The sequence below is a fragment of the Acinetobacter sp. 1294596 genome (genome assembly GCF_000582925.1).
GTDB classification, from domain to species: Bacteria; Pseudomonadota; Gammaproteobacteria; order Pseudomonadales; family Moraxellaceae; genus Acinetobacter; species Acinetobacter radioresistens.
Map to the genome: position 1 here is coordinate 1 of NZ_JFCC01000014.1, position 57,671 is coordinate 57,671.

A 57,671-nucleotide genomic window follows, 5' to 3' on the forward strand; every position below is an offset into this window, starting at 1 on the left:
TAGCTATAATTTTTCTATTTAAGCTATGCTTTTATAATATTAATTTATACTTTAAAAGTATCATAATAATTTTAATTAAATCTAAAAATTAGTTTTATTTTATGGGGCAGATAATGTACAGTGAATTAATCAGCTTTGTTAAAGCTGGTACAGGAATTGCTTAAAAAACAAGTATGTTTTTAGCTAGGTGAATGGATATGGAATCACTCAGCCAACAGATGGATTTGAATCATTATTCTCGTAAAGCTGATTTTGCGCAAAGCTTGATGTCCCAAATCTGTGGAGAGCACCGTTTAGATACAACATGTCGCGATACTCTTGATTTTCATTATGACGGTTTAAGATTGCCTCATAAACATATGGCCATTGGTACCATCAGCTATGGTGCCAACGTTGCAATTAATATTTCTAAGCTGAGAGCTTATAGCATCAGTTTACCGATTCATGGTAAACAGGCATTGAATGTACATGGGGCAAAATATCTTTCGCATGAGACAAAAGGATTAATTGTTTCAAATGCAGAGTTACAGGACCTGGTCATAGATAAAGACTGTAAAAAAATTCAGGTAGTAATTCCGGAACAGAGCCTGCAAATGGTACTCGCAGACCTTTTAAATAGAAAAGTTGAGCAGCCCGTTATTTTTAATCCTGAAATGTGTCTGGATACGGGCCAGCTTATTGAAGCGTGGTGGAAAAATATACAGAACTTTTTACAGCTTAAGTCTCAATATACAGGTTTTTATGGTTTACAGATGCTGTCTGAAGATTATGAGAATTTTGTGATCAAGGCGCTGCTTTTATCGCAGGAAAATAATTATTCTCATGCATTGAAGGAGCTGTCTCAGCAGCGGGAGCCTTCTTATATTAGCAAAGTTCGGAATTTTATTGTGGCACATGCCCATGAAGAAATTTGTGCTGATGATTTACAGCGTTTAGCTGGTGTATCAAAATCCAAATTATATGAAGAATTCCAGTATTACTACGGAACCAGCCCGATGTCTTATTTGCGTAAATACCGTTTACAGCAAATCTATAAAATTTTAAGTAGTTCAGGTCATCACAGAAAACTTTCGATTTCTAAGCTTGCCTATGATTGGGGATTCAACCATTTAAGTCGTTTTTCTCAGGAATATCGAGAAGAATTTGGTGAAAATCCAAGTGAGACAAAGTCCAGAATTTTATAAACTTCTGGCACCTATAAAAAAGCTGATTTAGATAAAAATCTAAATCAGCTTTTATTTGTAATTTTTATACTCTAGACAGAACCTTCCAGTTTTAATGCCTGTCTGGTTTTTGCTTTTTCCTGCATAACTTTTAAACTTAATGCGATAAAAGAAATAAAGGTTGGAATTGCCAGAATAAAGAAGATGCCGCTCAGGCTCAGGTTAAATGTAAAGATCAGAGAACCGAAGAAAGCACCTAAAATTGCACCGATACGTCCAATTCCATGCATCCAGGAAACTCCCACGGCACGGCAGGCAGTAGGATAAAAGATTGCCGAGAGTGGAAGCAGAGAAGATTGTGCCCCTGCCAGTAATGCACCAATCAGAAAGATGGTGATGCCAAGCAGTAAGATATTTGAACTGACCAGACCGGCAATAATCAGTAAGGCAAATGCGCTCAAATATGAGTATTTAATAACAGTGGTTGGGTTCAACTTGTCCATATACCAGCCCATAAGTGTTGCACCAATGACTCCCCCGAATGGGAAGATGGCTGCAATCAGACTGAACTGTTGTGTGGTAAAACCGGCTGTTTTCAAGATGGTTGGCATCCAGCTGGTTAACAGGTAAAACACCAGCAAGCTCATGAAACAGCAAAGCCATAACATGCTAGAGCCCCAAAGATATTTACCTAACACCAGTTTGACTGGACTTTCACTGCTCTGGTTTTCAGCTTGAGTGAGCACCAGTTTGACAGGTTCAGCGAAACATTGGCCCTGAATATTTTCCAGAATATTTTGTGCTTTTTGCTGCTGGTTACGTTTGATCAAGTACTGAGTGGACTCAGGAAGCTTGAATAGAAGAAATGCAACAAGAATAAGAGGAATAGCTCCCCCAATAATAATTACTTTAGCCCAGCCTAGGCTTTCGAGCAAATAAGCAGAAAGTACCCCACCACAGGAAATACCCAGCATAAAACCACAGCCAGCCAGACCGGTTAAAAAGGCTTTACGTTTAACGGGCATGTATTCAGATACAATCGTACTAATATTTGGCATGGCTGCTCCTAAACCCACACCAGTAATGAAACGATAAATCATTAGTTCCTGAGTAGTGCTGGCAAAGCCACATAACACGGTAAAAATCCCGAACAGTAAAGTGGTCAATACAATTACTCCTTTACGTCCAAATTTATCTGCCATTGGACCAGAAATAATGGCACCAATTGACATACCGACTAATGCTGCACTTAATACAGGCGCCAGCTGTGGTTTACTGATGCCCCAGTCATCCAGTAATGCGGGTGCGATAAAACCAATAATGCCAGTATCTAATCCATCGCAAAAGAAGACCAGAAAACCCAGAGTGAATACGACCCATTGCAAGGGTGAAAGTTTGTCACGGTTAATTACAGTATTTGCATCTATTGTCTTCATACTGATTCCTTTCAAAATATAAAATGATGACACTCAAATTGTTGAATCTGGTTCATGCGGTACAGATCAAAATTTCTATAGAATGTATTAAAAAATAGAATTCGATTATTTTTATCAGCCTCATTATTGAGACTGCCCCAAAACCTTGACCATTACAGATCAATAACGCTTAAATCTTGTTGCCAGTGATCTGTTCAATCTCCTGTAAACTGACTAAATGTTTTTAGTTCATTACAGGATATAGCTATAAACGCTCTTTCCAATTGAACTCTTTTTAGCCATATTTCACTATCCAATAAATCCTGATATTCATCCGTTTTTTCCATATTGTTTTATCGGGTGATATTTATGAGTTAAAAAATAAAGTAAACATATAATTTAAGGTAAAAACCTGAATTAATTGAAAATTGGAATATAAGTATTTTTAAGAAGAAAAAAATCTGAGCCAGAAATTCTGGCTCAGATGAAGATATTAAGCGGCTACACGGCGTCGTTCAACTTCACTAGAAGGAGCAGCTTCTGCTTCTTTCACGAGCTCAACATTAAAAGTGATGTACTTGAATGGCTTGTCCAGTTCGCGACGGGCTATTTCAGCTTCATCAGTCACATCTGTTGCTGTCGCAACCAGTCCGTCACGGGTAGCAAAGGCAAAGTCATCCCACAGATACTCGTCACCTTCGATATTGAACTGTGTGGTGAGCTTGCGGTAACCCGGTGCCGATACAAAATAATGCACATGAGAAGGGCGGTTACCATGACGGCCGAGCTTGTTTAAAAGCGCCTGAGTAGTGCCTTCTGGCTGGCAGCCATAACCTACCGGCATGGTGGTCAGGGCAACATATTTACCATCTGCATCTGTAAGGATGGTACGGCGCAGGTTAAAGTCGGACTGGGACTTGTCAAAGAATGAATAGTTCCCCAGGCTGTTGGCATGCCAGACTTCTACCTTGGCTCCTTCAATAATATTGCCCTCTGTATCAGTAACTGTGCCTTCAATGATCAGAGTGTCGACCTTGTCGGACTCGGAGCCGTCATCCATACGGGCAAAGCCGACAGACTCAGGGGCACCGGCCACATAGAGCGGGCCTTCGATGGTACGGGGAGTGCCGCCAGTAATACCGGCCTTGGCATCTGCCTCATCGGCACGCAGGTCGAGGTAGTGTTCAAGACCGAGCCCGGCAGCGAGCAGGCCGAGTTCATTGGTCTGGCCTGCATCGGTCAGGTATTCGAGGCCTTTCCAGACTTCAGAGGGCTGGATGTCGAGGTCTTCGATGGCTTGGAACAGATCCCCGAGCAGGCGGACGACGACCTGCTGAATGCGCTCATCGACCGGGCCTTTGGCGGTATCGACATTCATTTGTTTTACGAGCGCATCAATTTGTTGACGGTTCATACTATCACTCCTTAAGTATGTATAAGACGCTAACGGGGGCTGACGAGAGACCAGCCTCTGAAAAAACATCTTGTTGTTATCTTTCCTTGGTACAACTTGTTTTATGGGCTATGGCTGGTATTACTCTGTAAAAATTTTTCGCTATAAATTCGATAATCCTGCAACTCTTCAATATCCAGCCAGCTTTTAACTGCCTCAATCATGGGTGGAGGACCACACAGGTACATATCAAATGCCTGCTCAGCGAGCTGGTCTCTATTTAAATGCTCCTGAATATAGCCAGTTTTTCCTGTCCATGTACTTGAAGCTTTAGTCACAATCGGCTGATAACTAAAGTTGGGAATACGTTCAGCATAACTCTGCAGCCGCTGCTGTTCACATAAATCAGCTTCACTATTTACACCATAAAATAGCTGAACGGCAGGTGTGTTAGGCTGTTCTGCGATATTGTCGAGCATACCCAAAAAGGCTGAAAGTCCGGTTCCACCAGCGATAAAAACCAGTGGACGTTCTACTTCGCGCAAATAAAAGCTGCCTAAAGGAGCTTCCATCATTAAGGTTTGACCAACCTCACAGCGCTCACGTAAGTAATTGCTCATTACTCCATCCGGCAACAACCGGATTAAAAACTGTAGCTGGTTAGAGTGATTTGGCCGGTTGGCAAAAGAATAAGAGCGCCAGTCTGGTGTGCCTGGAATCTGTAAGCGTGCATATTGTCCTGGCAAAAACTGTAACTGTTCCTTATGTATGCTGGCATCAAGGTGTAAAATTGCAGTTGTTTCAGAAACCAGCTCAACAGCAGTGACCGTGGTGGCAAGCTTGAGCGTGTCACCTGCATTACAGATATTTGAGTTATGGTCAAAATAAAAAGCAGCATTTGACATGACCCGGGTCTGACAAGCCAGCATTTTACGCTCAGCGAGATCCCGCTCGCTTAACGCATCTTCATCAACATAATCCTGCTCGTAAATGCCAGTTTCACACTGTCCCTGACAGGTGCCACATACACCTTCACGGCAGTCTAAGGGGAGGTTGATTCCCTGACGAACAGCCGCATCCAGCAATAGCTCGTCATCATTTACCGAGATAAAAAAAGTTTTACCATCTGCAAAGTTGAGTGCAACAGAATGCCCCATGTGTCACTCCTTATACATGATAAAAGTCGAGTACGGAATCAATCTTGTCATTAAGCAAGATAGTGTGCTGACGACGGATCCGAAACGTTTCTTCAGTTTTGCGCAGAATATAAGTTGCATGTCCGTAGAAACAGCCTTCCAGACCTTGACGGTTGTAGAGGGTCTGCCAGACAACATTTGCCTGAATTAAACCATCCTCAAGCATCTTGACCCGTATATTGTTAATACTGTGCAAAGTACGTGGCAGAGGAGTTGCAGATGCTGCTTTACCTGTACGGATACGGAATACCCGGTCTTCTAGTCCTGAACGGTCTGCATAATAAATATAAGACAAGCCCTGATTTGGATCCTGTACATAGGTATGGTCATCTATCCACTGTGGAATATGATATTCGCTGTCTTCATCATATAACTCGAGATAGTCATCCCATTCATAGGCATCACAAAGCTCTGCCTTACGGTAAAGAAATTGAGAAACGGCGAAATGGAGTTCTTGAGACATGATTACACCTCATCCGTTACAGTATGATTTTCATGAGTAATATCATGCAATTTTAAAGCTTTCTTTTTCAGGCCGTCTAACATTAACTGTTGCCAGTGACCATGCTGGTTCACATAAAGTCCTTCATGCGTGAATTCACGCCCGGTAATGACAGGCTCAATAGCCAAGTCCTGTGAATTCTGGGTAGGGCCATAACACCACGTATGGTGGCCACGTGAAATATCGCTCCAGCGTTCCAGACGTGCTTGGAAACCTTTCTGCTGTTCACGGAACTCGACCAGATCGTCGGGAGTACCTAGGCCGGATACATTAAAGAAATCTTCAAACTGACGAATGCGGTTACGACGAGCTTCGGCTGACTCTCCTTTGACCCCAATGCACTGACTGATTACTTCTGTCTTGTTCCAGGCGACCGGGCGTACGATTCGTAACTGCGAGCTGATCTGGTCCATAAAAAACAGACTTGGATAGAGGTTTAAGTTTCTGAGACGGTGCATTGCCCACTCAGCACGTTTTGGACCATACTTCTCGACCAGATAGGGCATGACTGTCTCATATCCAGGGCGGACCGTCGGGTTCGGCATATCACTAAATAAAACGCTATGACCGTTTTTAAAGCTAAACCAGCCATCATCAGTTTCATTATCACCCGCACCCAGCTTGCTATAATCAAGAGTATCAAGGTCACTACCTTTGGCTGCATTGACCTGCTGGCGATGCTGTACAGTCGAAACATAATTGTAGTGAACAGTACTGACATGGTAGCCATCTAGGCCATTTTCATTTTGCAGTTTCCAGTTACCTGCAAAAGTATAAGCCGACTTACCCTGTAACACTTCCAGTTCACCGGTAGGTGACTGCTCGACCATCAGGTCGAGAAATACTTTGGCATCACCTAAAAAGTCTTCGAGGCTATCTGTAGCCTGCACATCCAGACTAACAAATATAAAACCACGATAGCTGGCAATCCGGCCCTGCTTTAGACCACGACTGGATTTGTCAAAATCTTCACAATATTCACTTGGTGCTTTAACCTTAACCAGACGACCATCGGACTTATAGCACCAGGCATGGAACGGGCAGGAGAAAGTAGACTGATTGCCTTTGGCAACCCTGGTTAATGTTGCTCCACGATGTTCACAGGCGTTAACCATAGCATGCAGTTCACCCTCACCATCACGGCTGATGATGATAGGCTGTCGGCCAATCTGAACAGTTAGAAAGTCATGGTTATTGGGAATTTCACTCTCATGACAGGCATAAATCCATACTTTTTCAAAAATGAATTCCATTTCAAGATCAAACAATTCTGGCTGCGTGAACATATCACGCGCTATACGGAAAACCCCGTCATTTGGACGAAAATCAATGCATCCTGCAACGAAATCCTGCCATTCAGTTACGCTACGTGAGGCCATTTTGTAATACTCCATTCAATCAGCGCTTTTCTTGATTGAACCGCGATTACCATTTGGCCTCTATCCGATTTTTCCAGAACTTTATCCAGTTTTTGCAGAAACGTCTTTAAAGCACTATATATGCAAATAAAAGAAGAATTCAGCGATGATATAACTTGCTTGAGATCAATAAATAAATTTTGAAATTTTATTGGCAGATGCAGTAACCAGATTCGCAATTTTGTCTTTAAATACATTTTCATCATAAGTACTAAGAGGACAGCTCACTGATAAAACTGCAACCATTTCCTGTTTAGACTGTTTAAAGATAGGAGCAGCACAGGCAGCCATATCATGATTAAAATGACCCCAGATCACCATAAATTTTTGTTCACGTACTAAATCAAGTCTAGCTAGTAACTCTTTTAAATTTTTAGGTGTGCGCTCGGAAAAGGACTTCCAGTCCTGAAATTTGCTATAACGCTGCCGTACCTCGTTCTCAGGCAAACTTGAAAGTAGATATTGTCCAATTACTGTAGCATGAGCTGGCCATCGGGTTCCCACCTGTAAAGTACTCGTAAATGCCCCAATAGCCTGAACATTATGAATAAAAATAATGTGTGTTCCTTCAAGAACAGACAGATGTGCAGCAACCTGAGTTTGGTCCCGCAGTTCTTTCATGATAGGTGTAGCAAGATCGGTCAGCGAAAGTTTGGACAAGCTGTTAAATCCGAGCTCCATAACTTTTGAGTCTAGGGCATAGGTCTTGGCACTGGATTTTCTAAGATAACCTGATGCCTCAAGCGTGTAGATCAGGCGAAAAGCGCTCGAACGGTTCACATTTAGAATCTCTGCAATTTCAGAGATAGTCATTTCACTTGCTTCCTGATTAAAAGCCTGCAAAACAGCCAGCCCTCGGACTAGGCCTGGTACCAGATATCGTTCCTCATTCTTATTGTTTGAAAGGTCTTCAGTTGTATCGTCTAGTGCAACAGTCATGATGAAATTACTCAAACCAGTAAATTTTAATATCGTTTCAGGTTCATTGTAATGTTAAAGAATAATTAAAACAATTTTTACATATAAAACTTTTGATTCTATTTAAAACAAAATTATTTTAATAAAAATCTTAAATATTTGATTATTAGTAAAATATAAAATTTGACATAAAAAATAATTTAAGGGTATTCTTTTATAAAGTTTCTTATATTAAATATTGTTTTATATACAAAACAAAATGAGGGCGTAAGGTATGAGTTGGATCTCAGTTTGTCAGCAGGGTGACGTTAGCGAAGATGAGCCGAAAGCCATCGAAGTTGAAGGGAAAAAAATTGGTATTTTTTTTGTCGATGAAAATTACTTTGCTATCGAAAATGTTTGCCCTCATGCGTATGCCTTATTAACTGAAGGATTTATCGAAGATCAGACTGTTGAATGTCCATTGCACGAAGCAATTTTTGACATTCAGACAGGTGAGCTAAAAAGTGGACCAGGGTGTAGAAACCTATGTACGTACCCGGTTCGTGTTGAAGGACAGGATATTCAAATTCAACTCTAGTCCTCACATGTACAAGGAAGCAGAACAATGAAGACATTTAATGAAAAGTTGGCAAGCTGGATTCATGCAACGCCGGCAACCGAAGCAGGTATCAACAATATTCAAGTTCCAGGTCAATCTGAATTGTTGGTTTGGCAGACACGTTATAAAGAACCAACCCTCTACGAACAGGATTTTGTAAAGAACTTGATACAGGTATTTTCTGCGGGCGCAACTGAGTTAGATGAGGTTGTTTCTGCCCTTAATCAACAGGGTTTCCGCAGTGAATCTGGTGATGAATGGACTTCTGCAAGCTTTACAGAAGAAATGCAACGTTTAGGTTATTGATTCAGGGAAGAATAAAATGAACGCAATCGTATCAACTTCACAAAGCGCTGAAGAATATTTAGAACTTGGTTTACGTGACCAATGGCATCCGGTTTTAGCAAGTTGGGAAGTGGCTGCTAATCCAGTCGGAATTACCCGTTTGGGTGAAAACATTGTGGTTTGGCGTGATGCCGAAGGTCAGGTTCATGCACTTGAAGATCGCTGTCCACACCGCGGTGCTCGTCTTTCCCTTGGTTGGAACTTAGGCGACCGAGTTGCTTGTTGGTATCACGGTGTTGAAGTTCGTGCTGATGGTGTGGTTGCTGATGTGCCAGCAGTTCATGAATGTCCAATGACTGGAACTAAATGTTTAAAGAACTATCCGGTCATTGAGCAACATGGTGCAATCTTCATCTGGTTTGATCTTGATGCAAATGAATCGCCAAAACCGCTTGAGTTTCCAGAGCAACTTGCAAGCGAAGAGTGGAGTGCGTTCCTTTGCCAAGCAGACTGGAAAGTAAACCATCAATACGCGATTGATAACGTGATGGACCCAATGCATGGGACCTATTTACACGCGACATCGCACTCGATGGCAGATGGTGAACGTACCGCAGAGATGAAACACCGCACAACTGAAAATGGTTTTATTTTTAAAAAAGAAGGCCAAACAGGTGTGAACTTTGACTGGGTTGAATATGGTTCAACAGGTGCAAGCTGGTTACGTCTTTCAATTCCTTATCGTAAACAATTTGGTCCAGGTGGCGAATTCTGGATTGTGGGTTATGCAACACCGATTGATGCCAACAATACTCGTGTATTTTTCTGGCGCTGCCGTAAGGTAAGTGGATGGCAACGTAATGTATGGCGCTTCTTATATCGCAATCATTTAGAACAGTTGCATTGGGATGTATTGGAACAAGATCGCATTATTTTAGAAAACCTTGCACCAAATGCACGTGCAAGAGAATTCTTATATCAACACGACGTTGGGCTTGCACGTTTACGCCGCTTAATGAAGAAAGAAGCCGAGAAGCAATTAAAGAAAATTGCTGCGCTAAATGCATCAAACCGTATCGAGATGCAGGAAGAAGCTCATGGCTAATGTAGCGTTGCTGCAAGGCAAAAAAGTTTTAGTGACTGGTGCTGCGCGTGGTTTAGGCCGAGATTTTGCTCAAGCCATTGCTGAGGCTGGTGCTGAAGTTGTAATGGCAGATATTTTATCTGATCTCGTGCAACAAGAAGCACAAGCCTTACAAAAACAAGGACTCAATGTCTATTCAGTCACTGTTGACCTTGCCAATGCAGTTTCTATCGAAAATGCTGTCACAAAAAGCGTTGAGCTATTAAATGGTTTAGATGGCCTTGTGAACTGTGCTGCGCTGGCAACTAATGTGGGTGGAAAAAATATGATTGATTACGATCCTGAACTTTGGGATCGGGTCATGAATATTAATGTGAAAGGCACATGGCTCATTAGTAAGGCATGCGTTCCACATTTAAAGCAATCGGCCGCCGGCAAGATTATTAATGTTGCGTCAGATACAGCACTTTGGGGCGCACCGAACCTGATGGCTTATGTTGCAAGTAAAGGTGCAATTGTTGCCATGACACGTTCAATGGCAAGAGAGTTGGGACAGTTCAATATCTGTGTCAACACCTTGTCACCGGGCCTTACTCTGGTTGAAGCAACCGAGTATGTGCCACAGGAACGTCACGATTTATATGTCAACGGAAGAGCGATTCAACGTCAGCAACTTCCACAAGATTTAAATGGAACAGCATTGTATCTACTGTCGGATTTGTCCTCTTTTGTGACAGGTCAAAATATTCCGGTCAATGGCGGTTTTGTCTTTAACTAAGGAGTAGTCAAATGATTACAGGGATCGAGATTTTAAAGTTTGGAGTTGAAGATAGAGCCGCTTCAAACAAGTTTTTAGCAGATTTTGGTTTAAGCCAAAGTAGTTCGGATATTGAAGGTACTGATCTTTACCAAACCCAAAATGGTAGCAAAATTTATTTATTTAATTGCGATGATGAGCGTTTGCCGACTGCTATTGAGCAAGGTTCAACTTTACGTGAAGTCACGTGGGGTGTTGAAAGTAATCAAGACCTTGAAAATTTGGCAGCTCATTTGGCCGATGTAGACGGTTTTAAACGTACTGAAACAACTGTTCAGTGTCTTGACCCCAATGGTATGACCATTCGTTTTGAACAAAGTTTTGTAAAAGAAGTACCAGAACTTAAAACGCAAGGCATTAACCAATACGGTAATATTCAACGTGTGAATGCCGCAAGTCCTGTCTATGAAAAAGGACAGCCTGTTGCGATTGGACACGTGGTATTTTTTACTCCTGATCTGGCAACCACCGAAAAGTTTTACATTGAAAAATTAGGCTTTCATTTATCTGATGCCTACAAAAAACGTGGTGCATTCTTACGTTGCCGCGGTGAAGGTTATCACCATGATTTATTCCTGCTCAGTGTTCCAAATAAACCTGCTGGCTTAAATCACGTTGCATTTGTAGTACGTGATATCCATGAAGTGATTGGGGGCGGTTTACATATGAACCGTTCGCAGTGGTCAACTTTTATCGGGCCAGGACGTCATCCAATTTCTTCTGCTTATTTCTGGTACGTCAACTCACCATTGGGCGGTGCATTTGAGTATTACACTAACGATGACTATTTGACAGAAGAATGGCAGCCACGTACAGAAGAACATTGCCTTGAACTTTTTACCGAATGGGCAATCGAAGGCGGTTTGGATAACACTACTCGCCGTCAGGTGAAGTCTTTGTAAAAAAATGCCTGAGCCAAGGAGAGCAGAATCATGGAAAGAATTGTAATTGTGGGAGCCGGGCAGGCTTCTGGCTGGGCCGTAAGCACATTACGCCAAAATGGGTTTTCGGGTGAAATTCATGTGGTCTCTAATGAAGAACAGGTCTTCTATGAGCGGCCACCTCTGTCTAAACAGGTCCTGTCTAGAGAGGCTGATTATGAAAGCCTAAGCTTATTCTCAGCTGATCAAATTGAGAGCTTTAATATTCAGTGGCACAAACCGGCTTTTGCTACACAGCTAGACCGTCAGCACAAACAGGTCATACTGCAAGATGGTAAAACTCTACCTTATGACAAGTTACTGATTGCTACAGGCAGCCGAGCACGGATACCAGTAAAAACCTGGCAGTTTATTCCTAATGTACTGACTTTACGAAATGTGCAGGACTGTGAATATTTGGCTGAACGTTTAGAAAAGGCAAATAAGGTAGCAGTGGTGGGTGGTGGGTGGATTGGTCTTGAAATCGCCGCTACTGCGCGAAAACAGGGCAAGCAAGTGCATGTTTTTGAATATGGCGACCGTTTGTGTGCAAGAAGTGTAAGCCCGGAAGTTTCTGCATTTTTAAAAAATATGCATGAGGCTCAAGGCACAAAAATTCATTTAGACAGCAAGAGCCTTCATTTGGTGGAAGCACCAGATCAAAAAGTTGAAGTGGTGAACCATCCTCAACATAGCCAGTTATTTGATTGTGTTGTAGTGGGTGCAGGTGCCGAAATTGCGAAAGAGTTAGGCGTGCACGCTGGGCTCGATGTGAAAGATGGCATTGTAGTGAATTGTTTTGGGCAAACCTCAGATCAAGACATTTATGCCGCAGGTGATGTCGCGATTCATCCGGGTTTGGGCTATTGCATTCAGTCTTGGGCAAATGCACAAAATCAGGCGATTGCAGCTGCGAAATCAATGCTCGGAATTGAAACTGAATATACCGATATTCCTTGGCTTTGGTCTGATCAATACCATTTTAATATCCAGATTTTAGGAACGTATCAACCTGAAAAAACCAAAGAAATGGTGATTCGCCAAGGCGGTGAAGATCAGGTGAGCTATTTATATCTGGACCATGAAAATCGCTTGCTGAATATGATAGCCATTAATGACTCGAAGTTAATCAAGCTGGCAAAGCGTTGGATGCAAGCCAACACCGTTTTAGATCCAAAATTATTAGCAGATGCTGAATTTAATGTCATGAAGTTAAAACCGTAAACATTAAATCTGGTTCTCATTACCAAATCGAAGGAATGACACATGAGTAATGAAGAAAAAAGTGGATTAAAGCATTGGGTGCCTGCTTTTGTCCTTATGGTGTGTGTAGTACTGGCCTTTTTCGACAAGATCAGTATTGCGGTTTTATTTTCAGACCCACATTTTCAAAGCTCGATGGGAATTGCTGAAGATAAAGCCAAGCTCGGATGGCTCATGACAAGCTTTTTACTTGCTTATGGGTTTTCATCAGTCTTTCTAAGCTTTTTAGGCGACATTTTTAACCCAAAGAAAATGCTGTTCTGGAGTGTGACTTCTTGGGGTTTACTCATGCTTTGCATGGGCTTTACCACAAGCTACTCAGGCATGTTGATTTTACGTGTTTTACTCGGTTTGGCAGAAGGTCCGCTATTTGCTTTGGCATACACCATTGTTAAGCAGACTTATACAGACCGTCAGCAGGCACGTGCCTCAACCATGTTCTTACTGGGTACACCGATTGGTGCATTCCTTGGGTTCCCAATTACGGCAGCCGTTCTTGCACACCACGACTGGCACACCACTTTCTTTGTGATGGCTGCGCTCACACTCATTGCAATTTTAAGCATTGTTTTTGGTCTGCGTAACTTACAGCTCAAGAAAACTGTTGAGCTTGAAGGTGAAAGTAAACGTACTAACTTCAAAGGCCATATCGCCAACACCAAAGTACTTGTGAGCAATAGCGCGTTCTGGTTGGTGTGCTTATTCAATATTGCCTTAATGACTTATTTGTGGGGCCTAAACAGTTGGGTTCCTTCTTATCTCATGCAAGACAAAGGATTCAACCTCAAGGAGTTTGGGGTGTATTCAAGCTTTCCATTCATTGCCATGTTAATTGGCGAAGTGGTTGGTGCGTTTTTATCTGACAAATTAGGCCGCCGCGCAATTCAAGTATTCAGCGGTTTATTACTCGCGGGCATCTTCATGTATGTGATGGTCATTATGACCCAGCCATTATTGATTATTGCTGCCATGTCTTTAAGTGCGATGGCATGGGGCTTTGGAGTAGCTGCGGTATTTGCTCTGCTTGCCCGAGTAACCACCTCAAATGTAGGTGCGACAGCGGGTGGAATATTTAACGGTTTAGGCAATTTTGCAAGTGCAATTGCACCTGTACTGATCGGTTACATCGTGATGCAAACACATAGTTTTAATTTGGGAATTACCTTCTTGGCTGCAGTCGCTGTCATTGGGTCGTTGTTCTTGGTTCCTCTTTTAAAACGTTATTAATTCACTGTATAGGAGTTTAAAAAATGACTACACAACAATTCGAATCGTGGAAACAGCCAGAAGGTGCTTCTTTAGAAGATTGGTTAAATACACGTATTGCTCGCTTTGAGACTCGTAAATATGACTTTGAGGCTTTGAAGTTCCAAGCCGATTACGACCCGAAATATCGTCGTGCTCAAATGCGTTATATGGGTACGGGTGCAACTGGTGTTGCAAATGACAGCAACACTGTACCGGCAGAGAACTTTACGTTTTCGACTATGGTGCTACCACCACAGTGTGAAGGTCCTTTGCACATTCACCACGACGTTGAAGAAGTTTTCTTTATGCTCCGCGGCGAAATTGATTTGTTTATTGAGCACAACGGCGAGAAATTCCAGACCCGCTTAAAAGAGCGTGACCTGATTTCAATTCCACCGGGGATCTACCGTGGTTTATTTAACCCAGGTCAAGAAGATGCCTTGATGTGCGTGATGTTGGGAACAGGTAAACCAACAATTCCTAACTATCCACCTGAGCATCCATTGTCTCAAATCAAACGTTAATTGTTTGATGAAGTGAATAAAGGGAAAGAATTAAAAATGATGACACTCATTGAAAAGTTAGCAGAATTTCCGGTGAAAACGGTCAATGTTCAAGGCCAGCAGCAAGCTTATCGGGAAGCTGGTCAGGGCGAATACCTTGTGCTGTTGCATGGCATTAGTTCAGGTTCTGCTTCATGGGTAAACCAACTTGAAGTGCTGTCTCATCATTTTCATGTCATTGCCTGGGACGCACCGGGCTATGGCAAATCAGATGAACTTTTAACGGATCAACCGAATGCGACCGACTACGCAAAGCGTTTGGCAGCATTGTTCGATGTTTTAAAAATTGAAAAAGCAATTGTAGTGGGACACTCCTTAGGTGCCTTACAGGGCAGTGCATTTGCTGCACTTTACCCAGAGCGAGTGAAACACTTGGTGGTCGCTAACTTGGCGCAAGGCTACCAACGCCACGATGAACAGACACAAATTCAGGTTTTTGAAAAAAGACCAAAAATGTTGAAAGAACTCGGTGCTAAAGGAATGGCTGAAAGTCGTGGACCTCATTTGATTTATAAACAAGAGCCACAGGCCTTAGCTTTAGTTTCAGAAGTGATGCAGCAGTTGACCCTACAGGGTTTCACACATGCATCGTACTTACTGGCATATGACGAAATACGTAATTATTTAACCGATTTAAAAGTCCCCTGCACAGTCATTGCAGGGCAGCAAGATCAAATCACTCCTGCGTTAGGTATACAAGAGCTTGCTCAGGAATTGCAGTTGGAACAGCGCTTCGTCATAGAAGATGCAGGACATTTAAGTTATGTCGACCAACCGCAAGCATTTAACCAAATTATGTTGACGATTCAGGAACAATCGTAAGAGAGATTAAGGATTATGAGCTTCCAAGTTGAAGGAAAAGTTGCAGTTGTTACCGGTGGCTCATCTGGGATTGGGCTGGCTGCTGTTGAAATACTGGTTGCAGAGGGTGCAAAAGTTGCTTGGTGTGGTCGCGATGAAGAACGTCTAAATGCTTCAAAGCACTATATTTTAGAAAAATTTCCACATGCCAATATTTTTACCAAAGCATGTAATGTGTTGAAAAAAGAAGAAGTTCAGCAATTTTCTAAAGACGTCAAACTCAATTTGGGCAATGTGGACATGCTCATTAACAATGCTGGGCAAGGTCGTGTTTCAAATTTTGAAAATACGCAAGATGAAGACTGGATGAAAGAAATCGAGCTGAAATATTTCAGTGTTTTACATCCGGTAAGAGCTTTTCTTGACGACTTAAAACAGTCGGCAAATGCCTCAATTACCAATGTGAACTCATTACTGGCATTGCAACCGGAACCGCACATGATTGCGACTTCATCTGCACGCGCTGCATTGTTGAATTTAACCCATTCTCTGGCGCATGAATTTACTCAATATGGCGTTCGTGTGAACTCGATTTTACTTGGAATGGTCGAATCTGCGCAGTGGAAACGCCGTTATGAAACCCGTTCAGATTTAAATCTGTCATGGGAAGAGTGGACCGGCAATATCGCAAAAAATCGTGGCATTCCTATGCAGCGCTTAGGCCGCCCAGAAGAGCCTGCACGTGCTTTAGTTTTCTTGGCATCACCATTGGCATCTTACACCACAGGTTCGGCAATAGATGTCTCAGGTGGTTTTAACAAACATTTATAAATACAGGTGCTGTCATGAAAAAGTTGATGATGATTGGTTTTGGCGCAATGGCAGCAGAAGTGTATGCCCACTTGCCTCAAGATCTGCAACTTAAATGGATTGTCGTGCCATCTCGCAGCATTGAGAAAGTTCAATCACAAGTCTCATCTGACATTCAGGTGATTTCAGATATTGAGCAATGTGATGGTACGCCAGACTATGTCATTGAAGTGGCAGGGCAAGCAGCAGGGAAAGAACATGCTCAAAAAGTTTTAGCGAAAGGCTGGACTATTGGTCTGATTTCGGTGGGTACTTTGGCTGATAACGAGTTTTTAATTCAGCTTAAGCAAACTGCTGAAAAAAATGATGCCCATCTGCATTTACTTGCAGGGGCTATCGCAGGCATTGACGGTATTTCTGCGGCTAAAGAAGGTGGTTTGCAAAAAGTCACTTACAAAGGCTGTAAAAGCCCAAAAAGCTGGAAGGGCAGTTATGCAGAGCAATTGGTCGATTTAGACCATGTTGCTGAACCTACGGTCTTTTTCACAGGAACTGCCCGTGAAGCTGCGACCAAATTTCCTGCTAATGCCAACGTTGCAGCAACCATTGCACTTGCAGGGCTTGGAATGGATGAAACCATGGTTGAGTTAACTGTTGATCCAACTATCAACAAAAACAAACACACCATTGTGGCAGAAGGTGGCTTTGGACAAATGACCATTGAACTGGTGGGCGTGCCGTTACCAAGTAACCCCAAAACATCAACTTTGGCTGCGCTTAGCGTGATTCGTGCTTGTCGCAACAGTGTAGAAGCAATACAGATTTAAGAAGGATTTGATCATGGCAAAGGAAATTTATATTGCAGGTGAATGGCGATTAGGCCGTGGTGCAGTCATTCAAAGCCTGTTTCCGGCAGATCAGTCGGTAAATGCTGAGCTTTCAACAGCAACGCTTGAAGATGTAAATGAAGCAATTGAAAAGGCAGATCAGGCTTGGCGTGAACCGAGCTGGAGAAACAGCTTGCCGCATGAGCGCGCACGTATTCTCTATAAAGTTGCAGACATTATTGAAGCGCGTGTAGATGAATTATCGAAACTGCAAACCCGTGATAATGGGAAGCCTTTAACCGAAACTCGTGGCTTGGTGATGAGCGCGGCGGCAACCGCACGCTATGTTGCTGCGGCATGTGAAACGCTAAATGATGAGCTCACCACTCAACGTGCTCCAGACTTTATGACCATGAGTGTGCATGAACCTGTAGGTGTTGTGGCAGCCATTACCCCTTGGAACTCTCCAATTGCGAGTGAGGTTCAAAAGCTTGCTCCAGCTTTGGCAGCAGGAAATGCCGTGGTGTTAAAACCAGCAGAAGCAACTTCACTCATTGCTTTAGAGCTTGCCAAAATTTTTGAAGAAGCAGGTTTACCAAAAGGCTTACTTAGTGTGTTAGTGGGACGTGGTTCTGTGATTGGTGATGCCATTGCTCAGCACCCATTGGTTCGTAAAATTTCTTTTACAGGTGGAACAACCACGGGGCGTCATTTGGCACACATTGCCGCTGACAAACTCATTACCACTTCGCTTGAGTTAGGTGGTAAGTCACCAACCATCGTTTTACCGGATGCAGATGTCGAATTGGCAGCTAAAGGTGTGGCTTACGGTATTTTTAGCTCAGCAGGCCAAGCGTGTATCGCAGGTTCTCGCTTGTTTATTCATAGTAGTCTTTACGATCAGTTTTTAACGCGTTTGGTTGAAATTACCAAAGGCTTACGTGTGGGCCATCCGGAACAGGAAGGAGTGCATTTAGGACCACTGGTCAATGACAAACATTTGCAGTCAGTTGATCGCTATGTGCAACTTGCTAAAAGCGAAGGGGGTCAGGTTCTGATTGGTGGTGAGGCACTTACGACTGGTGACTATGCCAAAGGAAGCTATTACTTACCCACCATTATCACGGGCTTAAATAACAGTGCTCAAACCTGTCAGGAAGAAATTTTTGGCCCTGTTTTAGTCGTTATGAAATATGACAACGAGCAAGATTTAATTGCCCAAGCCAATGACAGTTGTTTTGGTCTCGCCGCAGGTATCTGGACTGAAAGCTATCGCAAAGCTTGGCGTATTGCACGTGCGTTAGAAGTGGGAACGGTATGGATTAATACCTACAAAAAGTTCTCGATTAGTGCACCGTTTGGTGGTTTTAAAGACAGTGGAATCGGGCGCGAGAAAGGCCGTTTGGGCATTTTATCGTACATGCAACAAAAGAGTATTTATATGGGGCTGAATGAACAGCCTAACCCTTGGTGCGATTAATAAATTCAAGGACTGAAAACAAATTTTGAGGAACAGACATGACTGAACATGTAAATGTAGGCGAAGCAATCGCAAGAGTATTAGAAGCGCACCAAGTTAATAGTATTTATGGTGTTATTTCCATCCACAATTTACCTATTGCCGATGCAGTGGGTCGTCGTGAAAAAATGCGCTTTGTCGCAGCCCGTGGTGAAGCGGGTGCGGTCACTATGGCAGATGCACACTCACGCTTTAAAGGGCTAGGTGTAGCGTTGACCAGTACGGGCGCTGGTGCTGGTAATGCCGTAGGTTCACTGATTGAAGCAATGAATGCGGGTAGTCCTGTATTGCATTTAACGGGTCAAGTTGAACGTGAATATCTCGACCGTGATGCAAGCTTCATTCATGAAACTAAAGACCAACTTACATTCTTGCGCGCATCAAGCAAAGCAGCGTTCCGTATCACCAGTCCAGACAATGCTGTTGGTGTAATACGTGAAGCTATTCGTGTTGCAACTACAGTTCCAATGGGACCTGTCAGTGTTGAGCTACCAATTGATGTACAAGCAGCAGAAATTGATTTGCCACTTAACCTTGGGCCAGTCAAAGCACTTGAGTTACCACAGGCAGAGCAAGCTGAAATTGATCTTCTTGTAAGCGAAATCAAAAAAGCAAAACGTCCGATTTTCTGGATTGGTGGTGGAACTTTAAACAGTGTTGCTGAAGTTAAAGCAATTGCAGATTTAGGTATTCCAGTTGTTTCATCGACTCATGCTCGTGGGGTGTTGCCAGATGATCATCCACGTAGCTTAGGTGCGTTCCATAACTCGGCAGGTGTTGAGCAATTATTAAAAGATGCTGACCTGATGGTAGTGGTGGGTTCTCGTTTACGTAGTAATGAAACCAAAACTTATTCGGTTGAATTCCCTGAAAACATTATTCAGGTAGATGCCAACCCAGTGGCTCAGCAACGTAATTATAAAATCCGCAACTTCATTTGTGGCGATGCCAAAGATGTCTTAACACGTGTGTTAGAACAGCTTCAAGGGACTTCAAAAATCGATGCCGATTATGATGCTGCTGTAGTTGCTGCTAAACAGTCTGCTATTGATGCACTGCGCAAGCAAATCGATCAATACGCTTTAATTTGTGATCACTTACGTGCAGCTTTACCTCAAGACGGCATCTTTGTACGTGACATTACCATGTCGGGCAGTACATGGGGCAGCCGTTTATTTCCTGTACAAGCACCAAACCAAAACATCCACTCACTCGCGGGTGCAATTGGTTTAGGCCTTGCAACAGCAATTGGTGCTTCAGTTGCTAACCCTGACAAAAAAGTAATTGGTTTAGTCGGTGATGGCGGCTTAATGCTTGGTATTGGTGAGATTGCAACCATGGTGCAAGAAAACACCAATATGGTGTTAATGATTATGAATGACGGTGGTTATGGCGTAATGCGTGGCATTCAAAATAACTACTTTGGTGGTCGTCAGTATTTCAATGAATTACATACACCTGACTACAAACTTCTTGGCGAATCAATGGGTGTGAAGAGCTGGAAAGTTGGCAGTGCAGAAGAGTTTAAAACGGTTATTCAAGAGGCTGTTGCTTTTGAAGGGCCAACCGTGATTGAGCTCGATATGAACTCGATTGGACCATTAAACTTCGCTGGTCCACCGCAAAAGAAACTGTATTAACCAGTTTGGATGGTTTAGTACATATGCTATGGGAGCTGCTAAGCCATCCTTTTTTTAGATAAATTTTTTTGTCTAAAAAACAATAAAAACGAAGTTTTACAGGTAAAGCAAATAAAGTTCCAGCAGGACGCTGGAACTCAATCAAGGATGTAGAGATGAAAAAGACTTCATTAATCATGGCATTCATTGCACCGCTTACGCTGGGGATAAGTGTAAATGTATTTGCAAAAGATTCATTGCTTGAATGGAAAAGTGCTGACGGCACCGACTCATTAAAGTTAGGTGGATTGGTTCGTTTAAATCAGCGCTATGAGAGTTGGGATAGCCCTAACCGTGGAATAGGTAAACTTGATTTTGATATTTTTAGAATTGATTTAAAAGGTACTTTTGATGATGCATATCTAAACGCGAGTTATATCATTCAGGATCAGGAAAAAACATCAATTGAAAAGGCATATGTTGGTTATAACCTAGATGTCAATAACAGCATTGAAGCGGGTCTGGTTTATAAACCTTTTACGATTTATCCCTATCCGCAAAATGGCTGGACTTACCACATTCCATTTTTTTTAGGTTATGGCAACAATATTGCACCGGGGATTAACTGGAATTATCACGACAAAGATTGGGATGTAAAACTCGGTTATTACCCGCAAATGTTAGAAACGAACTTGCGTTATTCACCTGAGAGTGCAACTTATGATGACTTGGCAGGGAATGCATTTCCATCTCAAAAAGCCTATCAAAATGAAAAACGTCATCAGGTTAATACTCGCATTGTTCGCAAGTTAGAAACTGATTTTGGTAAACAGGAGTTTGGTATATCGGGTGCAATTGCACAATTACATAATAATATTACCGATAAAGACGGCAAATATTATGCAGTCGGTTTGCATACTGAAAACAACTATAAGCGCTTTAACTTACAAAGTTCGGTCATTCACTATCAGTACGATGCTAAAAATCCGGATGGTGTAAATAGTGATATGACTTTGATGGGGGCAAACGGTTTAACGCCGGCATACTTTATAGCCTCTGAAGGTTCAGTTACGAGTTTAAATCTGGCCTACACATTGCCGGTTAAAGATTTTGGGAAATTAAAAGCTATTCGTTTTTATAACGATTATAGCTATTTAGATAAAGCTCGTAATGACTGGTCCGATTCACAAATGAATACAACAGGAATGATGTTTATTGCATCACCATTTATGGTTTGGGCAGATTATACGTGGGGTAAAAACTCCAATATTATTGGTGGTTCAACTAACTCAACAGGCTATACCTCTGCAACTTCACCAAATAGTGATAAATGGCTATACCGTATTAATTTAAATCTTGGATTTACTTTTTAAACTACTAAAAGGATTAAAGGCCAAGCTTAAAAAATGGCCTTTAATTTTATTAATGGCTTAAAAATAGATGAATCTGTCAAGAACTCTATTATATTTAAAAATTAATAACGCAGGAAATAAGGTAAAACGGCAAGCACTAAACCAATACCGCCCAACAGGAAAAGATTCTCTACAAAATAGGGAAAAATGATCAATATCAGGCCGCAGACTAAGGGAACAGTCATACTCTGTTTCCTGCCATATAAGAAATAGCCTAAACCAATAGAGCTAAAGAGCACTCCAAGCAACAGTTGTGTAGCGGTCATAAACTTAACCGATAATATTCTATATTTATTTTATAATACGAGAAATTGAAGAGGGAATGTAGCTGCTTCCGTCATTTTTAATTTATTGTAAATCAAAATATAAATGTCTATTAATCGCAGGGAGAAAGAGGGATGAGGGATGAGTATCAGCTTGCCAGTAGCCCAGCGTGGTGAAAAAGTTTTAACTTTAAAAGCTGCAGAAGTTTCAGAAAATGAATTTAACACTGAATGGCTAAGGCAGCTTGCTCAAGCTATGCACACGACTATGCTTGAGCAAAATGGAGTAGGAATTGCAGCACCACAGGTCTATATCTCTAAACGTATTATTATTGTAGCATCACGCTCTAATCTACGTTATCCCGATGCACCGGAAATGGAGGCAGTAGTGATGGTGAACCCGGAAATATTAGAATTTTCCAGAGAAACTTGTATGGGAGAGGAAGGCTGCCTGAGTGTACCGGATGTGCGGGGTACTGTAGAGCGGGCTGAGACAGTTAAGCTGCGTTATTTAACTTTAGAGGGTGAACCAGTAGAAACAATATATAAAGGTTTCCCCGCCCGGATCATACAACATGAGATTGATCATCTGAACGGAATTTTATTTGTCGAGCGGTTATAGTAATCCAATGGTTCATCTTAGAATTCTATATTTATAAATATAAAATTAATTATATAGAAATAAATTTTTAAAATAGCCTAAGTATAAAAATCTGTTTTTATAAATATTTACGTCTACAATTTTTTGAAATGGGTAGGTTCACGTAAAAATATTGATTCTAATTTTTAGAACTCCTGAGTCATAAAATACAGTAAAAGTGCAGTTTTTTGCCTAACACTTTTCAAGCAGTTATGTTTATTATGAATATTAGTGAACTAAAACTATGTATGTTTTATCAATACAGCTACTTACTTTACCAAGCCTAAAATACCCAGAAAACATGTGGGCAAGATAAACTAAAAATGGATAAGGAAATTTATGTCAGCTTATTATCAGTTACTTGAGCGTAAACAGAATCAGGATGGTACGGTTACAACATTCTATAGCTCTAATCGGCATGCGCAAGGTGCATGGAATCCGCATGAACAGCATATGGCGCCTGCAACCGGAATTATGTGTGCTGAACTGGAACAGTTTATGCCACGTGATGATATGCGTATCGGTCGAATTAGCCTGGATATTTTTGGACTCATCCATTTTGGTGATTTTTCAATTACTTCTCGCGTCATTCGTCCTGGAAAAACGATTGAGCTGATCGAAGCAGAAATGCAAGCTGGAGGGAAGACCTGTATTGTGGCGCGTGCTTGGCGTATGCTGAAAGCTGACTCTTCAAAAGTGGCAGGAATTGAAGATCAATCTGTCACACATCCTGAATCGCTACCCGTTTGGGATGGTATGAAGCGCTGGCCAGGTGGTTATATTGAAAGTATCGAGGCACGTACCGATGAAAACCACCGGGCAGGTAAAGGTACGGTCTGGCTAAAAAATGAACTTGATATGGTTAACGATAAATCTACTACTGATTTTGTTCGTTTACTCGGGATGGTTGATACAGCGAATGGAATAGTGCCACGTCAGGAAGGCAATTTTGAATGGGGTTTTCCAAACCTGGACTTGCAGCTGCATTTATACCGTATTCCACAAGGAAAATGGCTGGGCATAGAAGCTGTACAACAGTATGGAGAAGATGGTATCGGTTTAACTAGCGCTGTATTACACGATACCCAAGGGCCTTTTGGACGCAGCGAACAGATACTTACCTTAAGAAAAATGAAAGCTTGAAATTCAGTAGAGCAAAAAAATGGGCCTTTAAGAGCCCATTTTTTATAAGTTTATATTTAGGGTGACTCAATTTTTATTTCATCAGGATGGTAAAGACCCAGTTCAGTTAAATGCTGTCTTAGAATATGGCGCAGTTCAAGAATAGTTTCTGGCGTCATTTGAATAGAATGGCCACCTTTAAAGATTTTTTCAGAGGCCGCGCCTTCTAGGTGAGCACTTTGATAGGTAACTACACCATCTGTAATCACATTTGGATCTTGACTGTCTGTATTATTTCCAAGAATTGAATGATATACCAGACCATCAACAGGCATCACATCTTCAGTCAAGTCAATAAATTTAGATTTATAGCTTAAATTGCTTGGTCCATTCTGAATTAGTGAGCGATCAACCTGCTGTAAGATATCCTTAATACTCAAGTCATCATTTCGTAGAGATTCGCCAATTGCATTTACGAAAGTACCTGGTATGCGGATAATTTTACGTGCTGCCAAGGTAAACCAACGATCAGCATATCTAGTTCCTTTATGAGGAGTTGCCAGAAATACAGCGCGAGTAAAATTATTGATAGGTTGCAGGCGTAGACGCTCGCGAATCATGGGCTCATTTCGATACTGTACCAGCTGGTAAGAGTTCATTTTCTGAAGTGCTGTTTCTGAAAGGTCAGCCTGACTTACCAATAAGCGGCTAATAATACCTCCCATACTATGACCAATCAGAACTGCATCTTTAGCAGAGGGAGCATTTGGGTCAAGATTCTTGAAAGCTTGCTGTAGCAAGGCATAGATCTGAAAACGACTTTCAATGATTGGCATATTGGTAGAGTAGAAAACTTGCCATACCTGATAGTGTTCACGTAATACATTATCACCCATAATGTCGTTAGTTACTGCAATCCAAGCCTCTGGACTGCTAGCCAGTCCATGGACCAATACGATCACTTTTTTGTCCGGGTTATAGGGCTCAAGCATGTATAAATGCGGCATAGTTAAATCTTGCCGCCGGTCAAGCAGGGTAAGATAAGCCGCAATCCCCAGATTATTCTGAGCCAGCCACAAACCGTAAGGTGCAGAAAAGTTGGCCGCAAGTGGATAATTTTCACCTCCTACTTTAACTTTCTCGGTACTGTAAGGATCATATACATTTAACTGAAAGTGCGGACTGTTTAATATTTCTTCTATACTGCTCTCTGTCTTTGGCTGAGCTGTAATAGTTACTGCTAGATAGCGAGCCTTATGAATATTCGGATTTACGCCATTTTCATAAGAAAAGTTCATTGGGTCAAGGATATATTTATCTACTTCCTTACGCTCTTCCTGTGGTAATACTACAACAAACTCAGAGCCAAAACCGTCACGACGGTTAATTGAGCGTAGCCCTGAGAAGTTAAGGTTATAACTTGAAAGCAATTGTTCTAATGGCTGGTTTTTAAGCTGTGGGTATTGATCTACATTAATAGTGTAGATACTTTTACCCACCTTAATTTGGGGTGAAACCGTTTTACTAGGATGGCGTAAACTATAAGTTGTAACCAGCTTTGCTAGCGCCTGGTTATAAAAATCACGAATCTGTACCTGACGGTTATCAAAAATCCGGTCTTCAGGATGGCGTTCTGTTTTAAACAGATAGGCATAGCTATAACGGATGCTTTTGTCCAGAAGATTCAGCTGTTGATCCAGACACTGATTATAATTCTGTTCCTGTAATTTTCGCTTCTCCATAGCTTTAGTTGAGTCACCTTTACTCTTTGGTGCTGTGCATTCGGCTCCTCCAGAAAGTTCAAGCGACTTTGCCAGATATATCTCACTAGCAGCGGAAAGCATCTGCTCATCCATGATCTGTGGAATCTGCTCGAGTTCTTTAATACACTCATCCGGCTTCTCAGTACAGGCCTCAGCTTCACGTCCCGTCATGGACAATACGTTCAGACTGGCCTCACTCATCCGGTCACGGGTTAAAATGCTATCGCGTTCATTTGCGATACTGATATTCAATGCTTGCTGTTTAACACTGACCACCTGGCAACCGCTGAGCAGCACAACGGATAGGGTAGATAATAGCCAGATTCTATTTATTTTATTTCTAAACATGGGCTGAAGAATCAACAAGATAATCTCGATTAAATCATACGTGAATTCTGGCTGTTTTCAATTCAAACCCTATAAAAATAGGCTGCCGAAGCAGCCTAAATTGTGCAAAATGTGTGAGAGTTATGAGGCAGGTTGTGCAGGAGTGGCAGTACCTGGAGCTGCTGTAGCTACAGGTGCAGATGGAGTGGCAGGGACATTTATATTTAATATCTGCCAGACATTCCAGCGGCCCCGCTTGTCAATTTCTTCAATCAAACGGTCAGCAACTTCGGCTTCTTGCGGATATTTTACTTTATAATTTTTTAGAGTTGTGGTCGCATTCTTTTTCTGTTCCATTGCAATATAGTTATTAGCTGCTGAAAGATAAGCTTCCTGTACGCCAAATTTCATTGCTTTATCCAGATATGGAATCGCTTCACGCTGACCGCCACCTTCAGACAGGGCAAAGCCAAACCAGAAATTGGCTTCTGGATCATCTTGGTTAATACGTAAAATACGCTGTGCATAAACTAGTGACTGAGTCGTATAGTTTTTACCCAGGTCCAGATTGCGTGCCATTACACTTGCTTTGAAAGCACGAATTAATACATCGAATGACGCATTTGGATTAGCTGCCAGTGTATCAAGACGTTGACTGACCTCTTTAAGTTTATTTTCAAAGCCACGACGTTCCTGACGTTCGGTAAAGCGTGGTGGATAATGGCGTGCCTTACCTTCTACCAGCTGTAGAAAGTCATCAATTTCAGTAATATCAATTTCATTTTCACCAGCCAGTACAGCAAATTTCATGGCGCGCTGATTACTGTTGATAATTGGAACAATAAGTTTATTGGTTTCAAGGGTCGTAGTCTGGCCAGTGGTTGGGTCTGTAACCTGAAGCTTGGTGACTGGCTGTGCTGCGGCTGCTTTTAGCGCAACTTCAAATGGAGGTGGAGCATTATAATCAAACGGGTTTAGTGCATAAAATGGTGGAGAAATTTCAGGTTCAGTAAAGACGACCGGTTCATTGTTTACTTTCTGTTTTACTGGTCCGGTTGAACATGCAGTAAGAAATGAAGTAGCAATCAATGCACAGGCCAGTGGCTTAAAAGTCATATAATTCTTCCGTTAATTGTTATCTACATAAGAGAAGCACGTTTGCCAGTCTAAAAAATCCTATGCAAACATGCAATGTCCAGCTTGTGAGTATATGTTTTAATTTAGCTCAAGCTTTAGTCTGGGTACTTTGTGCTTCGCATTCACGGCGCACTTCTTCAATAATCTTTAACTCTTCTTCACTAAATGGGTGCTGTTCATTTTGTGCTGAACGCTTAAATGTCGGGTCAAGTAGCGATAAACGCTGACATAAGGTGTTCATGCGTTTCTCGTTATATTCAATACGGTCCAGCAATACACGCATACCTTCAAGAATAGGATCGGCCTGTTCCTGTGTGGCGGCATAAGGCTGGAAACCTATACGTTCTGCATAAGAACGACGACGCGCTTCCTGTTCGTTATCCTGAGCTTCTTTATCTTTAAAAATGTAACGTGCCGGTCCGCCTACCGCTGTAACCCCTGCAGGTATAGCCTTTGTAACCACTGTATTCGAGCCTACTTTGGCATTTTTCCCCACAGTAAATGGTCCAAGAATTTTAGCACCTGCACCGACTACTACGCCATCTTCAAGTGTAGGATGACGTTTGCCTTTATTCCAGGTAGTGCCGCCTAAAGTAACGCCATGATAAAGAGTAACATCGTCTCCAATCTCTGCTGTTTCACCGATCACTACACCCATACCATGATCAATAAAAAAGCGTCGGCCAATCTTTGCACCCGGATGAATTTCTATACCAGTGGCAAAGCGGCTGAATGAAGATAAAAGCCGGGCTGTACCCTTGCAGTCTTTCTTCCACAGTTCATGGGCTACCCGATGCATAATTAATGCATGAATACCCGGATAGGTCGTTAATACTTCCAATGTGTTACGGGCAGCGGGATCACGGGCAAATACGGCCTGGATATCTTCTTTAAGCTGCTTAAGCATCTGGCTGCTCCTTTTGGCTGTTCGACTTTTTCCATGTGCCATTGTTCAAGGCCTGCACCCGACTAAAAATGCCACGCAATAAATGATATTCCATACGGTCTAATTGTATACGCCCGAATAAGCGACGCAAGCGTAAAGGTAACAGGCGTTTATTGTTGGGATCTAAAAATTCAATCTCTTCAAGCATTTTTTCCAGATGGGGATAAAACTGCTCCATTTGTTCATGTGTAACCAACGGCTCATCCCAGTCCATCATAGACTTGCCAGTTACCAGCATTTGATTGGTTTCTTGAGGTGGAGTATCCATCAGCTCCAGTGTAGCCATACGCATTTCATAGCAGATTACTTGAATTGCCTGAGCGACATTAAGTACGCCATAATCGGTATTGACTGGAATAGTGACATGATAATTGGCTAGTGCCAGCTCTTCATTGGTCAGGCCACGGTCTTCACGGCCAAATACTATCGCAATTTCCTGCTGTTTACTGACAACTGCCTGCATAGAGGTTTGTGCTGCCGGGCGGGCATCTAATAGTGGCCATGGGATGGTGCGACTGCGGGCACTGGTACCAAATACCAGATGACAGTCCTGAATGGCCTCTTCCAGTGTTTCAACAATCTGGATCTGTTCAATAAGATCCTGTGCACCTGCTGCCAGCGCATCAATGTCCGGATGTGGATAAGTTCTTGGAGCGACCAGGATCAGTCGGCAAAGACCCATTGTTTTCATGGCACGCAGAGCACTGCCAATATTAGCCGGAAGTGTGGTATTGACCATTACAATTCGGACGTGGGATAAATGCTCTGAGATTAAAGCATTATCAAAACTGCTCATAGGATATCCAATTTTTGTATCAAGAATACTGGCTGACTTCAGCCTGATAAAGTTCTAAAGCTTCATCCATGCTTATATCATTCGAAGCGAGGGAAGCTGTATGTACCGGGCGCACAGGCTCTACTACCCGCGCAGCTTTGGATTTGACCTGGTACTCGATATGCAGAGCTTCCTTGCCAAAATAATCACGCAATTTTGCCAGCAACTCATCAAGTGGGGCAACTTTCCAGCTTGGACCCAAATGTAGCTCTGCTGTAGCATAGGGCTGCTCTATAAATAGCTGTACCGGAATATGCTGGTACATGTCTATATTACAATAAGGTGCAAGTATTTTTTGCAACTCCAGACCCAATGCCGGGCCTAACAGATCATCACTCAGCTGTATCTTGATGCTGTTTGCTCGCTTCTGACGGATTTCATTTAAGCTAAAAGCCTTGCTGAGACGCGCCATCGGGCGTTCATAACCTTCGCGCTCATAAATTTCTCCCTCAATGACTACGACTTTTTCATGCTGGATAATATCTTTAAAGCGTTGGAAACGCTCGTGGTTACAGCTGACTTCTACACGTGCTGTACCATCATCCAGTGTGATCATGACGCGGTTTGGAAAATTGGCGACATCGATTACCAGACCAGCGAATACAGTAGTCACGCCACGACGGGTAGGCGTCAGTTCATTCAGCCGACTTGGAACAAAAGACTTGAGTTCTGGCCGGTAGACATTAATAGGGTGCCCAGTCAGGTAAAGGCCTAAAGTGTCTTTTTCGCCCTTGAGACGAACCTCATCACTCCAAGGTTTTACAGGTTTAGCTGGTTTACGCTGAATTTCTTCAACTTCACCGAAAAGATCCATAATCCCGGTTTCACGGTTTTGACGGGCCTGATCTGCTGCTTGTACTGCCTCAGGAAGCTGTGCCATCAGGTCAGCCCGTTCAATTTCTAGACAATCCAATGCACCGGCACGAATCAGTGCTTCTAAAGTACGCTTATTGATTTTCTTCAGATCAATGCGGTGGCAGAAATCGAATAGATCTTTATACGGTCCTTGCTGGTTACGCGAGTCAATCACTGACTGCATTGCAGCCTCACCAACGCCTTTAATCGCACCAAGACCATACACAATAGTTTTTTCATCAATTGCATGGAACTGGTAAATTGACATATTGACCGAAGGTGGCAAAACTTCCAGATTGTTTTTTCGGCAGTCATCAATCAAAAATACCACGTTATCGGTATTCTGCATTTCCGACGACATTACCGCTGCCAGAAATTCGGCTGGATAGTGCGCTTTTAACCATGCTGTCTGGTAGGCTACTAATGCATAGGCAGCTGCGTGTGATTTATTAAAACCATAGCCGGCAAATTTTTCCATATAATCAAAAATATGGTTGGCTGTAGCTTCATCAATATCTTTTTTTGCAGCGCCTTCAATGAAGATTTTACGCTGCTTAACCATTTCCTCAGGTTTTTTCTTACCCATTGCCCGGCGCAGCAAATCCGCACCACCAAGCGTATAACCCGCACAATACTGTGCCGCCTGCATGACCTGTTCCTGATACACCATAATCCCGTAAGTAGGCTCTAGTACGCCTTCAAGCAGAGGATGCAAATATTCAAACTCACCACCATGCATACGATGAATAAAGTCAGGAATCAGATCCATCGGTCCTGGACGATATAAAGATACGAAAGCAATAATTTCTTCAAATTTGCTTGGACGTGCTTCTTTGAGCATCTTTTTCATGCCCACAGATTCAAACTGGAATACCGCAGTGGTATTGGCATTGGCAAAGACCAGATAAGCGTCTTTATCTTCAAGTGGAATAGCAGCAATATCTAAAGGTTTATCGCTTTTAATACGTTTATTGATATTCTTGACTGCATCTTCAATCACTGTCAGGTTACGCAAACCCAGAAAGTCAAACTTTACCAGACCTGCTGCTTCTACGTCATCCTTATCGAACTGCGCTACGCGCGCCGTACCATCAGCATCACACATGACTGCAGAAAAATCGGTAATCTTGGTCGGTGAAATCACTACACCACCGGCATGTTTACCAGTATTACGGGTAATACCTTCCAGTTTTAGCGCCATTTCCCAGATCTCTGAAGCATCATCATAATCCGGGTTGGATGGGTTGGTAACAATATCCTTAAGCTGAGGTTCAGCTTGCAAGGATTCTTCCAGACTTAAGCCCAAGGGTTTAGTTGGAATCAGTTTGGAAATACGATCTGCCAGTCCATAAGATTTACCTAGAACCCGGGCCACATCACGAATCGCTCCTTTAGCCGCCATAGTACCAAAAGTAGCAATCTGGGAGACGGCATCACGACCATAAGTACGTGCTACATAATCAATTACACGGTCACGGCCAGCGATACAGAAATCGACATCGAAGTCAGGCATCGAAACACGTTCCGGATTTAAGAAACGTTCAAACAGCAGTTCATAACGCAGCGGATCAAGATCAGTAATTTTTAAACTATAAGCAACCAGAGAACCTGCGCCTGAACCACGGCCCGGGCCTACCGGTACGCCATTATTCTTTGACCATTGAATGAAGTCCATTACAATCAGGAAGTAGCCCGGAAACCCCATCGAGTTAATAATATTAATCTCGTATTCGATACGTTCATCATAAGGCTTACGTATTTCAGGCCAGTGTTCATCACGCTCCTCAGGTGGATAAAGGAAATTTAACCGCTCTTCGAGGCCTTCTTTGGACAAATGCGCAAAAAAGGTATCAATAGTATAACCCTCTGGAATCGGATAATCCGGCAGGAAGTACTTACCCAGTTGCAAGGTTACGTTACAACGTTTAGCAATATGATAAGTATTCTCAATGGCTGACGGAATATCCGAGAACAGCTCGGTCATCTCTTTAGAAGACTTAAAATACTGTTCGGGCGAATAGGTTTTTGGACGGCGATTATCACCAAGGACATAACCATCAGCAATACAGACCCGGGCCTCATGCGCTTCGAAGTCGTCTCGGGTCATGAAGTGCACATCATTGTGTGCCACTACACCAATATTATACTTCTGGGCTAGTTTCACCGCTTCTATAATAAAGTCATCTTCGCCCGGACGATTAGTGCGGGTTAGGGCCAAATAAACCCGATTTCCAAATTTGGCAATCCATTCTTCCAGCAAAGGTTCAGCTTTTTGAGGATTAGAAGTAATCAGCATTTTACCGACATCAGAATTCATCCCGAGCAGGGCAATCAAATCCTGATTCTGGTCCAGTATCCATTCTTTTTGTACGCAGGGAATATCTAGCTGTTGACCGCGGATATAACCTTCAGATACCAGTTCTGTCAGGTTTCGCCAGCCTGTATTGGTCATTGCTAATAAGGTCATACGATGTTCAGCATCATTCAGGCGGATTTCTGAGCCTAAAATAGGCTTGATACCTTTACCCAAACATTTTCCGTAAAATTTGACCGCTGCGTGCAGGTTAGATAGATCAGTCAGTGCCAAAGCAGGCATTTCATCTTTTTGAGCAGCTTTAACCAGATCAGGCACACGTACGATTGATTCTGTAATCGAGAACTCTGTATGAATACCAAGATGAACAAACTGCATAGAAAACAACCCTGCCTAAACTGCCCTGTATTTTAACATGCTCTTGTGAACGGCATAGCTCAATATTTACTACATTAGAACCTTTTATAATTTCATTTTAAGCAGGGCTATAAATGGAAGGACAGAAATTCTATTATAAGTATATTCTTCTAATAAAAGTACCAGTAATTAACAGGTTATACCTTGGCGTATATCGAAAGCACGTAACCTGCCATTTTTGAAAGTAAAGTCAAGATGTGGAGAATAAGGAGATACATGCTCATCCGGATGCTTGAGATAAGCTTTCAGGTCAGCAGAAGCTATCAGTATTACTGTGCCTATACCTGTAATTTTTATCCCTTTTGCACTTTGAGGAAAGTCCTTTTTAAACTTAGCAAGAATATAATCTTTTGAGATGGAAAGATTATTTACCAAGATTTTTTGCTAAGGTCTGCTTTATTTTTGCAGTTCAGACTGACTCGGCCCTGAGTATCAATGAGTTGATTAATACTGTCTCTGCTTTTGAAATAGTTTTTAGAAAAAGGGGAGTTATCTTCTGGATATATTTCAAAAAACAGCCCCTTGTTTGGAACAAGAGCAGTTGAATATTCATGGTTACCTATACATTCCGAGTAATTTTTGTGAATTTTTATATTTTGGATGACTAGCTGTTTGGTTAATTGAGAAGCCGTTACAGACTGTCTAAGCTCTAATACATTTACCTTTATACTAGTAGCATAATCATAAGGTAATGTAGAAGCCTCAGACACTGCACATATGCTAAAAGCAAAGATTACTAATCATATTTTTATCATGAATATTGACCGGTTAATCATAGCTATAGCACGATTATAACAAACAGCAAACCTGAAAAAAGCCCTCTATAGAGGGCGGTTAATCAGTCCTGAACCTATCTGAGACGGGCTAGCCATTCACCGAGCATCTGGACGATTTGAACCAGAATCAAAAGAACAATAACTGTTAAAATAACTACACTGGTATCAAAACGCTGATAGCCATAAGAAATAGCCAGGTCTCCAATGCCGCCCGCACCAACAGCACCTGCCATTGCAGTCGCACCAATCAGGCTAATAGTGGCTGTGGTCAGGTTAAGGATCAGTGAGCTACGGGCTTCTGGCAAAATAAAATTAAAAATAATTTGTAGGGGAGTCGCTCCCATCGCTTGAGCTGATTCAATAATTCCTTCATTTACTTCCAGCAGTGAAGTTTCAACCAGCCGACCGATATAAGGACCTACATAAATAGTCAAAGGCACGATAGCAGCCCATGTTCCAATCGAAGTTCCGACCAGCAGCTTGGTCAGTGGAATGACTGCAATAAGCAATATGATAAAAGGCAGGGAACGTAGCGCATTAACAATAGGGTTTAAACCATGATAAATCAACCGGTTTGGTAAAATACCTCCCGGACGTGTAACCACCAGAGTAATACCCTGAATAAAACCCCAGACACAACCAAATAGCATGGCAAAAAACACCATGTGGAAGGTTTCCTGTAAAGCAGTTACGAACTGGTCAATTGAAAGTGAGCTTTTCCAAAATGGCGCAGTAACGCTAGTGAGCCACTGAACAATCAAGTCTCTCATACCTGCACTCCTGACTGTTCAACCTGCACGCCATTATTTTCCAGAAACAGAATAGCTTGCTGAATCACTTCCGGGTCACCTAAAAGTTGAATAAACATTTGTCCAATAACAGTCCCATGAATTTCAGTCATATTGGCAAACAAAATATTTAAGCTTAAGTCAAACTTTTTGATTACAGCTTGAACTACCGTTTCCTGAGCAGATTTACCCAGGAATTTCAGGCAGTAAATACTATGATGATTCTGGTTTTCCAAATTATTTAGAATATTAACCGGTAATTGCTGTTGCAAAACAGTTTGGATAAAGGTCCGAGTTGTTGGATGTTGTGGCTGACTGAAGATATCTAGTGTAGAGCCTGTCTCAATGACTTTACCATGTTCCATCACTGCGACATAATCACAAACTGATTCAATCACATCCATTTCATGGGTAACCATTACAATGGTAATCCCTTGCTCTTTATTAATTTTTTTAAGCAGTTGCAAAACAGACTGGGTGGTCTGCGGGTCAAGTGCAGACGTAGCTTCATCGCAAAGCAGAATTTTTGGATGATTTGCTAGAGCGCGTGCAATACCAACCCGCTGTTTCTGTCCACCCGACAACTCATCGGGAAAAGCATCTCGTTTGTGCTTTAAATCAATAAAGTCGAGCAGTTCATTTAAGCGTTTTTCGCGTTCAGCCTTGCTATAACCCAACAGTCTCATCGGCATTTCAATATTGGCTGCTACAGTTTTGGTTTGCAGCAAATTAAAATGCTGAAAAATCATACCAATATTGGCACGTTCCTGACGCAATGTACGGGCATCCAGAGCAGTGAAATCCTTCTGGTGAATAATAACCTGACCCTCATCCGGACGTTCTAGTAAGTTAATCAGACGGATGAGTGTACTTTTACCTGCACCACTATAACCGATGATACCAAATATACTGCCATCTGGTATCTGCAGGTTAATCTGGTCAAGGGCACGAATAGTCTGGCCCTTGAGCTGGTAGTGTTTGGAGATGTTCTTAAATTCGATCATAGCGTCAAGATACTGTATAAGAATGAAAAAACAGGCAAAGTTCACTTTGCCTGTTTGTTAATCGCAATTATATGATTATTTTGCGTCAGTAAGATAGCTTACCGGCTTATTTACATCGACTTTAGTACCGCCAAATTTTTCCTGGATATACTGCTTAACCGGCGCAGTATGGTATAGCGCACCAACTTTCTGTAGTACAGGATCATTCTGGCGATCGGCAGCAGTAGCCAGAATATTTACATTCATTTTGGTACTCTGGTCAATTGGTTCATAATAAATAGCATCTTTAAGTACATTTAAACCGCCTTCCATTGCTAAAGTATTGCCCAATACTATGGCATCTACTTCATCTTTTACACGGACTGCAGTTGCCATTTGGACAGGCTTGATCATAATCTGCTTTTTATTTTCAACGATATCGGCAGGAGGACCCTGTACCTCGTCAAAACCGGGCTTTAATTTCACCAGACCCGCAGACTGAAGCAGTAGCAATGCACGTGACTCATTTGCCCCATCATTTGGAATAGCAATGGTGGCGCCATTTGGGAACTCTTCAACTTTCTTTACTTTGGTTGAGTAAATACCCATCGGTTCTAGATAAGTAGTAGATACCGGTGCGATCTTGTCTTTATTGTTGGCATTATATGCGACCATATAGGCATACGACTGAAATGCGTTCAGGTCGACTTCCTTATTGGCTACAGCGGTATTCATGGCAACATAATCAGTGAAGTTTTTAACATCCAGTTTAATGCCAGCTTCTTTAGTTTCAGGCAGAGTTGCAATGTAGCGCCAGATATCTGCATCTGAACCAGTAGATGCCATAGTTACGGTTTTAACTTCAGCAGAATCCTGTGTAGCGTTTTCAGTTGCAGGCTGTTCAGGTTTTGAGCATCCTGCCAGTCCTACAGATACGCCTAATACAAGGCCAAGCAACTTTTTCATGTATTCTTCCCGGTAAATTTAATGTATTTAAATTTACAAATTATAACATTTGATCATTAAATCAAGCTTAACCAACCGCTCTCGTGAAATGGAGACCGGTTTAAAGCGTCAAGAAATTTGTAGTGGTCTGTTCTAACGCTCTATTGTATTAGGGAAACTGACTGCTATCACTACAGCATGTTATTTAAATCAATAAAATTTAGAACCTACTCATGAGCTGCATCATACCAATAAAGCTATATGCAATATAGTGAATATAAAGTCATTCCTTATCTTATTAAGTGCTTTTGAAAATTCAAATTTTAAAAAATTTAATTATTAAAATCATGTGTTTATTTATAATTTTTTATAAAAAATATTTATCTGATAAATTTTTATCCTATATAAAATTTTATTCAATATAAATCTATAAATGAGATAAAACTGAATATAGCAATTTTAAGCTCTACATCTTTCAAATAGAAAGATGTAGAACACTATTTTATTTAACAGACTTATCGCATTTTTGCCAAAAAGCGACTTAAACGGTTGATTGCTTCGCGTAATTCATTTTCAGCAGGCAGGAACACTACACGGAAATGATCCGGAGTTGGCCAGTTAAAGCCTGTACCTTGTACTAACAATACTTTTTCTGCACGCAGAAAATCCAGCATAAATTTTTCGTCGTCTTCAATCGGATACACTGCTGGATCTAAACGTGGAAAACAGTACATGGCGCCTTCCGGTTTAACACAGAAAACTCCAGGAATTTCATTTAACATTTCCCAAGCAATATTGCGCTGCTCATATAAACGTCCGCCTGGACGAATCAAGTCATTAATAGACTGATAGCCTCCAAGTGCAGTCTGAATTGCATATTGCGCCTGATGATTGGCACACAGTCGCATTGAGGCAAGCATATCCAGTCCTTCAATATAGTCTACTGCACGGCTTTTATTACCGGTAATTGCCATCCAGCCTGAACGGTAACCTGCAATACGATAAGCTTTAGAGAGACCATTGAAAGAAACACATAACTGATCACCTGCCAGTGCTGCCAGGGCTACATGTTCAATTCCATCATAAATAATCTTGTCATAAATTTCGTCGGCAAACAGGATCAGGTCATATTTTTTTGCCAGTGCAACAATCTGTTCAAGTACGTGGCGCGGATAAACCGAACCGGTTGGGTTGTTCGGATTAATCACCACAATACCGCGGGTATTTGGAGTGATTTTACTTTCCATATCAGCGATATCGGGATACCAGAAATTTTCTTCATCACATTTATAGTGAATCGCTGTACCGCCAGAGAGATTGACAGCTGCCGTCCAGAGCGGGTAATCCGGCATTGGCACCAGCATTTCATCGCCATCATCTAGCAGACCTTGCATGGCCATAACAATGAGTTCTGATACGCCATTACCAATGTAGACATCTTTTACGCTGACATCAAATACACCTTTTTGCTGGTAATACTGGCAGATCGCTTTACGTGCCGGAAAGATTCCTTTTGAATCGGTATAACCCACTGCATTTGGCAGGTTCAGGGCAACATCATTAATGATTTCTTGTGGCGCTTCAAAGCCGAACGGGGCGGGATTACCAATATTGAGTTTGATAATTTTATGGCCCTGTTCTTCCATTTCATTGGCGGCTCGTAACACTGGTCCACGAATGTCATAGCAAACATGCTCAAGCTTAGACGATTTTTTGATTTCGCGGGGTATAGTGTTACCTAAAACGGACATGATCTCATCCAATTATATGTATATTAAGAGAAAAATAGATTAACTGAAATAGCACAATCTATGGTGAAATTTAGCTAGAAATTTTTTGTTGTCTAGCGTAAATATGAAAGTACTGAAGCATGACATTGAATGTCATAGAATTAAAGGAGTTAATGATGGGAAAACTCAATAAAACAGACCGAGAATGGCAAAGAGAGTTATCACCCGAAGAGTTTCGTATTGCGCGACAAAAAGGTACTGAACCTGCGTTTACGGGGAAATACTGGAACAGTAAACAGGACGGGGTATATACCTGCCGTTGCTGTGGTGCAGAACTGTTTTCTTCAGAGACCAAATACGATAGCGGGTGTGGCTGGCCAAGCTTTTTTCGTCCGATTAATTCAACTGTTATAGAAGAAAATGAAGACTTAAGTCATGGGATGGTCAGAACAGAAATAGTTTGTCATCATTGTGATGCTCATCTGGGGCATGTATTTGAAGATGGTCCACAGCCGACAGGACTGCGCTATTGCGTAAATTCGGCTTCACTCGAATTAAAAACACAAGAAAAAAGTGATGAGGAAACCTATCCATGACCAACATTTATCAGTTTGAAGCTGAGTTGTTAGATGGAAAAACTAAATCAATGGCTGACTATCGGGGCAAAGTCTTACTGATTGTTAATACTGCAAGTAAATGCGGTTTCACACCGCAGTTTGCTGGTCTGGAGAAAGTTTACCAGAAGTATAAAGATCAGGGATTAGAAGTATTAGGTTTTCCATGTAACCAGTTTGGCGGACAGGACCCGGGGACAAATGACCAGATTGGTGCATTTTGCCAGAAAAATTACGGTGTCAGTTTTCCAATGTTTGCCAAGGTTGATGTAAAAGGCCCAGAAGCCCATGCAGTTTTTCGTTATTTAACCAATAACAGTAAAGGAATTTTGGGCAACGGCATTAAATGGAACTTTACCAAGTTTCTGGTAGGAAAAAATGGTGAAGTGCTGAACCGTTATGCACCAACCAGTAAGCCTGAAGCTTTAGAAGAAGATATTGAAAGGGCATTGGCACAGTAAAAGTAAAAATAAAAGGGCGATTTAATCGCCCTTCATTTTTTCAGTAAATTAAGATTAAAGTACTCTCTTTAATCGTTCAATAGCCTGCTCACATTGAGCAATCTCAGCAACCAAGGCCAAACGTACATGATTTTCACCCGGATTACCTTGCGGAGTCTCACGTGACAGGTAACGTCCCGGTAGTACTTTGATATGTGCTTTTTCCATGAGCATTTTGGCAAAATTTTCATCATGGTCTACTTTTAACCAGTAATAAAAACCTGCATCTGGTTTTTGAAGTGGCAGAAGATGCCCCAGTTCATTTTGAAATAGTTCAAATTTGGCCCGATAAAGCTTACGGTTTTCTTCTACATGGTTTTCATCATTCCAAGCCACAATTGAGGCGAGCTGATGTTGAACGGGCATGGCTGCACCATGATATGTGCGGTATTTCAGGTAAGGTTTAAGCAGGTTGGCATCACCTGCGACAAAACCGGAACGCATTCCGGGCAGGTTTGAGCGTTTGGACAGGGAATGAAATACTACACAGTTTTTATAGTCATTACGTCCGATTTCAGCACAGACTTCAAGAAGGCCAACGGGCGCTTCATCGAACCAGAGTTCTGAATAACACTCATCTGATGCAATGACAAAATCATACTGGTCTGAAAGTGCAATCAGTTTTTTAAACTGATCTTTAGACAGAACCGCACCTGTTGGATTACCTGGTGTACATACAAACAGTAGTGCTGTTTTTTCCCATACCTCACTGGGTACATGGTCAAAGTCACCCAGATAGTTATTTTCTTGGGTGCAGTTAATGAAGTATGGTTTTGCACCTGCTAGAAGGGTTGCACCTTCATAAATCTGATAAAACGGATTCGGCATGACCACATAAGGTGTATCTTCTCGTTTTACCAAGGCCTGAACGAAAGAGAAAATTGCCTCGCGCGTTCCCGATACAGGAAGAATATTATTTTCGGCACTAATGGTGTTCAGCTTAAAGCGGCGGGGTAACCAGTCTGCAATACTCTGTCTTAATTCAGGTAAGCCTTTACTGTTCGGATAAGTTGAAAGGTGTTCAAAGTTATCAATAATTGCCTGTTTTACAAAATCAGGGGCAGGATGCTTGGGCTCACCAATAGAGAGGGGAATCAAGGGAAGGTCCGCAGGGACTACATCCTTAAAAAGTTGATTGAGCTTTTCAAAAGGATAAGGATGTAATAATGACAAGCTTGAGTTCATTGAAAAAATACCGTTTAATTATAACTTAATGCTGGCTTATGACTTGGCTTGAAGCTTCATCGAGTGCTGATTTCAGTTTTGCAGAAAAAAGCTGAGCTTCTTCAGCATTCATAGGCGTTCCATCCTTCTTTGTCACAAAGAAAATATCTTCAGCCCGTTCACCAAGTGTGACAATTTTGGCAGAATGAATATCCAGCCCCTGCATCATAAACAGACCGCCTACTTTAGCAAGTAAGCCAGGTTGGTCAAGTGTGGAGATTTCCACCATGTTTTGCTGCAAAGCCGGATTTAGGGTGATATCGACAGTATTTTTTACATCAAAATGGCGCAACTGACGAGGAATACGACGCTGCATTAACCCCGGGTAATTGTCGGCATGGCTGAGTGCCTGAACCAGCGCATCTGCAACGGTCTGCTTGCGTTCAGCATCAGTGAGTAAGGTTCCAAAACGGTCCAGTACTACATAAGTGTCTAGACTGAATGCTTTTGTGGCAGTAATAATTCGGGCGTCCTGAACATCGAGATTCATTCGGTCCAGTACTGCAACTGTAGTCGCAAACAGATTTGGCTTGTCTTGAGTATAAATAAAAATCTGAACTGCATCTTGTGCAGCTTTACGATGTGCCCGCATCCATACCAGAGGAGCTGGGTTATCCCCATGTTGCAGGATTGCACGGGTATGCCAGGCAATTTCATTCGCGGACTCTTTGAGAAAATACTCATCCCCCAGTTCTTGCCAGACCTTCTCTACCTCTTCCAGGGCAAACTCGTCCACCAGAAGTTCACTGGCTGCAAATTTGGTATCTTCAATGAGCATCTGGTATTCCACAGGGCGACCCAGGCCGGTGCGAATTACATCACGTGCATGCGTATATAGCTGACGCATTAATGAGGCACGCCACGTATTCCAGAGTTTTGGATTAGTCGCATTAATATCTGCTACTGTTAAACAGTATAGGTAATCCAGATGCTCCATATCACCCAGTTTTTCGGCAAATTCTTTAACCACATCCGGATCGGAAATATCCTTCTTTTGAGCAGTTAATGACATCAGCAAGTGGTTCTGGATGAGCCACGCCACCATTTTGCACTCACGTTCAGTAAAACCATGTGCACGGCAGAATTCGATTGCATCAACTGCACCCAGTTCACTGTGATCGCCCCCGCGGCCTTTGGCAATATCATGAAATAATGCGGCTAAAAATACGATATCACGACGGGCAAGACGCTGAAAAACCGAGCTGACGACTGGAAAATCTTTCGCAAATTCTGGCTCTTTAAAGCGGTTTAAGTTTCTGAGTAACAGGAGTGTATGGGCATCCACCGTATAAATATGAAACAGGTCATATTGCATTAATCCGGTAATTTTCCCAAAAGAAAGTATGTATTTACCGAGCACCCCATAACGTTTCATCGCTACCAATGTGTCGTATAAACGGTAGGGAGAGCGTATAATTGCCATGAAAAGGGCTTGATGCATGGGATTATCACGGAAGCTCTGGTCAATTCGCTTGGCTGCCAGAGTCAGCAGGCGAAGTGTTCGGGCACGCACTCCCTGAATTTCTGGCCGGTTAGCCAGTAAATAGAAAATCTCCAGAATTGCACTTGGATTTTCCGAAAATATTTTATGATGTTGTACTGCCAGTTTACCGTCTACCAGTTTAAAGTGTTCATTGATTTCTTCAATTTTACGCTCATAACTTGGTAGCCGCGGGGTAATAACAGACTCATTAAAATAAGCCAGTAGCATTTCATTTAAAGTTGAAACTTGCTGCGCAGTACGGTAATACCGCTTCATGAACTGCTCAATCGGATAGTTCGGAGGTTCCCCTTCCTTATGGACATAGCCAAATTTTGCTGCTATTTCGCGCTGGTAATCAAATAGCAGCCTGTTTTCATCACGTTTGACCAGACGGTGCAGGTGGTGACGGATTTCCCAGAGAAAAATTTCAGCTTCCTCCAGAACAGCAAGTTCAAATTCGGAAATAAAACCGAGATGAACAAGATCATAAATCCGATTAACCCGAAAATGCCGTTTAGCAATCCAGCCAATCTGGTTAATGTCACGAATACCGCCTGGCGCATTTTTAATATCGGGTTCCAGATTGCTTTCTGTATGATTATGCTGGGCATAACGCTTTGCCTGCTCCTGCATTTTGGCATCAAAGAAAGTTTTATCTGTCCAGGTCTGTGACACAATCCGGCGTGGCCATCTGGCCAGATGCTGATTTCCAGTAATCAGCCGCGCTTCAATCAGTGCAGTAGCAACAGTTAAATCATTGGTGGCCTGTTCTACACAACTGGAAATAGTGCGTACACTAATACCTGGCTTAAAATTTCCCACATCCCAGAGAGAAGAAATAAAAATAGAAATTAAGCTTTCCTGTTCAGGAGTGATCTCGTCTTCAGACAAAATCATGATATCGACATCTGAGTATGGCAACATTTCACGACGGCCATAGCCCCCTACAGCAAACAGACCAAGATCGGTCTGGTGGAGTCCCGCATGTTGCCATAAGAAGATTAGAGCTTCATCGATTAAATTGGAGCGGGCCAGAATAATGTCACGGATAGACTGCCCATTTTCATAACTCTCCTGTAACTGCTTTTCAACATCAGTACGCCATACATTAATGGCCTGAATATCATGATTGCTTTTGACATAATTAAGCAGAGGCGAGGTAGTGATCATGAGCATGTTCCGCAGTAAAGCTTTATGGATTTGAGTTTACAAGTACTTGTGCGGCTGTTTGCTGCGCAAGTTCACGTGCTTCTTCTATAGATGCTGCGCGTGCAGTAGCAACACCCATACGGCGCCGTTTAAAACCTTCCGGTTTGCCAAACAGGCGTAAGTCTGTAGAAGGATGAGCTAATGCAAGATCCAGACCAGAAAATGACAGGTTAGAACCATCTTGGCCAGCATAAATAACAGCACTGGCTGCAACACTGTGTCGCGCCGTATTTACAGCTAAGCCCAGAATAGCCCGTGCATGTAGCTCAAATTCACTTTGGAACTGTGAAGCAAGGGTAACTAACCCAGTATCATGTGGACGGGGAGATACCTCACTAAACCAGACCTGATCACCTTTGATAAAAAGTTCAACACCAAAAACTCCACATCCACCCAGTGCCGCAGTGACTTTATCTGCAATCCGTTTAGACTCTTCAAGCGCCACAGGTGACATGGGCTGCGGCTGCCAGCTTTCAACATAGTCCCCGAAATCCTGTCGGTGACCAATCGGATCGCAAAAGCTGGTTTCAATTTTGCCGCTTTGCGGATTTTTAGCACGCACAGTCAATAAAGTAATTTCAAAGTCAAAATCGATTTGTGATTCAACAATGACCTTACCCTGATTTACCCGTCCCCCAGTCTGTGCATATTCCCAAGCTGCATCAACTTCATCAAAACTTTTTACCCGGGACTGTCCTTTACCAGAAGATGACATGACTGGTTTTACAAAATTAGGATAACCAATATCATCACAGGCAGCACGAAAGCTCTCCAGAGAGTCGGCAAAACGGTAAGCAGAGGTGGGCAAGCCTAATTCTTCAGCAGCCAGGCGGCGAATGCCTTCACGGTTCATTGTCAGGTTAACAGCTTTAGCAGAAGGAATGACAACAGCTTGTTGTCCAGCTTCCACCTCTAGAAGAACTTCCGTAGCAATTGCTTCAATTTCAGGGACAATAAACTGGGGTTTGACTTGCTCAATCAGTGCTTTTAACTGTTGGGGATCTGCCATGTTGAGGCTATAAGAAAAATGAGCGACCTGCATGGCTGGCGCGTGTTCATAACGATCCGCTGCATGTACTTCTACTCCAAGCCTTTGCAAGGAAATGACGACTTCCTTACCTAGCTCTCCCGAACCAAGCAGCAAGACTTTGACCGCTGAAGATTGAAGTGGAGTACCGATAGTCACGCTCATGCGAATCATCCTTGCAAAAGTGGACTTACAGCATAACAGAACTCATGCGCGTGTTAAGTGTTTCAGCAAGAAAAGCTTAAGTTTTTATCAAGTAATCTTCTGATCAATCAAAAGAAAATTTCATTTAGACAGGTATGTAAGTATAGACCAATCCATAAACAATGGCTGCGGTCAGAGTTGCTGGTACGATTTTCCTGAATCTAAAATATAAACCGATCAGTACAAGGAAACCCGCCAGCATGGCCAAGCTTTTATCAGGTGTTTCAATCAGGGGGGGCAATGTAGCAACTACTAGCATAGAGCTAATAGCAGAAATACCGATACTCCCCAGCACAATTTTTAACCAGATTGCACCACGACGCTGATTCTGCTGCTGATACTTTTGAATGAAGTAAAATGGGCCAAAACGGGAAATGAAATTTGCAATTCCCACGACGAGACCGACCAGAATAATATCCAGATTCATAGTGTTTCCATTAAATCGTCATGCTGCTTGAGGATGTAATGCTTAAACAGTCCGGCCAGAATACCGGCAATAATCCCGATAAAAATTGCTGCAGAAAGATTAATAAAATAACAGGCTAAGGCCGAAACAATTAAGCATACCGCTACCACCAGAGTATGTTTTCTCTCAAAAGCCGCGAGTAAAAAGCTTAAAAACAGCGCAGGTAATAGAAAGTCCAGGGCCGCTTGCAAGAAGCGTGGCAAATTACTCACCTGATTGGCGAACATCCCCCCTAGAAATGAACCACCTGCCCAAGATAGCCAGCTAAACAGACTTAAGCCCAGCATCCATGACTCTGACCATTCCTGTCGGCGTTGGGAGAGTTTAATCATGCCACTGGCAAATACCTCATCGGTAAGTCCCCATGCCCAGGCAGCGGTCTTTTTCAGGTTTAACTGATGGTTAATCAGGTTGTATAAGGCTGGTCCATAGAGCAGATGCCGAATATCTAAAGCGATAACAGTCAGTGCTGTCATCCAGATTGATGTACCACTGCCGAGCAGGGCAACTACAAGAAACTGACTGGCACCAGCATACATGGAGCAGGATAAAAATAGAGCTTCCCAGGCAGTAAACCCAAACTGGGTAGCAGAAACGCCAAAGGCAAACGAGACAGGTAAATAGGTCAGCATGATGGCCTGGCTATCTCTGGCACCTTGCCAGAAACCGGCCTGAGTCAAAACGGAACTTTCATGTTCAGACACAATACACCCTGGAATTTTTAAAGAGTTGAACAATAGGTCAAAACGCAGATTGAGTATTCTACCCGAATTCACTAGCATATGAGGAAAATGTTTGTTTAGGCGACTTAAAATGCGGGCTCATTTAAACCGTTCATTTCTTCTTCTCCCTGTTTTAATCAGCGTGCTGGGCTTACAGGCATGCAGCAACTCATCAAACGAACCAGAGCGAAAAGTCGAGATTAAACCTGCTCCAAAACTGACCAATGATGCCACCAGTTACGCCCAGCAGGCATGGAAACTCATGAATGAGATTGATGCACTGGTTTATCAGAAGCAGACAGAGCGTCTGGAACAGGAAGTTCGTAAACCAATCCGTCAGCTTACCACTGACTGGCGAATTAATGTCAAGATGACAGACTCAGTGACTGAAGGAAAATATGCCCTTTGCCGTAAGGCATTGAGTAGTCTGGATATCTGGACGCGAGAAATTCTTGAAAATGGTTCAGAAGCTGGTCAGAAACAGGCTGATTATGAACGTGATAAGGCACAGTGTAAGGGCGCAATTGATCATCCTGAACTGGGTAATACCGACCCAAAAAAGAAAGGCGTTTAAGTAATTTAAAAAAAATAGCTCAACATATGAGCTATTTTTTATTAAATGATTAGCCTAAACATTAAATTAAAAAGGTGAAGGAATAAATTGCATAATCAGGGCAATACTCACAAGAGATAAGAGGGTACTAAGCATGACAGACGCAACTGACTGCTCAGCAATGCCATTTAATTGCCCATAGATTCCAAATGCTGTCGCCATAGGAAGAGCTGAAAGGATTAAAGCTGCATAAGCCATCTTCGCTGTGCTTCCCGGCATTATATAAATTATACTGGTCACTACAATTGGCATAATCAATAACTTGATAGCGCATACAATCAGTACATCTTTGCTAAGGTCTTTTATGGTCAATGTTGCAAGACTGGCACCAATCACAAAAATCGCAAGTGGAGACGCAGTAGAAGCTAGTGATTTTAGTGGAAGCTCTAGCGAGACAGGCCACTGAACGGTATAAACTGAGCAGATCAAGCCCAATATAATTGAAAGAATAATGGGATTTTTAGCAAGATTTTGCAAAGTTGAAAGAATAATGGTGGATAGAGCCTTATCCTGTTGATCTGAAGATTCTATTAAAATCAGCATCAGACTCAGTAAAATAATATTTTCAATCACCAGGGTCATTGCCAGATAGGGAACAGCGGCCTGGGCAATTAGTAAGGTGAGTACTGCTGTACCGATAAAGCCGGTATTTGACATGGATGAACCCAGCCCAATCACAGCAGCCTGATGGCGAGGTACCTTAAAGAATCGGCGATAAAGTGTATATGCACTGAAGAATAAAATCAGTGAACCTAGCAGGTAGCCTAGAAAATAAGGCATCTGCCAGATTTCATCAAAGGAACGGGTAGAGAGGGCGTACAGTAAAAATGCGGGTAGCGAAACTTTAATAATAAACTGGATGATTGCCTGTACATGCGTAGTATTTAGCATGTTTAAGCGCAAGCTTAAATAACCCACACTTAAAATAATAAAGATGGGAAGGATGACTGAAATAATTTGTTCCATGACCTGATCGTTTGCTCCCTGCAAACTTGATTATTCCACTATTTCATTGAGTTTTAAATGTAGTTGGAACGTTTAATTAAAAAGACACTGGATGAAGATAAAAAGAGAATGTTAGCTGTATATTAAAATTATGGACAAAAGGCTTTATTTAGCAGAGCCTAATAAAAATGCCAGTCATATTAATGAACTGGCATTTTTATTACTTTACTGGGTATATTTTTATACGTTAAAACGGAAATGCATAACATCACCATCCTGAACGACATACGTTTTACCTTCTAGACGCCATTTGCCGGCCTCTTTGGCACCAGCTTCACCGTTGTACTGTACAAAGTCATTGTATGCAACAACTTCAGCACGAATAAAACCTTTTTCAAAGTCGGTATGAATGACACCTGCCGCTTGTGGTGCAGTTGCACCAACTTTAACCGTCCATGACGAACTTCTTGCACCCCTGCCGTGAAATAGGTTTGTAAGCCCAGTAAAGCATAACCGGCACGGATAACTACATTTAAACCCGGTTCTTCCATACCCATTGCTTCTAGGAACTCAGCGCGATCTTCATCTTCAAGAAGTGAGATTTCAGATTCAATCTGGTTACACAGAGGTACCACAATGGCATTTTCTTCTTCTGCCAATTTGCGAACAGCATCCAGATGCGGATTATTTTCAAAGCCGTCTTCTGCCACATTTGCAATATACATGGTTGGTTTTAACGTCAGTAAACCAAAACCACGTACCAGTTTGCGCTCATCATCAGATAAATCTGCTGCACGTGCTGGCTTGCCCTCATCCAGTAAAGGCTGAATTTTTTCTAGTACGGCTTTGGTTGCTACCGCTTCTTTATCACCACCTTTAGCAACTTTGGTTAAGCGCAAAATAGCTTTGGCTACGGTTTCCAGATCAGCCAGTGCCAGTTCAGTATTAATAGTAGCAATATCATCTAATGGATCAATCTTGCCATTTACATGAATAACATTTTCATCTTCAAAACAACGTACGACATGAGCAATTGCATCAGTTTCACGGATATTCGCCAGAAACTGGTTACCTAGACCTTCACCTTTGGATGCACCTGCTACCAGGCCTGCAATGTCAACAAATTCCATCGTGGTGGGAATAATACGTTGCGGGTTTACAATAGCAGCCAGCTTGTCCAGACGTGGATCGGGTACAGGTACAATTCCGGTATTTGGCTCAATAGTACAAAACGGGAAGTTCTCTGCTGCAATGGCAGCCTTGGTTAGTGCATTAAAAAGGGTAGACTTACCCACGTTTGGCAGGCCAACAATACCGCAATTAAAACCCATGAAATGACTCACAAAAAGTGTTATCTGAAATTGCCGATGATTTTACATGAAAGCCATGACAAAGTCAGTCATGGTATCTCACAATCCCTGAAAGTCTGTATTGTTTTAAAGCTTGCGCTTATCTAGCTGGCTGGCCAGGGCATCTCCAGTTGCCTGAATAAGCATCACCAGGATCACGAGCACCAAAATAACAGCCAGCATAATCGTAATATCAAAACGCTGATAACCATAACGGTAAGCAATATCACCAAGTCCGCCTGCTCCTATAGCACCAGCAATTGCAGAAGAATTGATCATGGTTACCATCGTAACGGTAAACCCTGCCACAATTCCGGGCAGGGCCTCCGGTAAAAGTACATGCCAGATAATCTGTTTACGGTTACAGCCCATTGCCTGTGCGGCTTCAATCAAGCCATGATCCACTTCACGTAAACTGACCTCAGCAATACGCGCAAAAAACGGGGTAGCAGCAATAGTTAATGGCACTACAGCAGCCCAGACACCATAACTGGTACCCACAATAAGACGTGTGAGTGGGATCAGAGCTACCATCAAGATTAAAAAAGGGACAGAGCGTGTAATATTAATGACCCATCCCAAGGGCTGATTAATCATCCGTGATGGATAAATACCATGTTCACTGGTATTGACCAGGATAATTGCAATCGGTAAACCAATTAAAAAAGCTGCAAGAGCAGATATGCCTACCATAATTAATGTATCGATAGTGCCGGTCAAAAGCAGGTTAATGAGCTGGTCGTGCATAGCCAAGTACCTCAATGTGGGCAATATATTGTTTTAGCGCTTCTTTCAAATGCTTCAGATTTAACTGTACGTCGGGTATAGCGACAATCAGTGAACCGATCAGATGCTGCTGGATCGTATCAACATGGCCCTGATATAAGTGAACTGGACCATTTAACTGCTCAAGAATGGCTTTTAAATCTGGTGTGTGGTGTATGGCAGACTCATAACAAAGTTTTAAAATAGTATGTGTAGTCTCTGCAGTTACCTTCGAATTCACTGCAAACGGTAAATCCAGTTGTTCTAGAGTTAATAATTCTTGAGTAATCTGCTGTTCAGGTTTTGAAAAAACACTCCACACCTGACCAGATTCGACAATTTCACCTTGATCAATAACAACCACCTGATCACAAATTTCCCGGATAACCTGCATTTCATGGGTAATCAGAACAATTGTAATTCCCATTTGCTGATTGATTCTTTTGAGTAACGATAAAATGACCGAGGTGCTTTCCGGGTCTAGAGCTGAGGTTGCTTCATCACATAATAAAATTTCAGGGCGGTGTACCAGAGCACGTGCAATACCGACGCGTTGTTTTTGTCCACCTGAAAGTTGTGAAGGATAGTTTTCTGCTTTACTGCTTAAACCGACCAGTTCCAGTGCCTCATTAACACGCTGTTCAATCTCGGCTTTTTTATGTCCTGATATTTTAAGAGGCAGGGCAACATTTTCCCACACCGTTTTAGCTGACATCAGGTTAAAGTGCTGGAAAATCATTCCGATACTTTGACGCAGCCGAATGAGTTGCGCATGATCCAGACTGGCCAAGTCCTGCTGGTGAATATGAATACTGCCATTACTGGGTTGTTCCAGACCATTTAATGTACGTAGCAAAGAGGATTTTCCGGCACCGCTTTTGCCAATAATGCCGAAAATTTTACCTTCAGGAATATCCAGACTGATATTCTTGAGTGCATGTACAGATTTGCCTTGTACTTGGTAGTATTTGTTGAGGTTTCTGATCTTGATATGGGAAACCGTAAATTCAGTATGAGAACCAAAACTCACCATTATTCTTCTCCTTATTTCCAGCCCTGAAACCACATGCCTTGACCAAAGTCCTGATCCAGTATTGTTTGGACCTTTTCTGAGGTTTGAAAGGCTTGTACAAATCTGGCAAGTTTCTGGTCTTTATCTTGATAATCTGTTCGGGTTACGAACAAGATGGCGTATTTCTTGTCTATCGGATCTAAAAATAAAGCATCCTTCGGGTTAGCTGCTTTTGCCATTTTTAGGTAATGCGGAAAACCAAAAATAAGATCTGCTTCATCTATGGCATGGGCTGTTTGTGGACCTTCCACCTCAATAAACTGTAACTGTTTAGGATTGCGTATAATGTCCTGAAGTGTAGTTAATTCATTCTGAATATCTTTAACTTCAATCAGGCCGGCCCGGGCAAGCAGAATTAAAGCACGCGCCGAGTTGACCGGATCATTGGGTATGACTACGCGAGCATGAACAGGCAGTTGCTCTAGTGATTGATACTTTTTTGAATATAAGCCCACATGGCTGCCAGTACCTGGTGCAAATGCATGCAGGTTAAACCGGGTTTCACGAATTGCATTTTTCAGATAAACACTTTGCTGAAAAAAATTGGCATCAATATCACCGTTCTGAACGGCTACATTGGGTGCATGCCAGTCTGAAAACTCAACCAGCTTGACCTGAATACCTTGTGCTTTCATATCATCTGCCACACTTTGTAGCAGATCGGCATAGGGTGGGCTAATGCCGATTGTTAAAGTATCTTTCTGCAGGGTATTACTGTTAAAACGGTAAGCAGCCAAACCGAGTATAACTAAGAGGGTTGTCAGGCCAATTAGCCAGGACTTATAAGAATCTGATTTTATTAAGGTCATCATCTGTTCCTTACTTCCAGCCAGGGAACCAGAGTTTTTTCCCAAAATCCTCATCTAAAGCGGCTTGCACTCTTGGGGAGTTCTGGTAAATAGTCACGAATTTTTTCAATTGATCGTCTTTATCTTTGTAATCATCACGGACTACAAATAAGATGGCATAGCGTTTATTGGTATTTTTGTCGAATAACAATGCACTTTCCGGATCAGCAGTTTTTGCCAGACGTAAATAATGAGGATAGCCAAAAGCCAAATCAACATCATCAATTGCACGTGCGGTCTGTGGTCCTTCGACTTCGATAAACTGCAGATTTTTAGGGTTTGCAGCAATATCCTGTAAACTGGATAGATGATTGTTTACATCTTTTAAGCTAATGAGTTTGGCTTGCTGCAACAGCAGGAGAGCACGACCCTGATTTACCGGATCATTTGGTATAGCAACTCTGGCATTTTGTGGTAACTCATCAAAGCTTTTATACTTTTTTGAATACAGGCCTACATGAGATGCTGCTCCAGCTGCAAAAGCTTTGAGCTTAAAACCGGTTTCTTTTATGGCATTATCCAAAAATGGCTGATGCTGAAAAAAATTGGCGTCAATATCTCCGTGATTTAGCGTAATATTAGGCGTGTTCCAGTCAGAGAATTCAACAAGCTTAATATGAAGTCCTTCTTTTCTGGCTTCTTCTGCTGCAACTTGTAACGGTTTTGCAAACGATGGGCTAACCCCGATGACCAGTTCATCTGAACCTGTTTTTTTCTGTAACGTCCAGCCAGTAAGACCTAAGATAACTATGGTCAACACTGCCCCTAAAATAGTGAATTTCGTTTTTGCTGTTTGTGCCATCATGCACCTCTAAAAATTTTTAAAATGTTTTATGCAAGCTGTTTTTGAATAGGACGGATTTCGGCGGGAGAGGCCGGGGTTAGACATCGGAACTGTTGCACCGGATGTTGTGCAGAAAGCAGGTTACCTTGCTGAAATAACTTATGTCGCAATGTACCTTCGCTATAAGCTGTTTTGTAGCGACCGCGCTGTTGCAGCTCCGGAATAACCCACCGGATAAAGTCCTGATGGGATTCCGGGGCAACCGTACGGGTCAGGTTAAAACCATCAATTCCTGTTTCATCAATTAAATGAATTAATTGTTCCGCTACAGTTGCTCCACTACCCACAATGAGGGGGTAACGTCCTCCCAGCACATGTTGGTCTTTCAGATCTGCCACTGTAATTTTCTGTTCTTTAAATTTATTGTTGACTGAAGCAATACTGTTAGTTTGCTGATAGGGAATAGTTTCTTGTTCTGTAAACTGGGACAGATCAATGCCGACAGAACTGGAATAGTGGGCAAGGCCTGCTTCAGGACTCGCATAGTGGCAATACTCTGCCAGTTTTTCCTGTGCAAGCGCATCAGTTTCAGCGCTAACCACAGTAATGCCAATAAAAATTTTAATAGCTTCTGCTTCACGACCCTGTGCAGTGGCAAGTGTTCGAATTTTCTCGACCTGCTGTTTAATTTTTTCCGGTTTATCGCCTCCAATAAATATGGCCTCAGCATGTTGAGTTGCAAAGGTAAGACCACGTGGCGAAGCACCTGCCTGAAAAAGGACCGGGGTGCGCTGGGGAGAAGGTGAAACCTGAAATACTCCTTCACTCTGGTAAAATTGGCCCTGATGCCGGATTGAATGCACTTTCGCCGGTTCAGTAAATATCCGGTTCTGCCGATCCTTTACAACTGCATCATTTTCCCAAGAGCCTTCCCAGAATTTATAGCAAAGCTCTAGAAACTCCTCAGCCTGTGCATAACGCAAATCATGTTGTTTCAAGCCTTTCTGTCCGATTAATCTTTCAGCACTATCTAAATAACCTGTCACAATGTTCCAGCCAATCCGGCCATGGGTTAGATGGTCCAGGCTGGCAAAACGCCGTGCAAACTGATACGGCGTTTCATAGCTCAGATTTACTGTAATACCGAAGCCCAGATTCTGGGTAACTGTGGCCATTGCTGAAACCAGAGTAGAGGGGTCATGGCTAGGAAGCTGGATTGATTCTTTTAAAGTCAGCTCAATACCGTTTTGATAGACGTCATATACACCAGTAATATCTGCAAGAAATAACCCGTCAAATAATCCTTGCTCTAAAGTTTTCGCCAAATCTGTCCAGTAGTTCAGTTCATTAAAACGATGTGATTGATCTCGTGGATGTGTCCATAACCCATGGTTAATATGTCCTGCTGAATTCATGTCAAAAGCATTAAGTAAAATCTTTTTAGGTAATTGCTTTGCCATTACAATGTCCCCCTGCGTGGAGGTAGAACTCCATTCAATACATATTGTCCAATAAAGTAATATTTCCAGCGCGCTGCATCATGTAAAGTATGGACACGTGCATTACGCCAGAAACGGTCTAGTCCGTTTTTTAACTGGCTACCCCGGCTACCTGCCAGTTCAATCAGTTTGCTGGATGCTTTTAATGCAGTTTCTGTACTATGTGCACGAACCTTAGCTACCTCAATTGAAGCCTGTGCTATATTTTCCACACTAGGTAATGGACGGGCTACCTCAATAGCCTGAGCAGCCTGTTTGAGGAGAACCTCACTGGCACGTACATCAACAGCCACACGGCCGAGTTCTAGCAGAGTCAAGGGGTCTTGAGTAGCACGATCTAGTCCTGAGTCAATCCAGGGGCGCGCCTGTTTTACCTGCTGCAATGTTTCTTCAAAAGCAGCGCGGGAGATTCCTACTTCAATTGCAGCATGCATAATCTGGGCAAATGGCCCGACTAAGGTGGGCTGAGTGAATGCTGTATCAAAGGCAATCAGATCCTCTTGCTCAACAGCGACGTGATTAAATTTTACCGTACCACTTCCTGTTATACGCTGCCCAAAGCCATTCCAGTCATCCACGATTTCAAGGCCTTGGCTATTACGCTTTACAAAAGCTAAAAATTCCCGACCTTCTGCATCTGTAACCAGCGTAGGAATACGGTGTGCGAACAGGCTTCCGGTACAATAAAATTTTTCCCCCTGAATTACGTAGTTATTTCCCGCAGCAATCAATTGTGTATGCTTATGAGCGGCAGATCTGGTTTTGAATTCTGCCAGTGCATTACCGAAACGGGCTCCTTTTAAAACTTCTGTGTAAAACTTCTGTTTCTGCCGTTCTGTACCTGTATTACGCAGGACTTCCAATGCATAGAAATGATTTTGAGGAATCTGTCCAATTGAACCGTCCACTCCACTAAACAGGGCAATGACTTTAGCTACGGTCAGACTTGAAACTTCTGCACCCCCATATTGCTTGGGAACGGTAATCGCCCATAAGCCTGACTGGCTGTAGGCTTCTATCTCTTCAAAAGGCAAAATACGGTTTTGGTCCCGTTGAACTGCCTCGGCTTTAAACTTTTGACTTAAATCCTGTGCAATAGCCAAAGCTTCTTCATCGTTTTGGATAATATGTGCCTGATTTTCTAAAACTTCTTTAAGATGAAAATTTTGATATGAGGTCATAAGATATTTCCTTAAATCCAGGCATGACGAGCAGGAAAAGCCTGGTTGAGGTAATAGTTACCAATGGCATGTAACTTCCAGCGTACTGGGTCATGCAAGGTATGAACTCTGGCATTCCGCCAGTACTGGTCCAGATGATGCTGGGATAGACAGGAACGACTGCCGCCAAGTTCGAGCAATTTTTCTGAGATCTGTAGGGCAGCGTCATTGGCATAAACTTTGGCTTCTGCAACCCTTATAGAAGCTTGTGCTGCCTGCTCCGCTGTAACTGTCTTATGCTGGTCAAGTTCATCGAGATATTCAGCTGCTTCATCCAGTAGCAAAATAGATGCATCAAGCAAGATATTTAATTTACCAACTTCCTGTAGTGTGTAATGTTCGGAGCTGGCTTTTTCTACTTGTGCGTCAATAATAGGGCGTGCTTTATGAACAGCAGTTAAAGTTTCTGCAAATGCAGCCTCTGCAATACCAACATCTATAGCCACCTGGAGTAGCTGCGAATAAGCACCGCGATAATTAGGTTTTTCATAAAGTTTTCTTTCATCAAAAATGAGATCAGGATTTACTCTGACCTGGTTCAGACGGACTGTGCCACTAGCTGTGGTGCGCTGCCCGAAACCGTACCAGTCATTGATGACTTCTACACCTTTTTCCTGTGCGTCAATAATTACCAATACGACATGGCCTTCAGGATGAACTGCTTTAATAGCAAGCCAGTGTGCAAAACTGCTGCCAGTCGAGTAGAACTTTTCACCATTAAGAATATATTGGCCATCTTTAACGCTAAGCGTGGTCTCTAGTGTTTTACTGTCTTTGGTGTGGCGCTCTGGGCCACCATTAGCCAGACGCTTGCCATGCAGAATTTCAGAGAAAATAAAATTTTTTTGTTGCTCGTTTCCCATCATATTAATCATGTTGAGCAGGGCAATCTGGTTTTGCGGGATTTGACCGACATTGGCATCGGCTTTAGATAAAATTCTGAACACCTGAGCAAGTGTTTTGTTTGAAACGAATGCGCCTCCAAAAGCTTTAGGAATACGGATGCCACCTAATCCTTTGAAACTAAACTGTTCAATTTCTTCTATTGGCAAGATCCGGCATTGATCCCGTTCATTTCTTGTATTCAAGGCAAAATCAGCTACCTGATAAGCTGCATTCAGGGCCTGCTGATCATTTTCTATAATATAAGCGGGAGTTTGAGTAATATGAGTCATCTTTATACCTTCCTAAGATGACTCAGAACTTAAAGGAATTATCTGGCAAACTTAAACCAGGTATTATGCGAAACTTATCATTAAAAGCTTATAAGAAAAAAACTGCTGAAATTTATAAAAAATCAGATAAAGCAGATTTATATAAATCAGTAAGTTAATTAAAATTATATAGTTTTTAGCTGGTTGAAATTTATCTTATATATGTAATTGGCATAATTATGGTAAAAAAAACTATAAAAACAGATGGGATAAGGCTATAAGAAAAGAAGTAAATCTGAACAGGTGGTCAGAATTTTTAGAACCATCAGTTTTAAAGTAGAATGATATTCAGGTCTTAATTTAAAAGTCAGTTAAAATACAAAAATAATCCGGAGTTTTTATGCGTACTTTATACCAGTTTCCTTTATCTCATTTTTGTGAGAAAGCTCGCTGGTTACTCGACCATAAAGAGTTAGATTATGTTGCGCATAATTTGATTCCAGGCTTTCACCGGGCCTTTACCCAATTGAAAACCGGACAGAACAGCTTGCCTGTTTTGAAAGATGACAGCTACTGGATTGCTGACTCTACAGAAATTGCCCTATATCTGGATGAGACCTATCCTGAACACAGTTTACTGCGCCGTGACCCGGAGCTGCGAGAGCAGGCATTGCAGATCAATAATGTTGCTTCTGAGCTCGGAGAGCATGTCCGTCGCTGGGGGCTGGCCCAAGCACTATCACAGGGCGATGAGCCTTTAGAAATCATGCTCGGTGAACAGGGGTATATGCGTCAGTTTGAGAAATTTTCAAAACCTTTAATCAAAACGCTTGTAACCAAGGGATACCAGCTCGAATCTGAAAAAGTAACTGAATCTAAAGCCAGAATGACTGAGCTGATAGAACAGCTAAATAGCGCATTGATCAAAAATGGAGGACGTTACTTTGTTGGTGACCGCTTAGGTCTTGCCGATATCGCAGTATGTTCCATGCTGGCGCCTTTGCTTGAGCTTGGCGGAACACCTTGGGAAAATGAGCATGAAGAGAACAGAACGGAAGACTTCATGAATTATCAGTCTTATTTACTTGATTTACCTTTAGGTCAATATATTCAGCGTATTTATGAGACAGAACGTAATGCCCGAGTAGACTGGCGTGGAATGTAGCTGGGTATATAAGTAATATAAGCCTTGTTATCGCAAGGCTTTCCAATTTTTTAGGGATAAAAAATATTGTAAAAACACAAAATAATGAGAATATAAAAACTTAAAAGCCATTAATTTGGTAAAATTTTTAAAGAATAGACTTTAAAGTGAGAAATTTTTTCTAAAAATATTGAAATTAAATGATTAAAGGGAAATAATTCGACTCAGCCGCTGTTAAATTAATAGTCAGGGTGTGATAGGGATCGAAAAGAGGGTCAGCTTATTGGGAGATGGGCACTGACTAAACTCACAAGGTCTTAATTCGACTTCAGTTATATAAACCACAAGTTTATAAAACAGGCTATAGGTTATCCACGTATAGCTACTAGAAGGAAACAGTATCATGTTTTCCCTTGACCCTAAAAATTTATTTGATCATAAAAATAAATCTGACCATAAGTACCACAGCATGATTCAATATACGGTATGACTGGAGCTCAGAATGGGACTGGACCGTTTCGACAAGCAAATTCTTGAAATATTGACACACGAAGACCTGAATTTAAATGAACTCTCTGAGCGAATTAATCTTTCTGTAAGCTCGGTGCACCGCCGTATCAAACAGCTTATTGAAAATCAGGTGATGACTAATCTCAAGCGTGATATCAATTTTCAAAAACTAGGTTTTAAGTTGCATGTCTTGCTACAAGTATCCCTGAGTAAACATGACAGTGATACCTTTGAAAAATTTCTGCAAGAAGTCGAAGAGCTTCCTGAAGTTATTAATGCATTTTTGGTTACCGGCCAGTCTGCCGATTTTATTCTTGAAGTTGTTGCTACCGATATGGAAAATTATAGCGATTTTCTGCTTAAACGGATGGGGAAAATCGAGCATGTTGTAGCGTTGCATTCAAGCTTTGTAATTAAAGAATATAAAGTGTTTAATTGTTATAACTTGCTAAATAAAGTTCCAGAGCAAGTATAAAGCTTAAAAATAAAAAAGCGCCAGTTCTGGCGCTTTTTAATAATATTTAATCAGGCATCAAGCTGAGCCAGTACTTCATCTGAAAACTCAACGTTGGTATAAACATTTTGTACATCATCTAAGTCTTCTAGCATATCAATCATTTTCATGATTTGTTTAGCTTGATCAATATCGGTAATTTCTGCTTTGGTAGAAGGACTCATTACAACCTCAGCATTGTCTGACTTCA

54 protein-coding genes and 1 pseudogene (1 of these 55 running past the window's edge) are annotated in these 57,671 nt (G+C 42.1%); 22 read left to right on the forward strand and 33 right to left on the reverse strand.

Going from position 1 to position 57,671, the window contains the following annotated elements; genetic code table 11:
• Window positions 1-197 precede the first annotated feature (197 nt).
• Window positions 198-1,184 (forward strand): AraC family transcriptional regulator, encoded by a 987-nt coding sequence (locus J502_RS07165; RefSeq protein ID WP_005406299.1) that lies wholly within the window; start codon window positions 198-200, stop codon window positions 1,182-1,184.
• 71 nt (window positions 1,185-1,255) lie between these two features.
• Here J502_RS07165 and J502_RS07170 read toward each other — a convergent pair whose 3' ends face one another.
• From J502_RS07170 to J502_RS07195, 6 genes are all read right to left on the reverse strand, one after another.
• A complete protein-coding gene (locus tag J502_RS07170) occupies window positions 1,256-2,599 on the reverse strand; it encodes an MFS transporter (RefSeq protein ID WP_005026442.1) in 1,344 nt (447 codons plus the stop codon).
• Window positions 2,600-3,071: 472 nt separating this feature from the next.
• On the reverse strand, window positions 3,072-3,992 hold the full coding sequence (catA, locus tag J502_RS07175; protein ID WP_034683597.1) for a catechol 1,2-dioxygenase: 921 nt from the start codon (window positions 3,990-3,992) through the stop codon (window positions 3,072-3,074).
• A 101-nt stretch (window positions 3,993-4,093) separates the two neighbouring features.
• Window positions 4,094-5,128: an anthranilate 1,2-dioxygenase electron transfer component AntC gene (gene antC / locus J502_RS07180; protein WP_034683598.1), complete on the reverse strand. Its 1,035-nt coding sequence runs from the start codon at window positions 5,126-5,128 to the stop codon at window positions 4,094-4,096.
• Window positions 5,129-5,138: 10 nt separating this feature from the next.
• Complete coding sequence (antB, locus tag J502_RS07185) at window positions 5,139-5,630, reverse strand: anthranilate 1,2-dioxygenase small subunit (protein ID WP_005019796.1); 492 nt, start codon at window positions 5,628-5,630, stop codon at window positions 5,139-5,141.
• Window positions 5,631-5,632: 2 nt separating this feature from the next.
• Window positions 5,633-7,048 (reverse strand): anthranilate 1,2-dioxygenase large subunit, encoded by a 1,416-nt coding sequence (gene antA / locus J502_RS07190; RefSeq protein ID WP_034683600.1) that lies wholly within the window; start codon window positions 7,046-7,048, stop codon window positions 5,633-5,635.
• Window positions 7,049-7,213: 165 nt separating this feature from the next.
• Window positions 7,214-8,026 carry an IclR family transcriptional regulator gene (locus J502_RS07195; protein WP_034683601.1) on the reverse strand — a complete coding sequence of 271 codons (813 nt, stop codon included), beginning with the start codon at window positions 8,024-8,026 and terminating at the stop codon, window positions 7,214-7,216.
• Between the two features lie 253 nt (window positions 8,027-8,279).
• On the opposite strand from J502_RS07195, the gene J502_RS07200 reads away from it, so the two are divergent.
• From J502_RS07200 to J502_RS07265, 14 genes are all read left to right on the forward strand, one after another.
• Window positions 8,280-8,585 carry a non-heme iron oxygenase ferredoxin subunit gene (locus tag J502_RS07200; RefSeq protein WP_005406223.1) on the forward strand — a complete coding sequence of 102 codons (306 nt, stop codon included), beginning with the start codon at window positions 8,280-8,282 and terminating at the stop codon, window positions 8,583-8,585.
• Between the two features lie 27 nt (window positions 8,586-8,612).
• Entirely contained in the window at window positions 8,613-8,912 is a 300-nt protein-coding gene (locus J502_RS07205) for a recombinase-like helix-turn-helix domain-containing protein (protein ID WP_005406435.1), read from the forward strand.
• 16 nt (window positions 8,913-8,928) lie between these two features.
• Window positions 8,929-9,996 carry a Rieske 2Fe-2S domain-containing protein gene (locus J502_RS07210; RefSeq protein ID WP_034683603.1) on the forward strand — a complete coding sequence of 356 codons (1,068 nt, stop codon included), beginning with the start codon at window positions 8,929-8,931 and terminating at the stop codon, window positions 9,994-9,996.
• Window positions 9,989-10,753 carry an SDR family oxidoreductase gene (locus J502_RS07215; RefSeq protein WP_005406391.1) on the forward strand — a complete coding sequence of 255 codons (765 nt, stop codon included), beginning with the start codon at window positions 9,989-9,991 and terminating at the stop codon, window positions 10,751-10,753. Before J502_RS07210 ends, J502_RS07215 begins: the two co-directional genes overlap by 8 nt.
• An 11-nt stretch (window positions 10,754-10,764) precedes the next feature.
• Window positions 10,765-11,694, forward strand: a complete 930-nt coding sequence (locus J502_RS07220) for a VOC family protein (protein ID WP_005406467.1) — start codon at window positions 10,765-10,767, stop codon at window positions 11,692-11,694.
• Window positions 11,695-11,724: 30 nt separating this feature from the next.
• Window positions 11,725-12,936: an NAD(P)/FAD-dependent oxidoreductase gene (locus tag J502_RS07225; RefSeq protein WP_005406249.1), complete on the forward strand. Its 1,212-nt coding sequence runs from the start codon at window positions 11,725-11,727 to the stop codon at window positions 12,934-12,936.
• A 42-nt stretch (window positions 12,937-12,978) separates the two neighbouring features.
• Entirely contained in the window at window positions 12,979-14,202 is a 1,224-nt protein-coding gene (locus J502_RS07230) for an MFS transporter (protein WP_032041355.1), read from the forward strand.
• Between the two features lie 23 nt (window positions 14,203-14,225).
• On the forward strand, window positions 14,226-14,747 hold the full coding sequence (locus J502_RS07235; RefSeq protein WP_000211626.1) for a cupin domain-containing protein: 522 nt from the start codon (window positions 14,226-14,228) through the stop codon (window positions 14,745-14,747).
• A gap of 36 nt (window positions 14,748-14,783) precedes the next feature.
• Window positions 14,784-15,608 (forward strand): alpha/beta fold hydrolase, encoded by an 825-nt coding sequence (locus J502_RS07240; RefSeq protein WP_005406352.1) that lies wholly within the window; start codon window positions 14,784-14,786, stop codon window positions 15,606-15,608.
• A 15-nt stretch (window positions 15,609-15,623) separates the two neighbouring features.
• Window positions 15,624-16,418: an SDR family oxidoreductase gene (locus J502_RS07245; protein ID WP_005406304.1), complete on the forward strand. Its 795-nt coding sequence runs from the start codon at window positions 15,624-15,626 to the stop codon at window positions 16,416-16,418.
• A gap of 14 nt (window positions 16,419-16,432) precedes the next feature.
• Window positions 16,433-17,224 (forward strand): aspartate dehydrogenase, encoded by a 792-nt coding sequence (locus J502_RS07250; RefSeq protein WP_034683606.1) that lies wholly within the window; start codon window positions 16,433-16,435, stop codon window positions 17,222-17,224.
• A 13-nt stretch (window positions 17,225-17,237) separates the two neighbouring features.
• Entirely contained in the window at window positions 17,238-18,704 is a 1,467-nt protein-coding gene (locus J502_RS07255) for an aldehyde dehydrogenase (RefSeq protein WP_005406444.1), read from the forward strand.
• 38 nt (window positions 18,705-18,742) lie between these two features.
• The gene (locus J502_RS07260) at window positions 18,743-20,383 is read left to right on the forward strand and encodes a thiamine pyrophosphate-binding protein (protein WP_005406221.1); all 1,641 of its coding nucleotides are present in this window, start codon (window positions 18,743-18,745) and stop codon (window positions 20,381-20,383) included.
• Between the two features lie 155 nt (window positions 20,384-20,538).
• A complete protein-coding gene (locus J502_RS07265) occupies window positions 20,539-21,735 on the forward strand; it encodes a putative porin (protein ID WP_034683608.1) in 1,197 nt (398 codons plus the stop codon).
• Between the two features lie 101 nt (window positions 21,736-21,836).
• Here the strand turns inward: J502_RS07265 and J502_RS07270 are convergent, their stop codons facing one another.
• Window positions 21,837-22,040 (reverse strand): hypothetical protein, encoded by a 204-nt coding sequence (locus J502_RS07270; protein WP_005026418.1) that lies wholly within the window; start codon window positions 22,038-22,040, stop codon window positions 21,837-21,839.
• Between the two features lie 139 nt (window positions 22,041-22,179).
• On the opposite strand from J502_RS07270, the gene def reads away from it, so the two are divergent.
• Together def and J502_RS07280 are read left to right on the forward strand one after the other, a co-directional pair.
• Entirely contained in the window at window positions 22,180-22,659 is a 480-nt protein-coding gene (def, locus tag J502_RS07275) for a peptide deformylase (protein ID WP_034683611.1), read from the forward strand.
• 357 nt (window positions 22,660-23,016) lie between these two features.
• Window positions 23,017-23,820 (forward strand): thioesterase family protein, encoded by an 804-nt coding sequence (locus tag J502_RS07280; RefSeq protein ID WP_005026413.1) that lies wholly within the window; start codon window positions 23,017-23,019, stop codon window positions 23,818-23,820.
• A gap of 56 nt (window positions 23,821-23,876) precedes the next feature.
• Here J502_RS07280 and J502_RS07285 read toward each other — a convergent pair whose 3' ends face one another.
• The 11 genes from J502_RS07285 to J502_RS07330 all read right to left on the reverse strand — a co-directional run bounded on the left by J502_RS07285 (window position 23,877) and on the right by J502_RS07330 (window position 37,636).
• Entirely contained in the window at window positions 23,877-25,910 is a 2,034-nt protein-coding gene (locus J502_RS07285) for an esterase/lipase family protein (protein ID WP_034683612.1), read from the reverse strand.
• 120 nt (window positions 25,911-26,030) lie between these two features.
• Entirely contained in the window at window positions 26,031-27,005 is a 975-nt protein-coding gene (locus tag J502_RS07290) for an ABUW_2363 family tetratricopeptide repeat lipoprotein (RefSeq protein ID WP_005406450.1), read from the reverse strand.
• A gap of 109 nt (window positions 27,006-27,114) precedes the next feature.
• Window positions 27,115-27,933: a serine O-acetyltransferase gene (cysE, locus tag J502_RS07295; protein ID WP_005019829.1), complete on the reverse strand. Its 819-nt coding sequence runs from the start codon at window positions 27,931-27,933 to the stop codon at window positions 27,115-27,117.
• A complete protein-coding gene (locus J502_RS07300; RefSeq protein WP_005406503.1) occupies window positions 27,926-28,768 on the reverse strand; it encodes an RNA methyltransferase in 843 nt (280 codons plus the stop codon). Before J502_RS07300 ends, cysE begins: the two co-directional genes overlap by 8 nt.
• Window positions 28,769-28,787: 19 nt before the next feature.
• The gene (gene dnaE, locus J502_RS07305; RefSeq protein ID WP_034683614.1) at window positions 28,788-32,354 is read right to left on the reverse strand and encodes a DNA polymerase III subunit alpha; all 3,567 of its coding nucleotides are present in this window, start codon (window positions 32,352-32,354) and stop codon (window positions 28,788-28,790) included.
• Window positions 32,355-32,522: 168 nt separating this feature from the next.
• Window positions 32,523-32,768 (reverse strand): hypothetical protein, encoded by a 246-nt coding sequence (locus tag J502_RS16525; RefSeq protein ID WP_005406342.1) that lies wholly within the window; start codon window positions 32,766-32,768, stop codon window positions 32,523-32,525.
• Window positions 32,762-33,103: a hypothetical protein gene (locus tag J502_RS16530; protein WP_052026674.1), complete on the reverse strand. Its 342-nt coding sequence runs from the start codon at window positions 33,101-33,103 to the stop codon at window positions 32,762-32,764. The genes J502_RS16525 and J502_RS16530 overlap by 7 nt, the downstream gene beginning before the upstream one ends.
• Before the next feature lie 140 nt (window positions 33,104-33,243).
• Window positions 33,244-33,939, reverse strand: coding sequence for a methionine ABC transporter permease (locus tag J502_RS07315; RefSeq protein WP_005019833.1), 696 nt, complete (start codon window positions 33,937-33,939; stop codon window positions 33,244-33,246).
• Complete coding sequence (locus J502_RS07320) at window positions 33,936-34,961, reverse strand: methionine ABC transporter ATP-binding protein (protein ID WP_034428883.1); 1,026 nt, start codon at window positions 34,959-34,961, stop codon at window positions 33,936-33,938. Before J502_RS07320 ends, J502_RS07315 begins: the two co-directional genes overlap by 4 nt.
• A gap of 75 nt (window positions 34,962-35,036) precedes the next feature.
• Window positions 35,037-35,906: a MetQ/NlpA family ABC transporter substrate-binding protein gene (locus tag J502_RS07325; RefSeq protein WP_034683616.1), complete on the reverse strand. Its 870-nt coding sequence runs from the start codon at window positions 35,904-35,906 to the stop codon at window positions 35,037-35,039.
• 494 nt (window positions 35,907-36,400) lie between these two features.
• Window positions 36,401-37,636, reverse strand: a complete 1,236-nt coding sequence (locus J502_RS07330; protein ID WP_005019839.1) for a pyridoxal phosphate-dependent aminotransferase — start codon at window positions 37,634-37,636, stop codon at window positions 36,401-36,403.
• A 155-nt stretch (window positions 37,637-37,791) separates the two neighbouring features.
• Here J502_RS07330 and msrB point away from each other — a divergent pair, with 155 nt between their 5' ends.
• Window positions 37,792-38,211 (forward strand): peptide-methionine (R)-S-oxide reductase MsrB, encoded by a 420-nt coding sequence (gene msrB / locus J502_RS07335; RefSeq protein WP_034672053.1) that lies wholly within the window; start codon window positions 37,792-37,794, stop codon window positions 38,209-38,211.
• Window positions 38,208-38,690, forward strand: a complete 483-nt coding sequence (locus tag J502_RS07340) for a glutathione peroxidase (RefSeq protein ID WP_005019841.1) — start codon at window positions 38,208-38,210, stop codon at window positions 38,688-38,690. The genes msrB and J502_RS07340 overlap by 4 nt, the downstream gene beginning before the upstream one ends.
• A gap of 54 nt (window positions 38,691-38,744) precedes the next feature.
• On the opposite strand, the gene dapC is transcribed toward J502_RS07340, so the two are convergent.
• From dapC to J502_RS07365, 5 genes are all read right to left on the reverse strand, one after another.
• The gene (gene dapC, locus J502_RS07345) at window positions 38,745-39,914 is read right to left on the reverse strand and encodes a succinyldiaminopimelate transaminase (RefSeq protein ID WP_034683618.1); all 1,170 of its coding nucleotides are present in this window, start codon (window positions 39,912-39,914) and stop codon (window positions 38,745-38,747) included.
• Window positions 39,915-39,939: 25 nt separating this feature from the next.
• Complete coding sequence (gene glnD / locus J502_RS07350) at window positions 39,940-42,606, reverse strand: [protein-PII] uridylyltransferase (RefSeq protein ID WP_034683621.1); 2,667 nt, start codon at window positions 42,604-42,606, stop codon at window positions 39,940-39,942.
• Between the two features lie 22 nt (window positions 42,607-42,628).
• Window positions 42,629-43,846, reverse strand: coding sequence for a formate-dependent phosphoribosylglycinamide formyltransferase (gene purT / locus J502_RS07355; RefSeq protein WP_171054440.1), 1,218 nt, complete (start codon window positions 43,844-43,846; stop codon window positions 42,629-42,631).
• Between the two features lie 115 nt (window positions 43,847-43,961).
• Entirely contained in the window at window positions 43,962-44,303 is a 342-nt protein-coding gene (gene ygaH, locus J502_RS07360) for an L-valine transporter subunit YgaH (RefSeq protein WP_005406436.1), read from the reverse strand.
• The gene (locus J502_RS07365; protein ID WP_171053894.1) at window positions 44,300-44,974 is read right to left on the reverse strand and encodes an AzlC family ABC transporter permease; all 675 of its coding nucleotides are present in this window, start codon (window positions 44,972-44,974) and stop codon (window positions 44,300-44,302) included. Before J502_RS07365 ends, ygaH begins: the two co-directional genes overlap by 4 nt.
• Before the next feature lie 181 nt (window positions 44,975-45,155).
• On the opposite strand from J502_RS07365, the gene J502_RS07370 reads away from it, so the two are divergent.
• Window positions 45,156-45,638: a hypothetical protein gene (locus J502_RS07370; RefSeq protein ID WP_005019855.1), complete on the forward strand. Its 483-nt coding sequence runs from the start codon at window positions 45,156-45,158 to the stop codon at window positions 45,636-45,638.
• A 66-nt stretch (window positions 45,639-45,704) separates the two neighbouring features.
• Here the strand turns inward: J502_RS07370 and J502_RS07375 are convergent, their stop codons facing one another.
• The 9 genes and pseudogenes from J502_RS07375 to J502_RS07415 all read right to left on the reverse strand — a co-directional run bounded on the left by J502_RS07375 (window position 45,705) and on the right by J502_RS07415 (window position 55,334).
• Window positions 45,705-46,643: an AEC family transporter gene (locus J502_RS07375; protein ID WP_034428850.1), complete on the reverse strand. Its 939-nt coding sequence runs from the start codon at window positions 46,641-46,643 to the stop codon at window positions 45,705-45,707.
• Window positions 46,644-46,862: 219 nt separating this feature from the next.
• Window positions 46,863-47,953 (reverse strand): annotated as a pseudogene (gene ychF, locus J502_RS07380) (redox-regulated ATPase YchF).
• A 105-nt stretch (window positions 47,954-48,058) separates the two neighbouring features.
• On the reverse strand, window positions 48,059-48,718 hold the full coding sequence (locus tag J502_RS07385; protein WP_005019858.1) for a methionine ABC transporter permease: 660 nt from the start codon (window positions 48,716-48,718) through the stop codon (window positions 48,059-48,061).
• Window positions 48,699-49,769, reverse strand: a complete 1,071-nt coding sequence (locus tag J502_RS07390; protein ID WP_005406362.1) for a methionine ABC transporter ATP-binding protein — start codon at window positions 49,767-49,769, stop codon at window positions 48,699-48,701. The genes J502_RS07385 and J502_RS07390 overlap by 20 nt, the downstream gene beginning before the upstream one ends.
• An 11-nt stretch (window positions 49,770-49,780) precedes the next feature.
• Window positions 49,781-50,617 carry a MetQ/NlpA family ABC transporter substrate-binding protein gene (locus J502_RS07395; RefSeq protein ID WP_005406453.1) on the reverse strand — a complete coding sequence of 279 codons (837 nt, stop codon included), beginning with the start codon at window positions 50,615-50,617 and terminating at the stop codon, window positions 49,781-49,783.
• A 10-nt stretch (window positions 50,618-50,627) separates the two neighbouring features.
• A complete protein-coding gene (locus J502_RS07400) occupies window positions 50,628-51,458 on the reverse strand; it encodes a MetQ/NlpA family ABC transporter substrate-binding protein (RefSeq protein ID WP_005406271.1) in 831 nt (276 codons plus the stop codon).
• Window positions 51,459-51,487: 29 nt separating this feature from the next.
• Window positions 51,488-52,900, reverse strand: a complete 1,413-nt coding sequence (locus tag J502_RS07405) for an LLM class flavin-dependent oxidoreductase (protein WP_005406315.1) — start codon at window positions 52,898-52,900, stop codon at window positions 51,488-51,490.
• A complete protein-coding gene (locus tag J502_RS07410) occupies window positions 52,900-54,120 on the reverse strand; it encodes an SfnB family sulfur acquisition oxidoreductase (RefSeq protein ID WP_005406327.1) in 1,221 nt (406 codons plus the stop codon). The genes J502_RS07405 and J502_RS07410 overlap by 1 nt, the downstream gene beginning before the upstream one ends.
• A gap of 11 nt (window positions 54,121-54,131) precedes the next feature.
• On the reverse strand, window positions 54,132-55,334 hold the full coding sequence (locus J502_RS07415) for an SfnB family sulfur acquisition oxidoreductase (RefSeq protein ID WP_005026370.1): 1,203 nt from the start codon (window positions 55,332-55,334) through the stop codon (window positions 54,132-54,134).
• A gap of 379 nt (window positions 55,335-55,713) precedes the next feature.
• On the opposite strand from J502_RS07415, the gene J502_RS07420 reads away from it, so the two are divergent.
• Both J502_RS07420 and J502_RS07425 read left to right on the forward strand, forming a co-directional pair.
• Window positions 55,714-56,478 carry a glutathione S-transferase family protein gene (locus J502_RS07420; RefSeq protein ID WP_005026367.1) on the forward strand — a complete coding sequence of 255 codons (765 nt, stop codon included), beginning with the start codon at window positions 55,714-55,716 and terminating at the stop codon, window positions 56,476-56,478.
• Between the two features lie 481 nt (window positions 56,479-56,959).
• Window positions 56,960-57,442, forward strand: a complete 483-nt coding sequence (locus J502_RS07425) for an Lrp/AsnC family transcriptional regulator (RefSeq protein ID WP_005019868.1) — start codon at window positions 56,960-56,962, stop codon at window positions 57,440-57,442.
• A gap of 50 nt (window positions 57,443-57,492) precedes the next feature.
• On the opposite strand, the gene J502_RS07430 is transcribed toward J502_RS07425, so the two are convergent.
• Window positions 57,493-57,671 carry the 3' portion of a YebC/PmpR family DNA-binding transcriptional regulator gene (locus J502_RS07430; protein WP_005019870.1) on the reverse strand. Its footprint extends 571 nt past the window's final position, so only the last 179 of its 750 coding nucleotides appear in the window; its start codon lies beyond the right edge, outside the window; it ends in the stop codon at window positions 57,493-57,495.

Coding starts and splice junctions, on each gene's coding strand:
- J502_RS07165 (WP_005406299.1), top strand. CDS start 198: ATGGAATCACTCAGCCAACAGATGGATTTGAATCATTATTCTCGTAAA.
- J502_RS07170 (WP_005026442.1), bottom strand. CDS start 2,599: ATGAAGACAATAGATGCAAATACTGTAATTAACCGTGACAAACTTTCA.
- catA (WP_034683597.1), bottom strand. CDS start 3,992: ATGAACCGTCAACAAATTGATGCGCTCGTAAAACAAATGAATGTCGAT.
- antC (WP_034683598.1), bottom strand. CDS start 5,128: ATGGGGCATTCTGTTGCACTCAACTTTGCAGATGGTAAAACTTTTTTT.
- antB (WP_005019796.1), bottom strand. CDS start 5,630: ATGTCTCAAGAACTCCATTTCGCCGTTTCTCAATTTCTTTACCGTAAG.
- antA (WP_034683600.1), bottom strand. CDS start 7,048: ATGGCCTCACGTAGCGTAACTGAATGGCAGGATTTCGTTGCAGGATGC.
- J502_RS07195 (WP_034683601.1), bottom strand. CDS start 8,026: ATGACTGTTGCACTAGACGATACAACTGAAGACCTTTCAAACAATAAG.
- J502_RS07200 (WP_005406223.1), top strand. CDS start 8,280: ATGAGTTGGATCTCAGTTTGTCAGCAGGGTGACGTTAGCGAAGATGAG.
- J502_RS07205 (WP_005406435.1), top strand. CDS start 8,613: ATGAAGACATTTAATGAAAAGTTGGCAAGCTGGATTCATGCAACGCCG.
- J502_RS07210 (WP_034683603.1), top strand. CDS start 8,929: ATGAACGCAATCGTATCAACTTCACAAAGCGCTGAAGAATATTTAGAA.
- J502_RS07215 (WP_005406391.1), top strand. CDS start 9,989: ATGGCTAATGTAGCGTTGCTGCAAGGCAAAAAAGTTTTAGTGACTGGT.
- J502_RS07220 (WP_005406467.1), top strand. CDS start 10,765: ATGATTACAGGGATCGAGATTTTAAAGTTTGGAGTTGAAGATAGAGCC.
- J502_RS07225 (WP_005406249.1), top strand. CDS start 11,725: ATGGAAAGAATTGTAATTGTGGGAGCCGGGCAGGCTTCTGGCTGGGCC.
- J502_RS07230 (WP_032041355.1), top strand. CDS start 12,979: ATGAGTAATGAAGAAAAAAGTGGATTAAAGCATTGGGTGCCTGCTTTT.
- J502_RS07235 (WP_000211626.1), top strand. CDS start 14,226: ATGACTACACAACAATTCGAATCGTGGAAACAGCCAGAAGGTGCTTCT.
- J502_RS07240 (WP_005406352.1), top strand. CDS start 14,784: ATGATGACACTCATTGAAAAGTTAGCAGAATTTCCGGTGAAAACGGTC.
- J502_RS07245 (WP_005406304.1), top strand. CDS start 15,624: ATGAGCTTCCAAGTTGAAGGAAAAGTTGCAGTTGTTACCGGTGGCTCA.
- J502_RS07250 (WP_034683606.1), top strand. CDS start 16,433: ATGAAAAAGTTGATGATGATTGGTTTTGGCGCAATGGCAGCAGAAGTG.
- J502_RS07255 (WP_005406444.1), top strand. CDS start 17,238: ATGGCAAAGGAAATTTATATTGCAGGTGAATGGCGATTAGGCCGTGGT.
- J502_RS07260 (WP_005406221.1), top strand. CDS start 18,743: ATGACTGAACATGTAAATGTAGGCGAAGCAATCGCAAGAGTATTAGAA.
- J502_RS07265 (WP_034683608.1), top strand. CDS start 20,539: ATGAAAAAGACTTCATTAATCATGGCATTCATTGCACCGCTTACGCTG.
- J502_RS07270 (WP_005026418.1), bottom strand. CDS start 22,040: ATGACCGCTACACAACTGTTGCTTGGAGTGCTCTTTAGCTCTATTGGT.
- def (WP_034683611.1), top strand. CDS start 22,180: ATGAGTATCAGCTTGCCAGTAGCCCAGCGTGGTGAAAAAGTTTTAACT.
- J502_RS07280 (WP_005026413.1), top strand. CDS start 23,017: ATGTCAGCTTATTATCAGTTACTTGAGCGTAAACAGAATCAGGATGGT.
- J502_RS07285 (WP_034683612.1), bottom strand. CDS start 25,910: ATGTTTAGAAATAAAATAAATAGAATCTGGCTATTATCTACCCTATCC.
- J502_RS07290 (WP_005406450.1), bottom strand. CDS start 27,005: ATGACTTTTAAGCCACTGGCCTGTGCATTGATTGCTACTTCATTTCTT.
- cysE (WP_005019829.1), bottom strand. CDS start 27,933: ATGCTTAAGCAGCTTAAAGAAGATATCCAGGCCGTATTTGCCCGTGAT.
- J502_RS07300 (WP_005406503.1), bottom strand. CDS start 28,768: ATGAGCAGTTTTGATAATGCTTTAATCTCAGAGCATTTATCCCACGTC.
- dnaE (WP_034683614.1), bottom strand. CDS start 32,354: ATGCAGTTTGTTCATCTTGGTATTCATACAGAGTTCTCGATTACAGAA.
- J502_RS07315 (WP_005019833.1), bottom strand. CDS start 33,939: ATGAGAGACTTGATTGTTCAGTGGCTCACTAGCGTTACTGCGCCATTT.
- J502_RS07320 (WP_034428883.1), bottom strand. CDS start 34,961: ATGATCGAATTTAAGAACATCTCCAAACACTACCAGCTCAAGGGCCAG.
- J502_RS07325 (WP_034683616.1), bottom strand. CDS start 35,906: ATGAAAAAGTTGCTTGGCCTTGTATTAGGCGTATCTGTAGGACTGGCA.
- J502_RS07330 (WP_005019839.1), bottom strand. CDS start 37,636: ATGTCCGTTTTAGGTAACACTATACCCCGCGAAATCAAAAAATCGTCT.
- msrB (WP_034672053.1), top strand. CDS start 37,792: ATGGGAAAACTCAATAAAACAGACCGAGAATGGCAAAGAGAGTTATCA.
- J502_RS07340 (WP_005019841.1), top strand. CDS start 38,208: ATGACCAACATTTATCAGTTTGAAGCTGAGTTGTTAGATGGAAAAACT.
- dapC (WP_034683618.1), bottom strand. CDS start 39,914: ATGAACTCAAGCTTGTCATTATTACATCCTTATCCTTTTGAAAAGCTC.
- glnD (WP_034683621.1), bottom strand. CDS start 42,606: ATGATCACTACCTCGCCTCTGCTTAATTATGTCAAAAGCAATCATGAT.
- purT (WP_171054440.1), bottom strand. CDS start 43,846: ATGATTCGCATGAGCGTGACTATCGGTACTCCACTTCAATCTTCAGCG.
- ygaH (WP_005406436.1), bottom strand. CDS start 44,303: ATGAATCTGGATATTATTCTGGTCGGTCTCGTCGTGGGAATTGCAAAT.
- J502_RS07365 (WP_171053894.1), bottom strand. CDS start 44,974: ATGCTGACCTATTTACCTGTCTCGTTTGCCTTTGGCGTTTCTGCTACC.
- J502_RS07370 (WP_005019855.1), top strand. CDS start 45,156: ATGCGGGCTCATTTAAACCGTTCATTTCTTCTTCTCCCTGTTTTAATC.
- J502_RS07375 (WP_034428850.1), bottom strand. CDS start 46,643: ATGGAACAAATTATTTCAGTCATCCTTCCCATCTTTATTATTTTAAGT.
- J502_RS07385 (WP_005019858.1), bottom strand. CDS start 48,718: ATGCACGACCAGCTCATTAACCTGCTTTTGACCGGCACTATCGATACA.
- J502_RS07390 (WP_005406362.1), bottom strand. CDS start 49,769: ATGGTGAGTTTTGGTTCTCATACTGAATTTACGGTTTCCCATATCAAG.
- J502_RS07395 (WP_005406453.1), bottom strand. CDS start 50,617: ATGACCTTAATAAAATCAGATTCTTATAAGTCCTGGCTAATTGGCCTG.
- J502_RS07400 (WP_005406271.1), bottom strand. CDS start 51,458: ATGGCACAAACAGCAAAAACGAAATTCACTATTTTAGGGGCAGTGTTG.
- J502_RS07405 (WP_005406315.1), bottom strand. CDS start 52,900: ATGGCAAAGCAATTACCTAAAAAGATTTTACTTAATGCTTTTGACATG.
- J502_RS07410 (WP_005406327.1), bottom strand. CDS start 54,120: ATGACCTCATATCAAAATTTTCATCTTAAAGAAGTTTTAGAAAATCAG.
- J502_RS07415 (WP_005026370.1), bottom strand. CDS start 55,334: ATGACTCATATTACTCAAACTCCCGCTTATATTATAGAAAATGATCAG.
- J502_RS07420 (WP_005026367.1), top strand. CDS start 55,714: ATGCGTACTTTATACCAGTTTCCTTTATCTCATTTTTGTGAGAAAGCT.
- J502_RS07425 (WP_005019868.1), top strand. CDS start 56,960: ATGGGACTGGACCGTTTCGACAAGCAAATTCTTGAAATATTGACACAC.